This is a genomic window from Christiangramia sabulilitoris, assembly GCF_007050985.1.
Taxonomy (GTDB): domain Bacteria; phylum Bacteroidota; class Bacteroidia; order Flavobacteriales; family Flavobacteriaceae; genus Christiangramia; species Christiangramia sabulilitoris.
This window is the reverse complement of sequence record NZ_VHSF01000003.1, coordinates 633,087-690,757: the sequence shown is the minus strand read 5'-3', so window position 1 is coordinate 690,757 and position 57,671 is coordinate 633,087. Positions and strand designations below refer to the sequence as shown.

The 57,671-nt window shown below is 39.4% G+C and carries 61 protein-coding genes (2 of these 61 cut by a window edge); 47 read left to right on the top strand and 14 right to left on the bottom strand.

The window, feature by feature from the left end; genetic code table 11:
- The 4 genes from bamH to FGM01_RS13305 all read left to right on the top strand — a co-directional run.
- Positions 1-696, top strand: partial view of a BamH family beta-barrel-assembly machinery protein gene (bamH, locus tag FGM01_RS13320; RefSeq protein ID WP_143411657.1) — the final stretch only. The gene continues 879 nt to the left of window position 1, outside the view; the window shows 696 of its 1,575 coding nt (coding positions 880-1,575); the start codon falls outside the window, past its left edge; its stop codon occupies positions 694-696.
- Between the two features lie 8 nt (positions 697-704).
- Entirely contained in the window at positions 705-2,552 is a 1,848-nt protein-coding gene (gene glmS / locus FGM01_RS13315; RefSeq protein ID WP_143411656.1) for a glutamine--fructose-6-phosphate transaminase (isomerizing), read from the top strand.
- A 255-nt stretch (positions 2,553-2,807) separates the two neighbouring features.
- The gene (atpD, locus tag FGM01_RS13310; RefSeq protein WP_143411655.1) at positions 2,808-4,319 is read left to right on the top strand and encodes a F0F1 ATP synthase subunit beta; all 1,512 of its coding nucleotides are present in this window, start codon (positions 2,808-2,810) and stop codon (positions 4,317-4,319) included.
- Between the two features lie 73 nt (positions 4,320-4,392).
- The gene (locus FGM01_RS13305; RefSeq protein ID WP_143411654.1) at positions 4,393-4,689 is read left to right on the top strand and encodes a FoF1 ATP synthase subunit delta/epsilon; all 297 of its coding nucleotides are present in this window, start codon (positions 4,393-4,395) and stop codon (positions 4,687-4,689) included.
- Between the two features lie 119 nt (positions 4,690-4,808).
- Here the strand turns inward: FGM01_RS13305 and FGM01_RS13300 are convergent, their stop codons facing one another.
- The 3 genes from FGM01_RS13300 to FGM01_RS13290 all read right to left on the bottom strand — a co-directional run bounded on the left by FGM01_RS13300 (position 4,809) and on the right by FGM01_RS13290 (position 7,415).
- Positions 4,809-6,578, bottom strand: coding sequence for a M61 family metallopeptidase (locus tag FGM01_RS13300; RefSeq protein WP_143411653.1), 1,770 nt, complete (start codon positions 6,576-6,578; stop codon positions 4,809-4,811).
- A gap of 62 nt (positions 6,579-6,640) precedes the next feature.
- Positions 6,641-6,844 (bottom strand): helix-turn-helix domain-containing protein, encoded by a 204-nt coding sequence (locus FGM01_RS13295; RefSeq protein ID WP_143411652.1) that lies wholly within the window; start codon positions 6,842-6,844, stop codon positions 6,641-6,643.
- A gap of 1 nt (position 6,845) precedes the next feature.
- On the bottom strand, positions 6,846-7,415 hold the full coding sequence (locus tag FGM01_RS13290; RefSeq protein ID WP_143411651.1) for a DUF2975 domain-containing protein: 570 nt from the start codon (positions 7,413-7,415) through the stop codon (positions 6,846-6,848).
- A 264-nt stretch (positions 7,416-7,679) separates the two neighbouring features.
- Here FGM01_RS13290 and FGM01_RS13285 point away from each other — a divergent pair, with 264 nt between their 5' ends.
- From FGM01_RS13285 to mnhG, 7 genes are read left to right on the top strand one after another with little or no spacing between them, the layout of a single operon-like run.
- Entirely contained in the window at positions 7,680-10,022 is a 2,343-nt protein-coding gene (locus FGM01_RS13285) for a putative monovalent cation/H+ antiporter subunit A (protein WP_143411650.1), read from the top strand.
- Between the two features lie 9 nt (positions 10,023-10,031).
- On the top strand, positions 10,032-10,448 hold the full coding sequence (locus FGM01_RS13280) for a Na+/H+ antiporter subunit B (RefSeq protein WP_143411649.1): 417 nt from the start codon (positions 10,032-10,034) through the stop codon (positions 10,446-10,448).
- A gap of 1 nt (position 10,449) precedes the next feature.
- Complete coding sequence (locus FGM01_RS13275) at positions 10,450-10,803, top strand: Na+/H+ antiporter subunit C (protein WP_143411648.1); 354 nt, start codon at positions 10,450-10,452, stop codon at positions 10,801-10,803.
- Positions 10,800-12,314, top strand: a complete 1,515-nt coding sequence (locus tag FGM01_RS13270; protein ID WP_143411647.1) for a proton-conducting transporter transmembrane domain-containing protein — start codon at positions 10,800-10,802, stop codon at positions 12,312-12,314. The genes FGM01_RS13275 and FGM01_RS13270 overlap by 4 nt, the downstream gene beginning before the upstream one ends.
- 5 nt (positions 12,315-12,319) lie before the next feature.
- Entirely contained in the window at positions 12,320-12,796 is a 477-nt protein-coding gene (locus tag FGM01_RS13265) for a Na+/H+ antiporter subunit E (RefSeq protein ID WP_143411646.1), read from the top strand.
- A complete protein-coding gene (locus FGM01_RS13260) occupies positions 12,793-13,065 on the top strand; it encodes a cation:proton antiporter (RefSeq protein WP_143411645.1) in 273 nt (90 codons plus the stop codon). The genes FGM01_RS13265 and FGM01_RS13260 overlap by 4 nt, the downstream gene beginning before the upstream one ends.
- Positions 13,062-13,466, top strand: coding sequence for a monovalent cation/H(+) antiporter subunit G (gene mnhG / locus FGM01_RS13255; protein WP_143411644.1), 405 nt, complete (start codon positions 13,062-13,064; stop codon positions 13,464-13,466). Before FGM01_RS13260 ends, mnhG begins: the two co-directional genes overlap by 4 nt.
- 2 nt (positions 13,467-13,468) lie before the next feature.
- On the opposite strand, the gene FGM01_RS13250 is transcribed toward mnhG, so the two are convergent.
- Positions 13,469-13,909, bottom strand: coding sequence for an MgtC/SapB family protein (locus FGM01_RS13250; RefSeq protein ID WP_143411643.1), 441 nt, complete (start codon positions 13,907-13,909; stop codon positions 13,469-13,471).
- Between the two features lie 33 nt (positions 13,910-13,942).
- Between FGM01_RS13250 and FGM01_RS13245 the strand changes: the two genes are divergently transcribed.
- From FGM01_RS13245 to FGM01_RS13210, 8 genes are all read left to right on the top strand, one after another.
- Positions 13,943-15,100, top strand: a complete 1,158-nt coding sequence (locus FGM01_RS13245; protein WP_143411642.1) for an aminotransferase class I/II-fold pyridoxal phosphate-dependent enzyme — start codon at positions 13,943-13,945, stop codon at positions 15,098-15,100.
- Positions 15,100-15,723, top strand: coding sequence for a dethiobiotin synthase (gene bioD / locus FGM01_RS13240; RefSeq protein WP_143411641.1), 624 nt, complete (start codon positions 15,100-15,102; stop codon positions 15,721-15,723). Before FGM01_RS13245 ends, bioD begins: the two co-directional genes overlap by 1 nt.
- Positions 15,711-17,000 carry an adenosylmethionine--8-amino-7-oxononanoate transaminase gene (gene bioA / locus FGM01_RS13235; RefSeq protein WP_143411640.1) on the top strand — a complete coding sequence of 430 codons (1,290 nt, stop codon included), beginning with the start codon at positions 15,711-15,713 and terminating at the stop codon, positions 16,998-17,000. The genes bioD and bioA overlap by 13 nt, the downstream gene beginning before the upstream one ends.
- Positions 17,001-17,075: 75 nt before the next feature.
- Positions 17,076-17,675: an SET domain-containing protein gene (locus tag FGM01_RS13230; protein WP_143411639.1), complete on the top strand. Its 600-nt coding sequence runs from the start codon at positions 17,076-17,078 to the stop codon at positions 17,673-17,675.
- Between the two features lie 57 nt (positions 17,676-17,732).
- Entirely contained in the window at positions 17,733-18,875 is a 1,143-nt protein-coding gene (locus FGM01_RS13225) for a beta-ketoacyl synthase N-terminal-like domain-containing protein (RefSeq protein WP_143411638.1), read from the top strand.
- Positions 18,876-18,964: 89 nt separating this feature from the next.
- Positions 18,965-20,056, top strand: coding sequence for a biotin synthase BioB (gene bioB / locus FGM01_RS13220; protein WP_143411637.1), 1,092 nt, complete (start codon positions 18,965-18,967; stop codon positions 20,054-20,056).
- A gap of 18 nt (positions 20,057-20,074) precedes the next feature.
- Positions 20,075-20,944 (top strand): cupin-like domain-containing protein, encoded by an 870-nt coding sequence (locus tag FGM01_RS13215; RefSeq protein WP_143411636.1) that lies wholly within the window; start codon positions 20,075-20,077, stop codon positions 20,942-20,944.
- Positions 20,945-20,957: 13 nt separating this feature from the next.
- Entirely contained in the window at positions 20,958-21,824 is an 867-nt protein-coding gene (locus FGM01_RS13210) for a cupin-like domain-containing protein (RefSeq protein WP_143411635.1), read from the top strand.
- Here the strand turns inward: FGM01_RS13210 and FGM01_RS13205 are convergent.
- The 4 genes from FGM01_RS13205 to FGM01_RS13190 form a co-directional block, all read right to left on the bottom strand.
- The gene (locus FGM01_RS13205) at positions 21,814-22,293 is read right to left on the bottom strand and encodes a regulatory protein RecX (protein ID WP_143411634.1); all 480 of its coding nucleotides are present in this window, start codon (positions 22,291-22,293) and stop codon (positions 21,814-21,816) included. The genes FGM01_RS13210 and FGM01_RS13205 overlap by 11 nt on opposite strands.
- An 85-nt stretch (positions 22,294-22,378) precedes the next feature.
- Entirely contained in the window at positions 22,379-22,861 is a 483-nt protein-coding gene (locus FGM01_RS13200) for a YciE/YciF ferroxidase family protein (protein WP_143411633.1), read from the bottom strand.
- Between the two features lie 192 nt (positions 22,862-23,053).
- Complete coding sequence (locus tag FGM01_RS13195) at positions 23,054-24,592, bottom strand: Rne/Rng family ribonuclease (protein ID WP_143411752.1); 1,539 nt, start codon at positions 24,590-24,592, stop codon at positions 23,054-23,056.
- 319 nt (positions 24,593-24,911) lie between these two features.
- The gene (locus FGM01_RS13190; protein WP_011711414.1) at positions 24,912-25,202 is read right to left on the bottom strand and encodes an HU family DNA-binding protein; all 291 of its coding nucleotides are present in this window, start codon (positions 25,200-25,202) and stop codon (positions 24,912-24,914) included.
- A gap of 140 nt (positions 25,203-25,342) precedes the next feature.
- On the opposite strand from FGM01_RS13190, the gene mutY reads away from it, so the two are divergent.
- The 7 genes from mutY (at position 25,343) to FGM01_RS13155 (ending at position 34,343) form a co-directional block, all read left to right on the top strand.
- The gene (gene mutY, locus FGM01_RS13185; protein ID WP_143411632.1) at positions 25,343-26,395 is read left to right on the top strand and encodes an A/G-specific adenine glycosylase; all 1,053 of its coding nucleotides are present in this window, start codon (positions 25,343-25,345) and stop codon (positions 26,393-26,395) included.
- Between the two features lie 108 nt (positions 26,396-26,503).
- The gene (locus FGM01_RS13180) at positions 26,504-26,977 is read left to right on the top strand and encodes a single-stranded DNA-binding protein (RefSeq protein ID WP_143411631.1); all 474 of its coding nucleotides are present in this window, start codon (positions 26,504-26,506) and stop codon (positions 26,975-26,977) included.
- 21 nt (positions 26,978-26,998) lie between these two features.
- Positions 26,999-28,321: a gliding motility-associated protein GldE gene (locus tag FGM01_RS13175; RefSeq protein WP_143411630.1), complete on the top strand. Its 1,323-nt coding sequence runs from the start codon at positions 26,999-27,001 to the stop codon at positions 28,319-28,321.
- Positions 28,318-28,881, top strand: a complete 564-nt coding sequence (gene gldD, locus FGM01_RS13170) for a gliding motility lipoprotein GldD (protein WP_143411629.1) — start codon at positions 28,318-28,320, stop codon at positions 28,879-28,881. Before FGM01_RS13175 ends, gldD begins: the two co-directional genes overlap by 4 nt.
- 89 nt (positions 28,882-28,970) lie before the next feature.
- Positions 28,971-31,997 carry a SusC/RagA family TonB-linked outer membrane protein gene (locus FGM01_RS13165; protein WP_143411628.1) on the top strand — a complete coding sequence of 1,009 codons (3,027 nt, stop codon included), beginning with the start codon at positions 28,971-28,973 and terminating at the stop codon, positions 31,995-31,997.
- A gap of 10 nt (positions 31,998-32,007) precedes the next feature.
- Positions 32,008-33,330, top strand: coding sequence for a RagB/SusD family nutrient uptake outer membrane protein (locus tag FGM01_RS13160; RefSeq protein ID WP_143411627.1), 1,323 nt, complete (start codon positions 32,008-32,010; stop codon positions 33,328-33,330).
- A 107-nt stretch (positions 33,331-33,437) separates the two neighbouring features.
- Positions 33,438-34,343: a DMT family transporter gene (locus tag FGM01_RS13155; RefSeq protein ID WP_166435230.1), complete on the top strand. Its 906-nt coding sequence runs from the start codon at positions 33,438-33,440 to the stop codon at positions 34,341-34,343.
- A gap of 45 nt (positions 34,344-34,388) precedes the next feature.
- Here FGM01_RS13155 and FGM01_RS13150 read toward each other — a convergent pair whose 3' ends face one another.
- On the bottom strand, positions 34,389-36,452 hold the full coding sequence (locus FGM01_RS13150) for a M16 family metallopeptidase (RefSeq protein WP_143411625.1): 2,064 nt from the start codon (positions 36,450-36,452) through the stop codon (positions 34,389-34,391).
- A 19-nt stretch (positions 36,453-36,471) separates the two neighbouring features.
- Entirely contained in the window at positions 36,472-37,797 is a 1,326-nt protein-coding gene (locus FGM01_RS13145) for a M16 family metallopeptidase (RefSeq protein WP_143411624.1), read from the bottom strand.
- Positions 37,798-37,965: 168 nt separating this feature from the next.
- On the opposite strand from FGM01_RS13145, the gene FGM01_RS13140 reads away from it, so the two are divergent.
- From FGM01_RS13140 to FGM01_RS13125, 4 genes are all read left to right on the top strand, one after another.
- A complete protein-coding gene (locus tag FGM01_RS13140) occupies positions 37,966-38,430 on the top strand; it encodes a DUF4199 domain-containing protein (RefSeq protein WP_143411623.1) in 465 nt (154 codons plus the stop codon).
- 115 nt (positions 38,431-38,545) lie between these two features.
- Positions 38,546-39,037, top strand: a complete 492-nt coding sequence (rplU, locus tag FGM01_RS13135) for a 50S ribosomal protein L21 (RefSeq protein ID WP_143411622.1) — start codon at positions 38,546-38,548, stop codon at positions 39,035-39,037.
- Positions 39,038-39,063: 26 nt separating this feature from the next.
- Complete coding sequence (gene rpmA / locus FGM01_RS13130; protein ID WP_143411621.1) at positions 39,064-39,324, top strand: 50S ribosomal protein L27; 261 nt, start codon at positions 39,064-39,066, stop codon at positions 39,322-39,324.
- 105 nt (positions 39,325-39,429) lie between these two features.
- Positions 39,430-39,726 (top strand): TIGR03643 family protein, encoded by a 297-nt coding sequence (locus FGM01_RS13125; protein ID WP_143411620.1) that lies wholly within the window; start codon positions 39,430-39,432, stop codon positions 39,724-39,726.
- A gap of 54 nt (positions 39,727-39,780) precedes the next feature.
- Here the strand turns inward: FGM01_RS13125 and FGM01_RS13120 are convergent, their stop codons facing one another.
- A complete protein-coding gene (locus FGM01_RS13120) occupies positions 39,781-41,007 on the bottom strand; it encodes an LVIVD repeat-containing protein (protein ID WP_143411619.1) in 1,227 nt (408 codons plus the stop codon).
- 143 nt (positions 41,008-41,150) lie between these two features.
- Here FGM01_RS13120 and miaB point away from each other — a divergent pair, with 143 nt between their 5' ends.
- The 7 genes from miaB (at position 41,151) to groL (ending at position 47,904) form a co-directional block, all read left to right on the top strand.
- Positions 41,151-42,596: a tRNA (N6-isopentenyl adenosine(37)-C2)-methylthiotransferase MiaB gene (gene miaB / locus FGM01_RS13115; RefSeq protein WP_143411618.1), complete on the top strand. Its 1,446-nt coding sequence runs from the start codon at positions 41,151-41,153 to the stop codon at positions 42,594-42,596.
- Between the two features lie 58 nt (positions 42,597-42,654).
- Positions 42,655-43,920, top strand: coding sequence for a sigma-54 interaction domain-containing protein (locus FGM01_RS13110; protein ID WP_143411617.1), 1,266 nt, complete (start codon positions 42,655-42,657; stop codon positions 43,918-43,920).
- A gap of 90 nt (positions 43,921-44,010) precedes the next feature.
- On the top strand, positions 44,011-44,514 hold the full coding sequence (locus FGM01_RS13105) for an LptE family protein (protein ID WP_143411616.1): 504 nt from the start codon (positions 44,011-44,013) through the stop codon (positions 44,512-44,514).
- A complete protein-coding gene (locus FGM01_RS13100; protein ID WP_143411615.1) occupies positions 44,514-45,389 on the top strand; it encodes a hypothetical protein in 876 nt (291 codons plus the stop codon). Before FGM01_RS13105 ends, FGM01_RS13100 begins: the two co-directional genes overlap by 1 nt.
- Before the next feature lie 2 nt (positions 45,390-45,391).
- Positions 45,392-45,733 (top strand): preprotein translocase subunit SecG, encoded by a 342-nt coding sequence (secG, locus tag FGM01_RS13095; protein WP_143411614.1) that lies wholly within the window; start codon positions 45,392-45,394, stop codon positions 45,731-45,733.
- Between the two features lie 153 nt (positions 45,734-45,886).
- Positions 45,887-46,162 carry a co-chaperone GroES gene (locus FGM01_RS13090; protein ID WP_143411613.1) on the top strand — a complete coding sequence of 92 codons (276 nt, stop codon included), beginning with the start codon at positions 45,887-45,889 and terminating at the stop codon, positions 46,160-46,162.
- A 104-nt stretch (positions 46,163-46,266) separates the two neighbouring features.
- Complete coding sequence (gene groL, locus FGM01_RS13085) at positions 46,267-47,904, top strand: chaperonin GroEL (protein ID WP_143411612.1); 1,638 nt, start codon at positions 46,267-46,269, stop codon at positions 47,902-47,904.
- Between the two features lie 94 nt (positions 47,905-47,998).
- On the opposite strand, the gene FGM01_RS13080 is transcribed toward groL, so the two are convergent.
- Together FGM01_RS13080 and FGM01_RS13075 are read right to left on the bottom strand one after the other, a co-directional pair.
- Positions 47,999-48,457: an SRPBCC domain-containing protein gene (locus FGM01_RS13080; RefSeq protein WP_143411611.1), complete on the bottom strand. Its 459-nt coding sequence runs from the start codon at positions 48,455-48,457 to the stop codon at positions 47,999-48,001.
- A 99-nt stretch (positions 48,458-48,556) separates the two neighbouring features.
- Positions 48,557-49,603: a helix-turn-helix domain-containing protein gene (locus tag FGM01_RS13075; RefSeq protein WP_143411610.1), complete on the bottom strand. Its 1,047-nt coding sequence runs from the start codon at positions 49,601-49,603 to the stop codon at positions 48,557-48,559.
- Positions 49,604-49,878: 275 nt separating this feature from the next.
- Here FGM01_RS13075 and FGM01_RS13070 point away from each other — a divergent pair, with 275 nt between their 5' ends.
- Genes FGM01_RS13070 through FGM01_RS13030 form a run of 9 tightly spaced genes read left to right on the top strand, consistent with a single transcriptional unit; the run spans position 49,879 to position 55,968 of the window.
- A complete protein-coding gene (locus FGM01_RS13070; RefSeq protein ID WP_143411609.1) occupies positions 49,879-50,061 on the top strand; it encodes a hypothetical protein in 183 nt (60 codons plus the stop codon).
- Positions 50,062-50,120: 59 nt separating this feature from the next.
- The gene (locus FGM01_RS13065; RefSeq protein WP_143411608.1) at positions 50,121-50,456 is read left to right on the top strand and encodes an arsenosugar biosynthesis-associated peroxidase-like protein; all 336 of its coding nucleotides are present in this window, start codon (positions 50,121-50,123) and stop codon (positions 50,454-50,456) included.
- A 49-nt stretch (positions 50,457-50,505) separates the two neighbouring features.
- Entirely contained in the window at positions 50,506-51,561 is a 1,056-nt protein-coding gene (gene arsS, locus FGM01_RS13060) for an arsenosugar biosynthesis radical SAM (seleno)protein ArsS (protein ID WP_143411607.1), read from the top strand.
- Between the two features lie 8 nt (positions 51,562-51,569).
- On the top strand, positions 51,570-52,067 hold the full coding sequence (locus tag FGM01_RS13055) for a rhodanese-like domain-containing protein (RefSeq protein WP_243735807.1): 498 nt from the start codon (positions 51,570-51,572) through the stop codon (positions 52,065-52,067).
- Entirely contained in the window at positions 52,068-52,673 is a 606-nt protein-coding gene (locus FGM01_RS13050) for a TIGR04282 family arsenosugar biosynthesis glycosyltransferase (protein WP_243735806.1), read from the top strand. It abuts the gene before it with no gap.
- Positions 52,673-53,485, top strand: coding sequence for a purine-nucleoside phosphorylase (locus FGM01_RS13045; protein ID WP_143411605.1), 813 nt, complete (start codon positions 52,673-52,675; stop codon positions 53,483-53,485). The genes FGM01_RS13050 and FGM01_RS13045 overlap by 1 nt, the downstream gene beginning before the upstream one ends.
- Positions 53,485-54,453, top strand: a complete 969-nt coding sequence (gene arsM / locus FGM01_RS13040) for an arsenosugar biosynthesis arsenite methyltransferase ArsM (RefSeq protein ID WP_143411604.1) — start codon at positions 53,485-53,487, stop codon at positions 54,451-54,453. The genes FGM01_RS13045 and arsM overlap by 1 nt, the downstream gene beginning before the upstream one ends.
- 18 nt (positions 54,454-54,471) lie before the next feature.
- Complete coding sequence (locus tag FGM01_RS13035) at positions 54,472-55,275, top strand: DUF547 domain-containing protein (RefSeq protein ID WP_143411603.1); 804 nt, start codon at positions 54,472-54,474, stop codon at positions 55,273-55,275.
- 6 nt (positions 55,276-55,281) lie between these two features.
- Positions 55,282-55,968: a TIGR04283 family arsenosugar biosynthesis glycosyltransferase gene (locus FGM01_RS13030; RefSeq protein WP_143411602.1), complete on the top strand. Its 687-nt coding sequence runs from the start codon at positions 55,282-55,284 to the stop codon at positions 55,966-55,968.
- Here the strand turns inward: FGM01_RS13030 and FGM01_RS13025 are convergent.
- Positions 55,958-56,989: a glycoside hydrolase family 113 gene (locus FGM01_RS13025; RefSeq protein ID WP_143411601.1), complete on the bottom strand. Its 1,032-nt coding sequence runs from the start codon at positions 56,987-56,989 to the stop codon at positions 55,958-55,960. The two genes, FGM01_RS13030 and FGM01_RS13025, sit on opposite strands and share 11 nt — an antisense overlap.
- Positions 56,990-57,090: 101 nt before the next feature.
- On the opposite strand from FGM01_RS13025, the gene FGM01_RS13020 reads away from it, so the two are divergent.
- Positions 57,091-57,671: the beginning of an NAD(P)/FAD-dependent oxidoreductase gene (locus tag FGM01_RS13020; RefSeq protein WP_143411600.1), read on the top strand. 706 nt of this gene lie beyond the right edge of the window; 581 of the gene's 1,287 nt are visible here — the first part of the coding sequence; it begins with the start codon at positions 57,091-57,093; its stop codon lies off the right edge, out of view.

Genomic DNA, 57,671 nt, shown 5'->3' with positions numbered 1-57,671 from the left:
AGTTTTGATCTTAACTTAACCGGTAATCGATTTAATACTTTTAAGGGTGAATTATCTGCTGATGTTCTTCAGGAGGTAGACGCTCAGACTTCAGAAACCGGGGCTGAAAATCTTTACTTAAAGGCCCAGGAGGGAAGTATGGCGGTGATTGAACTGTTTCCTGATGCAGAGGAACTGGAAGCTATAAGAAATGAAGAATTACTGGTAAATGAAGCAGATCTAACATTTTATGTGAATGAAGATCTTCTTACGGCCGGTGATGAGCCACGCAGGCTTTATCTTTATGATCTTACCAATAATACTTTCTTAGCTGATTATGCTTTGGATATTGGTTTTAATGTAGCGAATCCTGATGCTTCCCTTACCACTTTTTCAGAAGGATTGGCAGAGGATGATAACGGGAAATTTTATAATATAAGAATCACGAATCATGTGAGCAGTATCATTAATGAGGGTGCTGAAAATGTGAAACTAGGTTTGGTGATCGTGCCAAATATTAATGCTGTTGTTGTTAGAGGTCAGCAGGGATCTATTGCAGGATCCTTAATGTCTGCAACCCGCAATATGCCAGGTTTGATAGATCGTATTCCGGCAGTTAATTCCTTAACTCCAACAGGAACGATTCTACATGGAAACATGTCTGGAGACGAGGATAAAAGATTAAAATTAAGAATTTACTATACCAACTTTAATTAGGAGATAAAATGTGTGGAATTGTTGGATATATAGGCCATAGAGAGGCTTATCCTATTGTTTTAAAAGGATTACAAAGACTAGAATACAGAGGTTACGATAGTGCCGGGATCGCACTTTACGATGGTAAAGAGCTCAAAATGAGCAAGACCAAGGGTAAAGTGGCCGATCTTAAAACCCGTTTGGAAAGTGAAATATCTACAGATGGTACCGTGGGAATAGGTCATACAAGATGGGCAACTCACGGGGAGCCTAATGATGTGAACTCGCATCCTCATTACTCAAATTCTGGTGACCTGGTTATAATTCATAACGGGATCATTGAGAATTATGATGCTTTAAAAAAGGAGCTTAAGAAAAGAGGTTACACTTTTAAAAGTGATACAGATACCGAGGTTTTGGTAAACCTTATCGAGGATGTTATTCTAAAAGAGAACGTCAAACTTGGAAAAGCCGTACAGATTGCATTAAATCAGACTGTAGGAGCTTACGCCATTACCGTTTTTAATAAAACAAAACCAGACGAGCTTGTGGTTGCTCGTTTAGGAAGTCCATTAGCTATTGGAGTTGGAGAGGATGAATTCTTTGTGGCTTCAGATGCTTCTCCATTCATTGAATTCACTAATAATGCTATTTACCTGGAAGATGGTGAGATGGCGGTTATTAGGAGGCACAAGGATGTGAAGATCCGAAAGATCAAAGATGATTCATTAGTAGATCCTTATATACAGGAGTTACAATTGAACCTTGAGCAGATCGAAAAAGGCGGATACGATCATTTCATGTTAAAAGAGATCCATGAGCAGCCTAATGCAATTAGCGATACCTACAGAGGTAGAATGCTGGTTGATAAGGGCATCATAAGAATGGCCGGGGTAGACGATAATATGGAGCGAATCGCTAATGCGAAACGCTTTATCATTGTTGCCTGTGGAACTTCATGGCACGCAGGTCTGGTTGCCGAATATATTTTTGAAGATATTGCCAGGATACCTGTAGAAGTTGAATATGCTTCAGAATTCAGGTATAGAAATCCTGTAATTTCTGAAAATGATGTGGTGATCGCTATTTCTCAAAGTGGGGAAACGGCAGATACCATGGCGGCTATTAAATTAGCCAAGGAAAAAGGAGCTTTTGCATTTGGAGTGTGTAACGTGGTAGGTTCTTCGATCTCCAGAGAAACCCATGCTGGAGCATATACCCATGCGGGTCCCGAAATTGGGGTAGCTTCTACCAAAGCTTTTACCACACAAATCACTGTACTTACCCTTATGGCTTTAAAGCTTGGTAAGTTCAAAGGGACGATTTCGCACAGCGATTTCCAATTCCATTTACAGGAACTGGAAAGAATCCCTGAGAAGGTGAAAATAGCGCTGAAGACCGATACTTTGATTCAGGAGATTGCAAATAAATATAAAGACGCTACAAACTGCCTTTATTTAGGTAGAGGATATAATTTCCCTGTAGCCCTTGAAGGAGCATTAAAGCTTAAAGAGATCTCTTACATCCATGCTGAAGGTTATCCTGCTGCAGAGATGAAGCACGGTCCTATCGCCTTAATAGATGAGCAAATGCCGGTTGTGGTGATCGCTACTAAAAAAGGTCATTATGAGAAAGTGGTAAGCAACATCCAGGAGATCAAATCCAGAAAAGGAAAGATCATCGCGGTGGTTACTGAAGGTGATGAAGAAGTAAGAGACCTGGCAGATTACGTAATAGAGGTTCCGGAGACTATGGAATCTTTAACTCCGCTACTCACCACGATCCCGTTACAGTTATTGTCATATCATATAGCTGTGATGCTCGGGAAGAATGTGGACCAGCCAAGAAACCTGGCAAAATCTGTTACCGTAGAGTAAGAAAAATTATAAAATTATATCTAAAAACCCTTCCGATTTTACGCGGAAGGGTTTTTTATTTCTAAGAATTGATGCTTTTAAATCAGGTTTTTAGCTGTTTTGGGAAACATTCAAAACTTCTCAAATTTTCAATATGTTTTTTGCCAGAAAAATTTATCTTTGCAGCCTGAAAATAACCTGTTTCATTTTTATAGTTTTTGAAATCAGTGAAATAGGTTTTTGAATTTTACTATTAAAAATTAAAGAATTAGATAAATGTCTAAAGTCACAGGTAAAGTTGCCCAGATTATTGGTCCTGTAGTTGACGTTGTGTTCGACTCAGAAAACGCTGAACTGCCAAAGATCTACGATTCTTTGGAGATCACCAGAGAGGATGGTTCTATATTGGTTCTTGAGGTGCAGTCGCATATTGGTGAACAAACCGTAAGAACTGTATCTATGGATTCAACCGACGGTCTTAGCCGTGGAGTTGAAGTCGTTAATACTGGAAATCCTATTCAAATGCCAGTTGGAAAAGATGTTTACGGACGTCTGTTCAATGTAATTGGTGATGCGATCGATGGATTAGGGGATTTGCCAAAAGCTGGTAAAGACGGACTTCCAATTCACCGTGAAGCTCCTAAATTTGAGGACTTATCTGTGTCTACCGAAGTTCTTTTCACCGGGATTAAAGTAATCGATCTTGTAGAGCCTTATTCTAAAGGTGGTAAGATTGGTCTTTTTGGAGGTGCAGGAGTTGGTAAGACAGTACTTATCCAGGAATTAATTAACAACATCGCTAAAGGTCACGGAGGACTTTCTGTATTTGCAGGAGTTGGTGAGCGTACTCGTGAAGGGAATGACCTTCTTAGAGAGATGCTGGAATCTGGAATTATAAAATACGGTGACGATTTCATGCACTCTATGGAAAATGGAGGTTGGGATCTGCACAAAGTAGATAAAGAAGTAATGAAGGAGTCTAAGGCTACCTTCGTTTTCGGACAGATGAATGAACCTCCTGGAGCTCGTGCTCGTGTGGCACTTTCTGGACTTACTATTGCGGAATACTTCCGTGACGGAGCTGGAGAAGGTCAGGGGAAAGACGTTCTTTTCTTCGTAGATAACATTTTCCGTTTTACCCAGGCAGGTTCTGAGGTGTCTGCACTTCTTGGACGTATGCCTTCAGCGGTAGGATACCAGCCAACGCTAGCAACCGAGATGGGTGCGATGCAGGAACGTATTACTTCTACTAAAAATGGATCTATTACATCTGTACAGGCGGTTTATGTACCTGCAGATGACTTGACTGACCCGGCACCAGCAACTACGTTTGCCCACCTGGATGCTACTACGGTACTTTCACGTAAGATCGCTGAGCTAGGTATTTATCCTGCGGTAGATCCATTGGATTCTACTTCAAGAATTCTTACTCCGGATATTCTTGGAAATGAGCATTATGATTGTGCACAAAGGGTAAAAGAGTTATTACAGAGATATAAGGAACTTCAGGATATTATTGCCATCCTAGGTATGGAAGAACTTTCTGAAGAGGATAAGCTTGCCGTATCACGTGCAAGACGTGTTCAGCGTTTCCTTTCTCAGCCATTCCACGTAGCAGAGCAGTTTACTGGTCTTAAAGGTGTGCTTGTAGATATTAAGGATACGATCAAAGGTTTCAACATGATCATGGATGGTGAATTAGATCACCTTCCGGAAGCTGCCTTCAACCTTAAGGGGACCATTGAAGAAGCGATCGAGGCCGGAGAGAAAATGCTTGCTGAATCATAAATAGTATATAGTATTGAATAGTTGGAATTGAGAAATCCAGCTACTCACTACTCACTACTTAATACTCAATAAAATGTATTTAGAGATAGTAACTCCAGAAGCTGTAGTTTTCAGAGCTCAGGTTGAAGCGGTAAAAGTACCGGGACATGATGGTGAATTCCAGATGTTGAACAATCACGCTCCTATTGTTTCTACTTTGACCGAAGGTGAAGTTAAGATCAATCTTGCTGCCGGAAGTGAAAATGAGATCAAGAGAAAAGACCAGGTGGGATTCAGAACTGAAACTTCTGAACCAAATGTTCTTTACTACACGATTAAGGGAGGAGTTCTTGAAATGAAAGATAATAAAGCCATTATACTGGCAGATTAACTTTCTGAACATATATAATATTAAAAAGGCCTTTCAATCGAAAGGCCTTTTTAATTGTATTAATTCAGGCATACCTGCAATATTTTTAAACTCTTTCAGGTAGGATTTCCAAACAATTTTTATTTCGCTTGCAGCCAGTTTTCACGTCTTTTCAAAGCCTCCCTGGTTGGATTCTCCTTAAGTCTTATAATGTAGGTTGGATCTTTTTCAGTTTTGACTTCAGCAGTTCGTTCTTCTCCGAAACGAATGTATTTCACTTTAATAACATCAGAATTACTGTTCTCAACGGCTGTCTCAAAATCTTCTTTTGTTTTAACCGGTATTTCATCTATATGAGTGATCACATCCCCGCTGGTTAATTCTGCTTCATAAGCCGGGCTATTTTTGGAAGTATTTCTGTTGATTTTTAACCCGCCGGTAGTCTCGGTGGTCGGTATGCCTGTATATTTTCCTTCTTCTTGTACTAGCTCAATACCCACACTTTCAAAAAGATTTTTGTAGTCTGGCATATTGCTGTGGTAAACATATTTTGCGAAGAATTCAGACCCAAATCTTTCTCCGGCATATTCTTTAAGCGTTGCCTCAATATCACTTAGTTTATAAGCTACCTCTTTTTTCCCATATTTATTCCACATCAGTTTCATAAAATCATCCAGGTTGAGATCCTGCTGTCTTAAAGCCATATCCAGGGCCAGGCCTAAAACACTTCCGTAGGAATAATAGGAGATAAAAGTATTTTCACGGTTGGTAGGATCTACAGATGTGGCGGCATCTACGGAAGTTGCCTGGTAGCTCATTTCAACCGGGCTAAAATAGTCAAGAGCAGGAGAGTTCCATACATAGTTAAAAGTTCCGTTTAAGCCATCTATGTACTCCCTGGGTGTATTTATTTGTGCCCGGCAGAGCATCAATCCTGTATAATAACTGGTGAAGCCTTCTGCAAACCATAGAGAACCGGTCATGTTTGCCTGGGAAAAATCAAAAGGTTCCAGTTCTGCTGGTCTTAAACGTTCCACGTTCCAGGCGTGAAAGAACTCATGAGCCACGGTGCCTATATTTCCCTTCATCCCTCCTTCAGAAAGACTTTCTTTGTCGGTTAAAATCGTACTGTTTCTATGTTCCATGCCGTCACCAGATACATTGGGCATATAACAGGCCAGGAAAGTATATTTATCGTAATCGAAATCTGGTAATTCTCCGAATACCTTTTTTTCCTGCCTGACGATTCTTTCTACCTGGTCAAAATATTCAGAAAATTCTTCTTCACTGCCCTTATGATGCAATACAAATTGAATGTTCTGTCCCTCAAGGTCAAATTCCTTTAAATCAAAATCGCTGATCTCTGTAGGGCTGTCCATAAAATAATACAGATCTGGCGCAAAAAAGGTCGTTCCCGATATCTGCTTTAACTGGGTAGCAACTTTCCAGTCCAGGTCTTTTCGTGTCTCGAAATTGATCTCTATTGGTCTGTGTTCAAATTCCTTTGCATACATAAAGGTTGCCGGCATATTAAGGTGGGCATGAGTTTCATCTATTTGAGAATAGGTGCCATCACCACGATTGGCAAAAAGGATATATTCGATATTTACCGTGCCATCATGATCACTGACTTCCCATGAATATGGATCTATCCGCTTTGCTTTTATCATCTCGCCATTGCTGTTGGTTGCCTTGAGACCATATACATTTTTAACGAACTCGTGCAGGGCATATCTTCCGGGGGAAGTTCGGCTCATGGTGATAGTAATGCTATTAGACTTTACCTCCGGAAAATTGATATTTACTTTCGCTTCGTGATGCACAGCATTTTCAAAAGAAATATGATAAGTATTGGTCTGGGCATTACCAAGGAAGCTTAAAAATAGTAGGACTAAAAAGATTTTATTCATGATCAAAATTTGAGATTGCTCTAAAGTAAATATTTTATATTATTGAAGTTAATTAGGAGCGCTTAAGGTTGGTATTCCAGTATATCACCTGGCTGACAGTTTAGTGCCTCGCAAATAGCTTCCAGGGTTGAAAAACGAACTGCTTTTGCTTTGCCTGTCTTCAGAATAGAGAGGTTGGCGGTAGTGATGCCTATAATTTCAGCAAGCTCATTGCTTTTCATCCCGTTCTCTTCAAGAACTTTGTCAAGGTGGATTATTATCGGCATTCTATATCGTAAGTTGATTTTCTTCCAGAAGATTATTTCCTTCTTTAAAAACTTCTGCCAGGATAAATGCGAGAAGAGTAATTAGCAAAACATCCAGAGATATAGAAATTGAACTTTTCGCATAAACCCCAAATTCCCAGTAGTTGAAAATGGATAATCCGGTTATAAGGAGACAGTAATAGCCGATTCTTCTTAGAGAATTTACGTTTGTTTGGTGGAAGGTTTTTAGATCTTTTACAGATTTAAGGACTTTTTCAAATTGATTTAATGACAGGTAGGTGAGTGTCATAATCATTGTAACCTTGAAAAATGTAAAATAGAGCGAACCTGTTTTCCAGTCTGAAAGCCTCAAAGATTGAAAATCCAAAGGTTCTTTTCCAGCGATGGATTCACTTTCAAAACGAATTATAGAGTTATTCGTGGGTTCTTCAATTTTCAAGTCTGCATACGAGTCTCTTTCAAACTGAAAATGAGCAAAAAACGCTGCTATAATGATAATAGAAACTCCAATAATGATTTTAAAAAACTGGCAAAGAAAATTTGCAATATTCAGGAGTGAATTTCTATTCATTTAATTATTTAATTATTGTTTTTCGATAACAAATATAAATTAATTATTGAAAAACGATAATTCATTTGATTTTTAATTTTCTGAATTCTTGAAATTTTCAGAATGATTTTCACTCTTTTAAGAGTTTCAATTAGAAAATTATGTTGAATTAAGGTTCATAATCCTAAACTCAAAATAGCTCCAAACATGTTGTACTAACCTTTAGGCTAAAAGCCATACTTCAATAATAACTATTATATTTGCGGGAAACAGATTTTAATAAGTATGCTTACCGCAATTCTTACAGGCTTTTTATTCTCTATTTTCCTCGTTTTTACGGGGAGATTTTTTAAAGGTAAGCTCTCAATACTGTCCTCATTAGTCCCCTTAGGACTATTTCTTTACTTTTTTCAGTTCATTCCGGCGATCTCGGGAGGAGATGTGATCATGAGATCATATGAATGGATCCCATCATTTAATGTAGATCTTGGGTTCAAACTGGATGGACTGTCACTACTGTTCTCTTTGATGATTACGGGTATAGGATTCCTGGTGTTTGCTTATACTTCTTCTTATTTAAAGGGACACGAATACCTGGACAGGTTCTATGGTTATTTAGCTTCCTTTATGGGGGCCATGCTCGGCCTGGTGCTAGCAGATAATATGATCACCCTGTTCGTATTCTGGGAACTTACCAGTATAAGTTCATTCTTTTTGATAGGATTTAATAATACCAATCCCGCTTCCCGTAAATCTGCGCTTACCGCCCTTGGGATCACTGGTATTGGTGGGTTGTTCCTTTTAGCTGGTGCCTTATTATTGAATAACATGACCGGTACTTACAGCATTTCAGAAATGCTGAGCATGAGTGATGCAATTAAGGCGAACGAGTTCTATTTCCTGGCGGTGCTTTTCATTTTTGGTGCTGCTTTTACCAAATCTGCCCAGTTTCCATTTCATTTCTGGTTACCGGGAGCGATGAAGGCTCCAACACCGGTGTCAACTTACCTGCATTCTGCAACCATGGTAAAGGCCGGGGTTTATTTATTAATGCGTTTTACTCCTGTTCTAGGCGGAGAGAATATCTGGAATACCACCCTGATCATTGTTGGTGGGATCACGATGTTGTATTCTGCCGTGCATACTATTTTTAGAACAGATCTTAAAGGTATCCTGGCTTATTCAACCATCTCGGCCCTGGGAATACTGGTTTTCTTAACCGGTCTGGGTACACAGGAGGCATTCCTGGCGGCTGCAGTGTTTATTGTAGTTCACGCTCTTTATAAAGCGACTTTATTCCTGGTTACGGGAATTATAGACCATCAAACACACACCCGGGATGTTACCAGACTTTCCGGATTAAATAAAATTATGCTACCCGTGGGTATCGCGGGAATACTTGCGGCCATTTCCAGTGCTGGTATTCCACCTACGATTGGTTTTGTGGGTAAGGAGCTTACTTATGAAGCGGCTTTTCATTACGAATCGTTGATGATTTTCCTTATGATAGGGATCGTGGTCACGAAGATCTTACTGTTATATGCAGGTTTTGTTGCGGGTATAAAACCTTTTGTTGGAAAATTACCCGAAGAGCATACAAATACTAAAATGCCCGGGTTCATATTGTGGGCGCCCCCGTTATTACTGGCAATCCTGGGACTTGTATTTGGAGTGGCACCTTTTTTAATCGAATCTGCCCTTATCAAACCTGTGGTAACTGCAATGGGTGCAGACGCTTCAGAAATTCATCTTGCCCTATGGCATGGCTTCAATACCGTTTTCATTCTAAGTTTGATCACCATTGGAGTAGGAACTGCATTATATTTTATTATCAAACCTTCCAGAAAACTGGAAGATGGGATAGCGAGATTTGATTCCTTTGCTCCGGAAAATTTACTGGAAGCCTTTAATAGTATGTTTGTATCGGTCTCCAGGTTCTGGACTAATTTCTTTCAGAATGGATATTTAAGGAATTATATTTCTATCATTATTCTATTTCTTGTGGTTTTGGTAGGGTATATCATGATAGGGAATACCAGGTTTACCGTAGATTATAATGCCCTCTCAAAAATTACCGTATATGAGATCACTACGACCCTGATCCTGATTGCCGGAATTTTTTATACCGTTTTTACAGACTCCAGGCTGGCGGCGGTGGCTGCCATGGGAGTAGTTGGTCTTTCTATCTGCCTTATCTTCGTCTTTTACAGTGCACCAGATCTTGCGATGACGCAGTTCTCTATAGATACCCTGACAGTTATTTTATTTGTCCTGGTATTATATAAATTACCGAAATATTTAAAGTTATCAGATTATAAGACCAGGTTAAGAGACGGGGTTCTATCAACCATTTTTGGTTTGATCATCACTACCCTGGCGCTGGAAGTTCTCAGTGAGCCGGTAAGTAAGGAAGTTGGAGATTTTTATGCCGCTAATTCTTATATCGAGGCGCATGGAAAGAATGTGGTGAATGTGATCCTGGTAGACTTCAGAGGGGCAGATACATTAATAGAAATTTCAGTTCTGTCTATAGCGGCAGTAGGAGTTTTTGGTTTGATGAAATTAAGGCTGAAGATGAAAGACAGGATGAGATACGCAGATCAAAGCCTGAATAAAAAGAAAAAGTAATACGAACGTATGCGAACGACCATAATTTTAAAAACAGCTTCTAACTACCTTTTACCGGTATTGTTGGTGTTTTCAATATTTATCCTGCTTCGCGGGCATTATTTGCCCGGTGGTGGATTCGTGGGTGGATTGATCGCATCCATTGCATTTATTTTGCATTCATTCGCTAACGGTCTTAATAAAACAAAAGAGCTATTGATAGTTCACCCGGGTTTTCTGTTGCCAATAGGCCTGGCCATTGCTTTTATGAGCGGACTGGCCCCTGTAGTACTGTTCGATCTGCCATTTATGACCGGTTTGTGGTCGCATGATCCGGTGGCTATTTTAGGCAGCGTGGGTTCAGCATTATTTTTTGATATAGGTGTTTACCTGGTAGTTAATGGAGTGACCTTAACTATAATTTTCACAATTTCAGAATCGGCCTGATATGGAGATCCTTTTAGCAGTCATGGTGGGGATTTTATACGGCACAGGCATCTATATGATGTTGCGCCGAAGTATGGTTAAACTCATCATTGGAATTATTTTACTTGGGAACGGTGCCAATTTACTGATCTTCCTTCTGGGAAGGATCACCAAGGGGGCACCACCAATCATACCCGGAGATGCCAAAGTATTTGTGGAAGCATTTGCAGATCCGGTTCCCCAGGCTTTGATACTTACAGCAATCGTTATAAGTTTTGGTCTTCAGTCTTTTGCCATTGTATTGGTGAAAAGAGCACACACGGTGGTAAGAACTGATGATCTGGATGAAATGAACGCAACCGACGAAGATTCATGACACAGCAACTAATATTATATCCTCTTTTTCTTCAAATGGCGATCAGCATCATTTTGATGTTCGGTTGGTCCAGAATTGGGTTTCAAAAGGTCTTTAGTGTTTTTGGCAGCATACTAAGTGTAGGACTGGCAGTTTGGTTATTCAGTTATATCTGGACTAATGGTACTCAGACCATACAGGCCGGGAACTGGGAAGCCCCATTCGGGATCACCTTTGTGGCCGATATGCTATCGGTCACCCTCGTGCTGCTAACTGCAATTTCGGGACTTGCTGTTTCAATTTTTTCAGGCGGATCGGTCTTAAAAGATCGCCTCAGGTTCGGTTATTTCCCTATCCTGCATTTTCTTTTATTGGGGCTCAACGGGGCATTTTTAACCGGAGATATTTTCAATTTATATGTTTGGTTCGAGATCATCATCATAAGTTCATTTGTATTGATCACCATTGGAGGTGAAAAAGCACAGCTGGAAGGAGCAGTAAAATATTTTACCCTGAATATACTCGCTTCCATGATCTTTCTTACGGCTATTGCCGTACTCTATGGAATTACCGGCAGTTTGAACATGGCAGATCTGGCTCAACAGGTCGCGCTGGTTGAAAACCGTGGATTGGTACAGATCACGGCCTTACTTTTTCTAATTGGCTTCGGAATAAAAGCCGGGGTGTTCCCGCTTTATTTCTGGCTACCCGCATCCTATCATACCCCGCCATTCGCGGTATCGGCAATTTTTGGTGGATTATTGACCAAAGTAGGAGTATATGCCTTGATAAGGGTCTTTACCCTCATTTTCGTGAATGATCCATTCCTGAATAATATAATCCTGATCATCGCTATTCTAACGCTAATTAGTGGTGGAATTGGTGCGCTTGTTCAGAACAATATGAGGAAGGTTTTCTCATATCTTATAATCTGCCATATTGGTTATATGATAGCTGGTATTGGCATGTTTACAGAAATGGCCATTGCCGGAGCCGTATTTTATCTGGTGCATGATATTATTGTAAAGACCAACCTGTTCATGGTGAGTGGAGTGGTCTATAGAATTAAAGGAACTAACAGTATACGTGATCTTGGCGGCATTTACGCCAACTGGCCCAGGGTAAGTTTACTCTTGTTTATTCCGTTGTTTTCCCTGGTAGGAATTCCACCATTATCTGGTTTCTGGCCTAAGATCAACCTTATCAAAGCTGGTTTTGCCGGAGGTTCATATATAACTGTTGGAGCAATTATCTTCGCCAGTTTCATTACTTTGGTGATCATTGCCAAATTATGGGCAGAGGTTTTCTGGAAAGAAGGAAAGGAACTTCCGTTAAGAAGTAATTTTGGATATTTCTCAAAAATGACAACGGCCAAAAGGCTTCAATTTATTGTACCCGTTACTTTTTTGAGTATTGTATCTTTGTATATTGGATTTGGTGCAGAACATATTCAGGAACTTTCTGCAAGAATCGCCGATGAGCTTGTGAACAGCCAGGGATACATAGATGCTGTTTTAAAACCGAAGAATTAACGAAAATGAAGAATCAATTTCTCTCAAATTTATTACTGACTTTTGTCTGGGTAGCACTGACAGGAGATTTTTCAGTGGAGAATTATATTTTCGGGTTTTTTCTGAATTTCCACATTCTCTGGTTGATATCTGTAAAGCGCAAAAAAAGTACCTACTTCCTTATTGTGCCTAAGATCATTATTCTTTTGTTATTCTTTCTCTACGAATTGATCAAGGCAAATATAGAAGTAGCTTACGAGGTTATTACCCCTAAACTTAATATGACTCCCGGTATTATTATGGTACCACTGGATGTGAAATCTGATATTGGGATTACCCTTCTGGCAAATATGATCTCTCTTACACCGGGTACTCTAAGTCTGGATGTATCCAACGACAAAAAGGTTCTTTTTGTGCACGCGATGTATGTAGATGACAGGGAGAAATTTATAAGGGGTATTAAAGATGGTTTTGAACGAAGAATACTGGAGGTGCTGTCATGACATTATTTGAATATTTACATTATATCATTCTGCCGGTCCTGGTGATCTCTGCAGTTCTTATAGTCTGGAGATTTATCAAGGGGCCCAGCATTGCAGATAAGATCGTTTCCCTGGATCTTTTAATAACCACGGGAATTGGTGTTATTGCCGTTTATAGTATTATCTATAATCAATCCACCCTGATGGATACGGCTTTGATCCTGGCTTTGATCGCCTTTTTAAGTACCGTAGCGCTTTCGTATTATCTGGAAAAAAGGAAAAGAAAATGATAGATATAATTATTGGAGTTATAGCGACTTTTGGTGCTCTTTTCGTGCTTTTTGCTGCGATAGGGCTGGTGCGTATGCCAGATACCTACCTTAGGATTTCTGTTACTACTAAAGCAGCGACTTTAGGAGTGGGCCTCGTGCTGATGTCCTCTACCGTTTATTTTAGTAATGCCGATGTTACTTCGCAGGCCTTTGTGATCATTCTTTTCCTGTTTTTAACTGCTCCTGTCAGCGCCCATCTAATAGGAAGGGCTTCATATTTTATCGGGGTCAAACTTTGGGATAAATCTGTGGTGGATGAACTAAGAGGGAAGTACCAGAAGAACACCCATATTCTTAAAAGTATCGTGGATGATACTCCTGAAGATAATGTAGACCATACCAAAATGAAAGACAAGTAGGCTTAATCTGAGTCTTCCTCTTTTTCTTTTTTCTTCTTAATTCTATGCTGTACATAGCCGAAGATGAGATTGATCGTTAGAATGATCCCGCTCAGAATGGCTAATTCTATAAATAAACCAAATCCGGCTAAACAGCCCGCACCGGCACTACACCAGATAGTTGCAGCAGTAGTAAGTCCTTTTACCTCTTTACCATGCTGCAGTATGGTCCCTGCACCAATAAAACCAATGCCAACCACTACCTGACCCAGAACACGGGTGATGTCCACATATTTATCACCCTCGAATTCCAGCGACATTAAAATAAAGATAGAAGCACCCAGTGATACCAGGGCGTTCGTCTTGAGTCCTGCTTCCTTTCCCTGGATTTCTCTTTCCATACCTATAATAAGGCCGGCGATGGTGGCAAGGCATACTCTAATTGCGAATGTGGTCCAGTCCATATGATTGTTTAAGTGAATGTGTATTTTTGTCTCATGAAAAAAATACCTTCAAAATTAGAGAAAAGGCTTCAAAAGAGAAAGGATGCTAATTCATTTAGGAAATTATTACCATTCTCTGAAGGGATAGATTTTTTTTCAAACGATTACCTGGGATTTTCAAGGTCTGAAGAGATTTTTAAGGCGGCTGAAGAATTGCTTAAAACTTCAGTTCTGAGAAATGGTTCTACCGGTTCGAGATTACTCTCCGGAAATCATTCTCTTTTTGAAAAAACCGAAGAGCAAATTGCTCAATTTCATAATACCCCCGCGGCCCTGATCTTTAATTCCGGTTATGATGCCAATATTGGTTTTTTTTCGGCAGTACCTCAAAAGGATGATATCATCATTTATGATGAATTAGCGCATGCGTCTATTAGGGACGGTCTTAAGATGAGTCTTGCCCGGAACTATAATTTTAAGCATAATGATCTTGGTGATCTCGAAGCTAAACTTAAGCGCTTGCTGGAAAAAAATCCTTCTTCGGATGTTTATATGGTGACCGAGTCTGTTTTTTCTATGGATGGGGATTCTCCTGACCTAATGGGGTTAACTGAATTAGCAGATAAATATAATTCCTATCTAATCGTGGATGAAGCTCACGCATTGGGAGTATTTGGTGAAAATGGCCGTGGCTTGGTGCAGCAGTTAAATTTGGAATCGAGGGTCTTTGCCAGGATCGTTACCTACGGCAAAGCTTTGGGAGTTCATGGTTCTGCAATAATCGGTAGTTCAGAATTAGAGGATTACCTGGTGAATTTTTGCAGAAGTTTTATTTACACCACAGCTCTTTCCCCACATTCCGTTGCCGGTATATATAGCGCTTACAGGCTGTTGGAAAAAGATACGGAACAATTGAAAAGGCTTCGCGATAACATCCGGTTTTTCAGGGAAGAAATTAAAAATAATAACCTCGAAAACTTATTTACAGATAGTAAATCTGCCATTCAGGTTTGTCTCATCAGCGGTAATCACAGTGTAAAAAAAGTTGCCAGAGACCTTCAGGAGGACGGTTATAAAGTAAAGGCGATACTCGCGCCTACCGTACCCGCGGGCAAGGAAAGATTGAGATTTTGCCTGCATAGTTATAATTCATCACGGGAAATTTCGGAGGTCTTAAAAGTCCTGAGTAATTTTGTGTCAAATAATAAATAATGCCGAAGAGATATTTTATTACCGGAATAGGAACCGAGGTGGGGAAGACCATTGTTGCCGCGATAGTTACCGAGTCACTGGAGGCAGATTACTGGAAACCGATACAGGCGGGAGATCTGGAAAATTCAGATTCACATAAAGTGAAAAGACTGGTAACCAATTCCAAAACGGTTTTTCATAATAATGCATTTGCTTTAAATACTCCAATGAGCCCGCATGCGGCGGCGGCAATAGATGGGATAAAAATAGAACCGGGTGTTATAAGTTCTCCTAAAACTGATAACATTCTCGTAGTCGAAGGCGCCGGCGGATTGCTGGTCCCTCTCAATGAAAAAGATACAATTGCAGATCTCATATTAAAAGATGATATCGTAATCCTGGTTTCCAGAGATTACCTAGGGAGTATTAATCATACTTTAATGAGTATAGAAACGCTGAAGAATCGTGGTATTAAAAAAATCGGCCTCATCTTTAGCGGGAACGAGCATCCGAGTACAGAGAGTATAATCATCAGGCAGGGTAAAGTCGAGGTAATTGGTAGAATTGATGAGGAGCCGTATTTCGATGAAAATGTGATCATGGAATATGCAGAAAAATTCAGAGAAAAATTATGCAGAATATAGATTTGCAACAGGAAAGTCTTAGTCAAAGAGATAAAAAGCACTTATGGCATCCGCTCACCCAACACAAGTTATCCCCGGAAATGCTGCCTGTAGCGAGAGCAAAAGGATGCGTGTTAACAGATGATAAGGGTAAGGATTATATAGATGCGATTTCCTCCTGGTATACGGCAGTTTATGGTCACTGTAATAAACATATAACAGATAAGGTTACCGAGCAAATGCTAAAACTGGACCAGGTGGTCTTTAGCGGCTTTACTCATGAACCGGCAATAGCATTATCTGAAGCCCTGGTAAAGATCCTTCCCGAGGGTCAGCAGAAACTGTTTTTTAACGATAATGGTTCTACAGCCACCGAGATAGGGATCAAAATGGCGTTGCAGTATCATCATAACCTGGGAAATGACCGGCAGGTAATGCTTGCTTTTGAAGAAGGTTTTCATGGAGATACTTTTGGAGCGATGTCGGTTTCGGGACTTTCGATTTACAATGGAGCTTTTGAAAATCATTTTATCCAGGTAGAGCGCATTCCGGTTCCAACGGGCGATAATAATACCGAAGTTATATCCATTTTAAAGGAAGTAATAAGCAGGCGCAATATTGCTGGGTTTATCTACGAACCCCTTATCCAGGGAGCGGCCGCTATGAAATTTCATGATGCAGAAGGTCTCAATGAAATATTGAAAATATGCCGGGAGCATGATATCATCCTGATTGCAGATGAGGTAATGACCGGTTTCGGGAAAACGGGCCGCTACTTCGCATCAGATCATATTGAAGAAAAGCCAGATGTGGTATGTATGTCCAAGGCTCTAACCGCGGGTTTGCTGCCTATGGGGCTAACTTCCTGTTCCATGAAAATTTATGATGCCTTCTATTCTGATGATATTGGCAAAGGTTTATTTCATGGTCATACCTATACGGCAAATCCCTTGGCCTGCGCTGCTGCACTGGCAGCGATCGAATTATTGAATTCCTGGGAAATTCAGGAAAATATAAAATGGATCTCAGGTTCTAATGAGAAATTCGCAAGTAAGCTGAATGAACACCCAAAAATAAGAAATGCTCGCTCCAGAGGTGTAATACTTGCATTTGAACTGAATATTAAAACTGAGAGATATGGCGATCTTAGAAATCAGCTTTTTCAGTTTTTTATGGATCGCGGTGTTTTTCTTCGCCCCCTGGGGAATACCATTTATATAGTCCCGCCATATGTGATCTCTGAAAAAGAACTGGCAAAGGTTTATTCTGTAATTGAAGAAGCTTTAACCGCTTTTTAAATTTTTAAGCTCAGGAGATATTTATACTTTTTGAATCTGATTTTTAGCTAATTTAGTTTAGGTAATCTAAAAATTATGATGCATCCAGATACTAGTGTTAAGTGGATTAATGCCTCCAAAGGCATTGGGGTCATCGCGACCTCCTTTATTCCGAAAGGAACCATTACCTGGGTACAGGATGAGCTCGATATCCTTTTCCACCCGGAGAAGGCGGAAAAATTAAATCCCTATACCGCAGAATTATTTGAGAAATTCAGTTTCAGGAATAATAAGGGAGAATATATTCTGTGCTGGGATATAGCTAAATATGTAAATCATAGTTTTAGATCTAATTGCCTGTCCACTGGTTATAATTTTGAAGTTGCCATTCGTGATATTCAGGTAGGCGAGGAATTAACAGATGATTACGGATATTTAAATCTTACAGAAGCTTTTGTCCCCGAGGATGAAGGAACTGAGCGAAAAATAGTTAAACCAGATGACATAACTGTTTATTACGCGGATTGGGATGCTATACTTGAACCAATTTTCCCTGAAATATTGAAGCAGAAGCAGGCTCTTTTAACTTTGCTCCCAAAAGACGTTCTGCAGGAGATTCATCAGGTATCCGCTGGACAGAAGAAAATGCTTTCTACCAAAAATCTGTATTACGATCCAAGTCTTATAGGATTTTAGGCTCTTAAATTTACATAAGAGGTCTCTGAGCCTTATTTTTGAGCAAAAATTCAGCAATTGAAAAATCCTGTTTCTATAAGTTCTGTTGAAACCATCTCACCATTGGGGTCAGATTCCGGTGAAATCTGGAAAAATTACCAGACCGGTGAGCATTTTTTCAGGAATTCAGATTTTGATGGTTTGCCGGCACTGGCTGGCTTTTTACCTGAAAATATTAAATCTGAGATTGCACATTTAAGAGAACAGAATTCAAAATACCGGTACCTGGATGAGTCAGTATTATTTGCGATTCTGGCCGGGCGAAAGGGCAATGCCTCCGGTTTGAAGGGGACTACAGGGATAAATATTGGGAGCAGCCGGGGCGCTACGGGGATATTCGAGAAATATCATTCAGAATATCTTAAAACAGGCAGCGCTTCAACCTACACTTCTCCTTCAACAACCTTAGGAAATATTTCATCCTGGGTCGCCCAGGATCTTCAGCTGGATGGACCCGAATTTTCCCATAGCGTAACCTGTTCTACAGGAATGCACGCCATTCTCAACGCGATCGCATGGTTACAAAGCGGCATGACCGATAGTTTCCTGGCAGGTGGTAGTGAAGCTCCACTAACGGGTTTTACTATTGCCCAGATGCGCGCCATGAAGATATATGCCTCAGAAGAGCTGGAATATCCCTGCAGGGCCTTAGATATGAACAAATCCAGAAACACCATGATCCTTAGTGAGGCAGCCGGGCTGGTGGGAATGGAAAATGAGATCAGCGGGAATACCCGGGCTGTTATTACAGCTGTTGGATATGCTAATGAGAAATTGAAGCACGGAGCGTCGCTTTCAAAAAATGGTAAATGTTTGCAGAAATCTATGCGTATGGCAATACAAAATGCCGGAGAGATAGATGCTATAATTTTGCACGCCCCTGGTACTATAGGCGGAGATCTTGCTGAGGTAAATGCCATAAAAAAGGTCTTCGGAAAAAAACTTCCGGCCATGACCAGTAATAAATGGAAAAACGGGCATAGTTTTGCCGCATCCGGGATTTTAAGCCTGCAAATGGCAGTAATGATGTTGGAAAATCAACAGTTCCTGCCAGTCCCATTTTCAGAATTTCAACACCAACCCGCTAAGCTCGATCAAATTTTAGTGAATTCTGTAGGCTTTGGTGGAAATGCAGTTTCTATATTAATTGGAAGAAAATAATATTTAGTAGCTTTCCCGCCTATAAATCTTAGGAAAGCATCCCTTAATAAACTTTAGTTTTAGTTATTTTTGAATACAAATCTTTTTACATGGCTATAAAACACGATTGGACCAAGGAAGAAATTCTCGATATATATAATAAACCTTTCATGGAACTGCTTTATGAAGCAGCTACTATTCATCGTCAACACCACGATCCAAATACTGTACAGGTATCTACACTTCTGTCTATAAAAACCGGAGGATGTCCAGAAGACTGCGGTTATTGCCCGCAAGCGGCCAGATATCATACAGATCTTGAAGGAAATGACCTTATGAGCGTGAATCAGGTAAAAGCTCAGGCATTAAGAGCGAAAGCTTCAGGGAGCTCCCGTGTTTGTATGGGTGCTGCCTGGCGAAATGTTAAGGATGGAGAGGAATTCGATAATGTTCTGGAGATGGTGAGAACCATTAACAAACTCGATATGGAGGTCTGCTGTACCCTGGGAATGCTTACAGAAAATCAGGCGCAACGCCTGGCAGAAGCAGGACTTTATGCTTACAATCATAATCTGGACTCTTCAGAAGAATATTATAAAGAGGTTATTTCTACCCGTGGTTACCAGGACAGGCTGGACACTATAGGGAATGTTAGAAAAACAAATGTAACCGTCTGCAGCGGTGGAATTATAGGAATGGGCGAAAGTGAGGCAGACCGTGCCGGAATGCTGGTAGCTCTTTCAACCCTGAATCCTCAACCAGAATCTGTGCCAATTAATGCCCTGGTTCCTGTAGAAGGCACGCCTTTGGAGGAACAAAACCCGGTACCGATCTGGGATATGATTAGAATGGTGGCAACTACCCGTATCGTAATGCCAGAAACTCAGGTTAGGCTTTCTGCAGGAAGAACCCAAATGAGCCGGGAAGGACAAGCCATGTGTTTCTTTGCCGGAGCGAATTCTATTTTTGCCGGGGATAAGCTTCTTACAACTCCAAACCCTGATGTGAATGAGGATATGGAAATGTTTAAGATGCTCGGGCTTAATCCGCAAAAGGCATTTGTGAAGAAAGCTCAACCGGAGAGTGTCGATGCAGAAAATTCTAAATACCAGGCTCAAGGGGAAAAACCAAGATGGTCACGCCCTGAGCATAAGATCGAAAGAAACCTGGGGGCACAGAAAAAGGCCAAAACCAAAGCTTAGTTTTTTAGAAATAACATTTTGAAACTGGATCTTCAAAATATTCCCAGAAAAAGAAATCTTTCAAAAGAAGATTTTTTAAAGGAATATTTTATTCCGAAGAAACCGGTGGTTATTGAAGACTTAACCGAGAACTGGCCAGCCTATAAAAACTGGAATTTTGAATATTTCAGGGAAAAGGCAGGCGATGTCGTTGTGCCGCTTTATGACGGGAAACCTGCTAAAGGCAGGCAGAATTCTCATGGTGTGGCCAAAAAGCTTCCTTTTAGTGAGTATATCGATATACTGCAAAAAGGACCAACAGACCTCAGGATGTTCTTTTTTAATTTACTGCAAAACTGTCCTGACCTGGTTAAAGATTTTGAGTATCCAGACCTGGGGGTAAAATTCTTTAAGAAGTTACCGGTTCTTTTTGTTGGTGGCGAAGGAGCAAAAGTTGTTATGCATTATGATATGGATCTGGCCAATAATTTTCATTTCAACTTTGGCGGCAGTAAGAAGGTGATTTTATATCCACCCGGCCAAACCGGCCTTCTTTATAAGGTGCCTTACTCTATTGTGAGTATGGAGATCATAGATATGGATAATCCTGATTTTGAAAAATATCCTGCCCTGGCCAGGGCGAAAGGTTTTGAGACCAGGCTTCAACATGGCGATGCACTTTATATACCCAGCCATTGGTGGCATTTCATAAAATATGAAACGCCAAGCTTATCTTTGACCCTAAGATCCCTTCCCGGGTCTCCTAAAGCGATCGCTGAAGTCTTGAATAATCTTTTGTTTGTTAGGAATTTCGACAATTTGATGCGTAAATTGAGAGGACAAAAGTGGATAGACTATAAGAACAGGCTAGCTATAAAAAGAACTCATAAGAATGCAGGATTGGATTAATCTATAGGCAGAAATGAAACTGGAGCAGATACCAAGAATCAAGAATATTTCGAAATCAGATTTTCTGAAAGAATACGTTCAGCCGCAGAAACCTGTGGTCATCGAGGAATTGATCAGTGATTGGCCTGCTTATGATAAATGGAGTCTTGATTATATAAAGGAAGTCGCGGGTAATAAAACGGTACCGCTTTACGATGACCGTCCTATTTCTTCCAAATATAAATTCAACGAGGCACATGCTGAAATGAAAATGGCCGATTATATCGACCTTTTAAAATCTGGTCCTACCAATTACCGCATCTTTCTTTTCCATTTATTAAAAGAAGTACCGGCTTTGCAACAGGATTTCAAATTTCCGGATATAGGCCTCAGATTTCTGAAACAACTGCCCATGTTGTTCTTTGGGGGTGAAAACTCCAGTGTTTTTATGCACTATGATATTGATTTTGCCAATATCCTGCATTGTCATTTTCATGGAAAAAAGCAGTGTATACTTTTCCCGCCTTCAGAAAGCAAGCATCTTTACAAGGTGCCTCATGCCCTTATCGCCAGGGAAGATATAGATTTTAATAACCCCGATTATGAAAAGTTTCCGGTGCTTAAAAAAGCGAAGGGATATGTAACCGAGCTAAATCATGGAGAAACGCTCTATATGCCTGAAGGGTACTGGCATCAAATGACTTATGTGACCGCCGGTTTTTCAATAAGTTTACGGGCGACTCCCAGGACACTTACTAATTTCAGTAAAGCGGTTTATAACCTTATATTTATGCGGCATTTTGACAATTATATGAGGAAGTTGAGAGGGCAGAAATGGATAGATTATAAAAATAAAGAGGCCATAAAGCGAACCCACCGCAAAAACAAAATTAGTTTGTAATTTCGTTAATGCAATCGAATACTAAACCAGATTCGTAACCCTTCCTTAGCAGGTGATCTGCCAGTTTCTTCTTCTTTTTAAAGATATTGGGTTCAGTAATTTTCTCTGCTTTTTTCTCTGCTAGTTCGTAAAGTGTTTTGCGGTATTCTTCTTCCTTGATTTCGGTAAGTCCTAATTTGATGACTGGGCCGGAGATCTCTCGTTTTTTAAGTTCCTGGGTGATCTTGATTCGGCCCCACTTTTTGATCCTGAACTTACCTCTTACAAAACTTCGGGCGAACCTTTCTTCGTTTAGAAAGTTCTCCTGCATGAGGTTTATTATGATTTTTTCTTTAGCCTCAGGGATCATTCTTAGTTCGTCAAGTTTGTCTTCTACTTCTTTTTGAGACCGATCACGGTATGAGCAATAGTGCATCAATTTTTGCAAAGCCTCATCTACAGTAAAGGATTTTTGACCTTTCTTATCCATTAAGCGAAAATAGGGATTTTGGGACTTTTATATATAAAAAAAGCCTCCGTAAAGTGGAGGCTTAGATAGTTTACAATAGCAGGTTTTATTTAGCCTTCTTATTCAATCTTCCCTCAGCTAATTTATCCAGTTTATTGTCTGCATTATATTCCTCATCGAGAGTTTTCTGAAGTTTTGCTGCGATCTCTTTATGACCCAGTTCCTTGGCATATCTTACAACAGTGCCATATCCGGAGATTTCGTAGTGTTCTACTCTTTGAGCGTCGGCAATAAGGCCGGCATCCCTAACTTCATCTGAAGCATCTTCCTTTAAAAAGTCTTCAGCTTCTTCAATAAGCCCCTTCATTGCCTTGCAGGTTTCTCCGGTTGGTTTAATGCCTAATTCTTTGCAAATCTCAGCCAGACGTTCCTTTTGTTCTTTCGTTTCTTCTAAATGAGACTCAAATGCTTCTTTCAGCTTTTTGTCATGTGCATTCTTAACCATTTTTGGTAATGCTTTGGTCAATTGGGTTTCAGCGCTGTAAAGATCTTTGAGTTGATGCTCGAACAGGTCTTTCAAATCTTTCATGATTTTATATTTATTGGTTAATAATTTATAAATCTAATCCAGTTTTGAATTTCACATAGTTAATTGATTACTAAAGATTTGTTGGCTATTTCCTAATAAGTGCAATAGGATCAAAACAAAGTTCAATACAGATCGTTTTTAAAAAATCAGGCATAAAAAAAACGCCTTCCAATTGCTTGAAAGGCGTTTCTATTATTTGATCACTTTCCCGTCTTTATCGTGAAAGTGGTACTCTAAATACGTGTAAGCATCGCGAGGTAAAATTTTCACCCATCGTTTGTGGTCTACAAACCACTTAGATCGGGGAGATGGAAAGCCTTTAGTTAAAAAGGCTGCAATAAACGGGTGTGCGCTAAGCGTGATCTTTTTATGTTCTTTCTTGATCAGCTTTTCAAGGTCCACCTTTATTTTGTTAACCAAACTAATAGGTGCTTCAATTTCACCATTACCGTTAGGATTATCTTCACGGGTTTTGATGTTCATTTCTGGCCTTACGCGCTGTCTCGTAATTTGTACTAAACCAAACTTACTTGGGGGCAATATCTTGTGTTTTGCCCTGTCGTCACTCATTTCGTTTCTTAGGTGATCGTAAAGCTTTTTTCGGTTTTCGGCTTTATTCATGTCTATGAAGTCTACCACAATAATTCCTCCCATGTCACGTAGTCGTAACTGTCGGGCAATTTCTGTGGCGCTAATCATATTCACCTCCAAAGCCGTGTCTTCCTGGTTTTTGGATTTATTAGAACGGTTACCGCTATTCACATCTATGACGTGCATAGCTTCGGTATGTTCTATTACCAGGTAGGCGCCTTTACTCATGGATACGGTGCGCCCAAAGGTAGTTTTTATCTGTCTTTCGATACCAAATTTTTCAAAAATGGGTTGGTTGGATTGATGCAATTTTACGATTGATTCTTTTTCTGGAGCAATTTCGCTCACATAATCTTTGATTTGTGTGTACAGGGTTTCATCGTCTACGCAAATGGAGGTAAAAGAGTCATTAAAAATGTCTCTTAACAGGGACGAAGCCCTGTTCAATTCTCCTAATACTTTTGAAGGATGATGTGCCTTGTACAACTTTTTACACATGGCTGTCCAGCGACCAACTAAATTCTGAAGATCTCTGTCCAGTTCTGCTACTTTTTTGCCTTCGGCTACGGTTCTCACAATAACCCCAAAACCTTTGGGTTTAATGCTTTTTACCAGTCTCTTGAGACGTTCCTTTTCTTCTTTGCTTTCAATCTTTTGTGAAACTGAAATTCGATTTGAAAAAGGTACTAATACAATATAGCGACCGGGGAGTGAAAGCTCTGAGCTTATCCTCGGGCCTTTTGTAGAGATTGGTTCTTTTACGATTTGAACCAGTAGCGACTGATTTGATTTTAAGACATCGGCAATAGAGCCGTTTTTGTCTATATCCTTTTCGAATGTAAAATTCTTTAAGGAATAATCCTTTAGCTTACCTGTGCTTACACGTTTTATGAACTTTAATAAAGAAGCAACCTGAGGTCCCAGATCATGATAGTGTAAAAAACCATCTTTCTCATAGCCAACATTTACAAATGCGGCATTTAACCCCGGTACAGCTTTTCTAATTTTGGCGAGATAAATATCACCAACATTAAATTTATTGCTGTCTTCCTCCTTGTTAAGTTCAATAAGTTTTCCATCTTTTAATAAGGCAAAATCTACAGCAGAAGGTTCGGACCGGATAATTAATTCTTTGTCCACACTTCCAGATTTTTTATCCATATCTGTTGTTAAACAAACATAGATGGATTAAACATTATTTTTTCACAGGTTTTGAATCCTGAAGAAACCTCAACGACATAGGTATACTGTCGGGGGTTTCGATTTCAAAGAACGATTAAATAAAAAAAGTAGTTGTCACACTACTTTTTCTTGTGGCGATTAGCTCTTCTTCTTTTCTTACGCTTGTGCGTAGCCACCTTATGTCTTTTTCTTTTCTTACCACTTGGCATAGTGCAATGTCATTTAAATTAATAAAAAGTTCTTAATTATTCCTTTCCCGCCAGGCGGGAAGAATAAATTATTTTACCTCAACATTCGATTTTACACCTTCAACAAAAATCTTTGCAGGCTTAAATGCTGGAATGTTGTGTGCAGGAATCTTAATAGTAGTGTTTTTAGAAATGTTTCTACCAGTTTTCTCAGCTCTTGTTTTTACAACAAAACTTCCAAAACCACGTAGATAAACGTTATCTCCACTCTCAAGAGAAGTCTTCACTTCGTCCATAAAAGATTCGATAGTAGCTTGTACGTCTCCTTTTTCCATTCCTAATTTTTCTGAAATGTTTGCTACGATATCTGCTTTCGTCATTTTCGTGCTATTTAATTATTAATTGGGGTTTCAATTTTTCAAGGGGGCAAATATAAGAATTAAATCTGCAATATTTCAAACCTAATTCACTAATAATAACGGAATAAACTCCTATTATTGCGATCATTCTTACAATTACTATGGTTTTATCCAACAGACTGACTTATTGGTACTTGCAAAATAAACGTGATCTGCCATGGAGAAAGACTCACGAACCGTACCAAATTTGGCTGAGTGAAATTATGCTTCAGCAAACGCGAATAGAACAGGGTTTACCTTATTATAATAAATTTATTTCAGCCTATCCCAGCGTTTTTGATCTGGCAGATGCACCGGCAGATGAAGTGATGAAACTATGGCAGGGATTGGGGTATTACTCAAGGGCTCGCAATCTGCATGAAACGGCGAAATATGTCGCCTATAAATTGAATGGTAAGTTTCCGTCTGATTATAAAGGATTACTAAAATTAAAAGGTGTTGGAAATTATACGGCAAGCGCAATTGCTTCCTTTTGCTATAATGAGCCGGTAGCTGTGGTTGATGGTAATGTATACAGGGTTCTAAGTCGTATTTTTGGTATGGATATTCCTATTAATTCTACTAAGGGGAATAAGGAATTTAAAGAGCTCGCCCAGGAATTGCTGGATAAAAAAGATCCCGCAACCCATAACCAGGCGATGATGGAATTTGGGGCTTTACATTGCAAGCCACAAAATCCCTTGTGTGCCAGTTGTCCTTTTAATGATAAATGTCTGGCGCTAAAAGAAAACAGGATAAATGAATTACCGGTAAAACTTAAAAAGGCCAGGGTTAAAAAGAGATATTTTAATTATCTCGTTTTTGATTTGGATAATGATGGGACTATTCTGGAACAGCGCTCGGGTAAAGGGATCTGGAACGGTTTGTACCAGTTTCCCTTGGTGGAGTCTGCTAAGCTTATTAATGCATCAGAATTACAAAAGATGGATTCTTTTAGGGAGATAGTCAATAACGACAATTATTCAATTGAATTATTTAATGAAGATCCGGTGGTTCATAAATTATCACATCAACATTTGTATACCAGGTTCTGGCTGGTGAATTCTAAAGAAGTAAATGCTGAAACTATAAGTTTACAAACTGTGTTAGACTATCCGGTACCTGTTTTAATTGGGAATTTTTTGAATGAATATCTTCCTGATGATTATAAATAGGTTCTTGTTTATATCTTTGCCTCTTTTTGCATTTTCAGCTGAAAAATTTTAGTATTTTAGAATAAATTTTAACCAATAAGCCGTTTTTCGGTATAAAAAAGTAGAGCAATGACAGGTACATTAAACAAAGTAATGCTAATCGGGCATACCGGAGATGACGTTAAAATGCATTATTTTGAGGGTGGTGGATCTATTGGTCGCTTTCCTCTGGCTACAAACGAGAGCTACACTAACAGGACTACCGGTGAAAAGGTGGTAAATACAGAGTGGCACAACGTTGTTGTTAGAAACAAGGCTGCTGAAATTTGCGAAAAATACCTTAAGAAGGGGGATAAAGTTTATATTGAGGGACGCATTAAAACCCGGAAATGGCAGGACGATCAGGGAAATGAAAAATACTCTACCGAGATCCACTGTACAGAATTCACCTTTCTTACTCCTAAAAATGAATCTTCAGGTGAACCGGCAGGCAGCAGTTCTCAAATGAGCGGAAGCCAGCCTGCTAAGCCGAAAAGTGATAGCTTTGCAAATAAGAATGAATCATTTTCCCAGCCAGAAGAGGAAGATGATTTGCCATTCTAAGTTTAATTAAAATTTTTGCCTTTGGATTCGGAACCTCCCAGTTTGCTTTTGTTTTGGGCCACAATGGGAATTACCCAACTTATCAGCTTAATATTTTTATTTGTGCTATTGTTTTGTTCTGCCTTGATATCAGGTGCAGAGGTAGCTTTCTTTTCTTTAACCCCGGCTAATTTTATTACCGAAGACGGGAAGAGATCCAAAACTCAGAATATCGTTATCAACTTGCTGGAAAAGCCTAAAAAGCTTCTGGCGACGATCCTGGTGGCCAATAACTTTATCAATATTGCTATCGTATTATTATTCGATAGTCTCACCGATGATTTGTTTGCCGGAATCAACACCGAATTTTTCGGGATCGATCTGCGCTTTATTTTTGAAGTTGGGCTCGTGACCTTCCTCATTTTATTATTTGGAGAGATCCTGCCCAAGGTCTATGCCAGTAGAAACAAAGTTCAGTTTTCAAATTTTATGGCATATCCCATAAACATCCTGGATACGCTTATCTCCCCTTTAAGTACGCCAATGCGTGCGGTCACTCTTTATTTCCATGAAAAATACGGGAAGCAACGATCTTTTATAAGTATAGATCATCTTTCACAGGCATTGGAATTGACCAGTGAGGAAGATACCACCCGGGAAGAGCAAAAGATCCTGCAGGGAATTGTAAGCTTTGGGAACACAGATACAAAACAGGTGATGAGGCCCAGAATGGACATTTTCGCCTTGAACGAAGAAAGCTCTTTTCACGATATTTTTCCACAAATAATCGAAAATGGATATTCCAGAATTCCTGTGTATAAAGAAAATGTGGATAATGTAACCGGTATCCTGTATATCAAGGATCTCCTGCCATATCTTAATGAAAAGGCTTTTGAATGGACCAGCCTATTAAGGGAGCCGTATTTTGTTCCTGAAAATAAAAAGCTGGATGATCTCCTGAATGAATTTAAAAACAAGAAGAACCATCTGGCCATTGTGGTGGATGAATATGGCGGGACTAGTGGCTTAATTTCGCTGGAGGATATTATTGAGGAGATCGTAGGGGATATTAGTGATGAATTTGATGATGAGGACCTGATCTACTCGAAGCTGGATGAGAATAACTTTGTGTTCGAAGGAAAAACTCCCTTGAAGGACTTTTATAAGATCGCCAGGATCGAAGATCCAACGGTATTTGAGGATCAAAAAGGCGAGGCAGATACCATGGCAGGTTTTTTACTGGAGATTTCAGGAGGTTTCCCTAAAAAGAATGATGTTATTACTTTTCTTAATTATTCATTTAAGATAGAGGTGATTGATGATAAAAGGATCAAGCAAATCAAGCTTAGTATAGAACCGGTATGAGACTGATCATTTCCTTTCTGCTGCTCGCAGTCCTTAGTATTTCCTGCAAGGATGATCCCAGGCCCAAACCAAAGGGTTTTTTGGCTCTTGAGTACCCGAATGCAGAATATGAAAGAGTGGATATAGGCTGCCCCTACACTTTTGATAAAAATGTAATTGCAGAAATTTCGCCTTCAAGAAACCGTATACCCTGCTGGATACAACTGGATTATGATGAAATGAAAGGTTCTGTTTTTATTACCTATCAACCTGTGGAAAATAATCTTGACTCTTTACTTTCAGACGCGCAGAAACTTCCTCTGCAACACACCATCAAGGCAGACTTGATAGAAGGCGATGTGTATACCAATGATTTAAACAGGACTTACGGGATGTTTTATGAGGTCGATGGCAATGCCGCATCACAAGCACAGTTTTACCTTACAGATAGTACCCACCATTTTCTAACCGGCTCGGTTTACTTCAAGAGCCTCCCCAATTTCGACTCAATTGTTCCGGCTGCAGATTACTTAAAGGCTGATATTCGGCACCTTATGGAAAGCTTAAAATGGAATTATTAACAGTCTTTGTTTGTAACATAGCTAGAGAATAGGTTAAAACATTGCGAAAATTTACTATAATTGTTAAACAAACTAAAAATTTAACAATTATGAAGCAATTTTCTTTGAGTTACTTCAAAGTGATTTTCTTGCTGCTTTTTCCTTCAATACTCCTTTCGCAGGAAGTACTTACAGGAAAAACGATTAATGAAGCTACAGGTCAGGTAGTTCCATTTGTTAACGTAGTGGAGAAAGGAACAAGTAATGGAACTACCAGTGATTTTGAAGGTAATTATGAAATTACCGTTGAATCGCTCCCAACAACTTTGGTGTTCTCATATTTAGGATTTGAGACTCAGGAGATCAATGTTACTGACAATTCGCCATTGACCGTTAGATTTGTGGAATCTGCGGCAGCTTTGGATGAAGTAGTGGTTACCGGACTTGCAACATCTATTAAAAGAGAAAATGCGGCCAATGCAGTAGCCTCTCTTTCTGCAGATGAAATTTCCGGTAGGACACCGCCTCCAACACTGGACGGAGCTTTATATGGTAAATTTGCGGGTGCTACAGTTAGTGCTAACTCTGGTGCGCCAGGGGGAGGACTATCAGTAAAATTAAGAGGAGCAACATCAATACAGGGTAATACCCAGCCATTATATATTGTTGATGGAGTGTATATTGATAACTCTTCAATTGCCGCTGGTTTAAATGTGGTTTCTGCAGCGGCTGCTGGTGGAAGTGCTTCTAATCAGGATAACCCATCTAATAGGATCGCAGATATTAATCCGGAAGATATTGCAAATATTGAAATTCTTAAAGGGGCATCTGCAGCGGCGATATATGGATCAAGAGCCGCAGCTGGAGTTGTGATAATCACAACCAAACGTGGTAAAGCCGGAGAAACAAAATTTAATTTCTCACAGGCCACAGGATGGACCGAGGTAACAAACCTGTTGGGGCAAAGAAATTATACAGAGGATCGAGTTTTTGATCTTTTCTACTCGGCCAGTGAAGATCCAGTTGCAGATCAGGCTTCCAGAGATGCGGCAAATGCACAGGTGGCATTATTTTCTCAAGCGAGAGATTCAGGAAATTTAGTGGATTATGAAGAAGAGTTATTTGGTGAGAAAGGTCTTATAAGTATTACCAATTTTAGTATGAGTGGAGGTGGTGAAAAAACTAAATTCTTTACTGGGATTACTCATAATGATGAGAATGGAATTGTTTTAAATACCGGATATAAGAAAACTTCACTTAGATTAAATCTGGATCACAGACCAACAGATTTTATTAAACTGGGATTAAGTTCAAGTTATATTCACTCGTCTTCTAACAGGGGATTCTTTAATAATGATAATAGTGGAACAACCTTAGGTGTAAGTCTGGTTTCTACATTCCCCTGGTATGATCTTTTTCCTAATGAAGATGGAGTCTATCCGGATTATGCTTTAGGTGCATCAAATATTTTGCAAACAAGAGATTTGGTAAGAAATAATGAAACTGTAAACAGGTTTATCATTGGAGGAACCGCCAATATTGATCTTTATAAGGCAGAAAGCTCTAGTTTAGAGCTGATATTACGTGGAGGCTTGGATTTCTACGGACTTAAAACCCGGGCTATATTTCCCAAGGCATTGCAATTTCAGAAACCTTCTAATGGTGGGTTAAATGGAGTTGCGGTTCAGGGAGATACACAGAATAAAAACTATAACCTTTCCGGATTTCTGGTTCATAACTATTTTACAGATAACAATATTAATTTTAGAACTCAAGCTGGTCTTACCCGGGAATATTTCGATAGGAATACACAACTTATCACGGCTACTGGATTAGTTGCGTCAGAAACGAACGTTGATCAGGCAGCGAACACCGGAGTAGATCAAACCAGATTGCGCCAGGAAGATTCAGGATTTTTTGTGCAAGAGGAAGTAAATTATCAGGATAGAATAATAGCTACTCTGGGTTTAAGAGGAGACAAGTCATCCAATAACGGCGATGCAAATAAACTTAATTACTACCCGAAAGCATCTGTGGCTGTTAATTTTAATGAATTTGATTTTTGGAATGATTCAAGCGAATGGGGTCAATTCAAGTTAAGAGCAGCTTATGGCGAGGCTGGAAACTTCCCTCCTTTTGGAGCTTTATTTACCTCCTATAATACATTCTCTACAGACGGACTTTTAGGTATTAGTTTGATAAATGTGCAAGGATCAAAAGATCTTAAATCTGAAAGACAAAAAGAGTTTGAATTTGGTACTGATGTAAGCTTTTTTCAGAACAGGCTGAATTTTTCTGGAACTTATTATATTAAAACAATTGATGATCTAATTCTTCGATCTGCGATCGAACCTTCAACAGGATTTACTACCCAATTTGTAAATGCAGGGGAACTTCAAAATAAAGGAATTGAACTTTCTATTGATGCGGTTCCTGTTCGCACAGAGGATTTGAACTGGAGTGTTGGTGTGAATTTTTTCAAAAATACTTCTGAAATAACTCGCCTGGATGTAGATCCATTTAATATCGGCGCTTTTGGAGCAACACTTGGAACTTTCAGGATTGAAGAAGGTCAAAGCGCTACTCAGATCGTTGGTATTGGAACGAATCCTGGTCCAAATGGATTTCAGAAATATGGCGATGCAGAACCAGACTTTCAAATGGGTTTTAATTCTCAATTAATTTATAAGAATTTTGATCTATCTTTTGTTTGGCAATGGAAAAATGGTGGGGATAATATCAACTTAACTGCCCTGCTAACCGATCTTAATGGGACCAGTCATGATTACGATACTATAGATCTTGATCCTTCAGGAGAACTTGGGAATGGTCCTTATCGTGTAAGTCAGCTTGGTTCGTCGGCTGAGGTATTTGTTGAAGATGCTTCTTATCTTAGGTTAAGGGAACTGGGATTATATTATAACGTGCCAGGATCTGTCTTCGAAAATTTTCTTGGAGGCAGTATAGATAGAGTTAAACTAGGATTTTCCGGAACTAACCTTATAAATATTTTTGATTATAATAGTTATGATCCTGAAGTTTCTAACTTCGGTTCTAATGGGATTTTCACCGGGGTGGAAGTAACACCATTCCCGTCCTCAAAGAGATATTTATTTCATTTAGCAGTTAATTTTTAATAGATACAAGATGAAAAAAATTATAAAAAACATATTTCTTTTCCTCACCATTGCAGGTATTACTGGCTCTTGTGAAGTAAAAGAATTTTCAGATTTAAATAATCCGGAGGTAGATGCCTTTCGGGAGAATCTTACCCGCGGTGATCTGCAGGATTTGGTGGGAGGTTTGTTCTATAGTATGAGATTACGCCTGGGAACTTATTTTGATGATACTGGCGTGCTTGGAAGGGAGTACTGGAGGTTTTCAAGTTCTGATCCTCGTTTTACTGCAGATCTTCTTGGTAAGGACGATGCTGTTCTGGATAATAATACTTTTTATATCACCGCTCCCTGGGCAGAAAGATATAAAACTGTTAAAATGGTAAACCTTATTCAGGATTATATCGCTAACAACGATCTCTCGTCGCAATTAACAGATGCCGAACTCAACTCTACCTTAGGTTTAATTAAAACTTTAAAAGCTCATGAGCTTTTGCTTAATCTAAATCTAACTTATGAGAATGGAATTAGAGTAGATGTTTCTGATCCAGATAACCTAGGTCCCTTCCTTTCATATTCTGCCTCTCTTGAAGCGATTAGAAGTTTATTAGATGAAGCAGCATCGGACTTACGGGCGGGTGGTGATGAATTCTTTTTTAATTTGCCTTCTGGGTATTCTGGTTTCAATACTCCAGATAGCTTTCTAGAATTTAACCAAGCCCTGGCGGCTAGAGTTGCTGCATATCAGGAAGATTATACTGCTGTTTTAGAATATCTGGAAGATTCTTTTCTTGAATTGAATTCAGATTTTGATATGGGTGTCTATTATAATTTTTCTGCAGATCAAACAGACCTTCTAAATCCTATGTTTTTTCCTGTAGAGGCAACCACCGCTGGAGCAAGAATCGTACATCCAACTTTTATAGCAGATGCAGAGCAGGACGATGCTCGTTTAGATAAAGTAGCAATCCGGGAAGAAGCATTAGCATTGGATAACCTAAGTGGTCAATACTCTGTTTTTAGATATAAATCTAATGTAGATGATATTCCTATCATTAGAAATGAAGAATTGATCCTTCTTTATGCCGAAGCAAACATTTTTATTAATCCTTCAGAAGCTGTTGATGCTTTGAATATTATAAGAAACGCTGCCGGTCTTGATGATTATTCGGGACCAACAACCGAAGCGGCTCTAATAGATGAAATGTTGTTGCAGAGAAGGTATTCCCTGTTTGCTGAAGGTCACAGATGGATTGATGTTCGAAGATATGACCGACTGGACGATTTGCCAATTGACAGAGAGGGAGATAATGTCTTTGCTCAATTCCCTATACCGCTAAACGAAAATCAATAATTTATCATTCATTTTAATTTGAAATCCATTCCAATTGTATTGGAATGGATTTTTTAATTTGATACCATTCCTATAATTTATATTCGCGCTCATAACTGAAAACTTCTATTGGTTTGAAAAATCTTAAATGGATCTATTTGATCATTCTTTCCATCGTGTGGGGAAGCTCCTTCATCTTGATAAAAAAGGCTTTAATAGGTTTAACGGCATTGGAGGTGGGTTCTTTCAGGATTATATTTGCCGCAGTTTTTCTCATCCTTGTTGGCTTTAAAAGTATTAGCAGGCTCTCTTTAAGACAATGGAAATGGATCATATTGTCAGGATTCCTGGGTTCTTTTTTCCCGGTCTATCTATTCGCTTATGCTGAAACAGAAATAGACAGTGCCATAGCTTCTATTTTAAACGCAACAACACCCTTATTAACTCTTATCTTCGGAGCTTTGTTTTTCCGGTCGGTTTTCAGCCAGAATAAGATCACGGGAGTTATTGTAGGTTTATTAGGAACGGCGGGATTGATAATTAGTGGTGCCAGTATAAACCCGGATCAGAATTATATGTATTCGATATTGGTGATCATGGCGGCTGCCTGTTACGCGATGAATGTAAATATTCTTAAAACCAGGATGAGCGATATCTCACCATTAGGTATAGCTGCAGGAAATTTCTCTGTGTTGTTCCTGCCGGCAGTGCTGATTCTGTTCCTTAGCGGATTCTTCGAAAATGTAGAATTCAATGATGCCTTTCAGTTTTCGATCCTGAGTGTAGCTATATTGGGGATTATAGGAACCGGGGTAGCTATGATCATTTTTAATAAACTTGTGCAGATCTCAGATCCGGTTTTTACAACCTCGGTTACTTATACCATACCCGTTGTAGCTTTGGGCTGGGGAGTTATGGATGGAGAGATATTCAGTTTCTGGCAATTGATCTCTGCCTTTGTGATTCTAATAGGTGTGTTCATTGTGAATAAATCCAAAAGCCTGATTTCAAGATATCGCAAACAGGCTATATAAAAAAAGCCCCGTTAAAGGGGCTTTTTATATGAAGTTTATTAGAAATTACTCAGTTGCAAAATCACTTTCCTCAACACCTTCATTCACCAGAATTTCAGATACTTTGAATTCGAATGACTGTGGTCCCATGCTTTGGGAGATCATAAATGGAAACTTCACGCCTTCCACTTCTTTATAATCACTATAAAGGGTAGGAATGGTCATGGTTTGACCGGCCTGAGAAACAGACTTTACAGACTTCACCTTTAAACCAGTTTCTACAGAATAAAAGTTCTTGTTGCTGTCATCCATTTCAACCACATATGCGTCTTCTTCGTTTACTTTCTCTATACCGCTAACTTTAGCGTTTTCGGCATTTAATTCAGGAAAGATCTGCGCATCGGTTTTAGCCATGGCGATCTGCTCTTCATTATAAGGCATTTTTTGTCCCTGAGCCATAACGTAACCGGTATTGCCATCAAAAACCTGCATGTTCATAACATTCCCGCCCATAGAAATAGACTGGTTCATTTTTCCATCACTGGTCTTTTTCATCTCAAGATCAAGCTTCATTCCCTGGATCTCAGCCTGGGCGATCATCACCATGCTTTCTATATTCATCACAGAATCTTCACCTCCGATAGCCTCGATATATTTCGAGAAAACGGCATCGGCGGTAATAGCAGGATCTAATTCTTTCTTAACCGGCTTTGCTATTGGTTCCCCTAATTTGTTATAGTATTTAACCGGAATTGTATTTCCATTCCACTTTATCTTTTCCAGGTTTTCAGCAATATCTGAAGCCTTTCCTGCCACAACTATTCTCATATTATCTATTTGATAATATTTGTTGGCAACACGTTTGATATCTTCAGCAGTCACTGCATTGATCTTAGAAAGGAAATTTTCGTAAAAGTCCTTTGGAAGATCGTTAGTCTTAACGTTTAAGGCGTAACTGGCGATCGTCGAAGGGCTTTCAAGTCTAAGAACGAAATCTCCGGCGAATTTACTCTTGGCGTTTTCCAGCATCTCTGCATCCACCAGTTCTGTTTTAATCCTGTTGATCTCTTTAAGAGATTCTACGATAGCACTGTCGGTAACCTCATTTCTTACACTTGCCTGGGCCACGAATCTGGAAGCATATTTATCTGCACCGGTACTTGTTCTGGCGCCATAAGTATATCCTTTATTTTCTCTTAGGTTCATGTTAAGATAGCTTCCAAAGCTCCCTCCTAAGATCTGGTTTGCAACCAAAACAGGGAAATAGTCCTCATCATTCATTTTAAGTTTGATGGTATTCTGCAACCTTAGCTCGCTTTGTACAGCGTTTGGCATATCAATTAAGTTGATCTGCGTTTCTTTCACATTGGCTACTTCAGGTAATTCTTTGGTTTTTGGAGCGCCTTTCGCCCAGCTTCCAAAATTCTTTTTGACCAGTTTTTTTACTTCATCTTTCTTTACATCTCCTACTATAACCAGGTATGCGTTGGCAGGTTTAAAGTAACTGTTATAAAAATCCTTTACATCCTGTAAGGTCACTTTCTCTGTATTCTCTACCGTGGCAAACTCACCATAAGGGTGGTTTTTTCCATAGGCAAGAGCTGCACTAACACGGCTGGCGATAGCGCCAACATTCTTTTCGTTAGCCTTAAGGCCTTCTATCTGTTTTGTTTTTTCAGCCTCAAATTCTTCCTGTGTAAAATTAGGTCTAAGGGCACCTTCAGCCATTAGCTCCATAACTCTTGGGAAAAATTTGGAAAGCGAACTGGCATAAGCACTTTCAGATCCAAAGTTGAGGTTGGCACCTAAGAAGTCGATCTCTTCATTAAAAGCATCTTTTGAAATATTCTTGGTTCCAGTTCCCAGTAACGAGGAAACCAGTGCGGCTGTAGCCGGCTTTTCCTCGGCATGGGGAGTATTGTCTATGATTAGTGAAGCCGAAACTCTTGGGAGCTTATGGTTCTCTACGATTAATACTTTCAGACCATTGTCCAGTACAAATTCATCTGGTTGTCCCAGATTTATTTTTGGAGCCGGTCCCGGTTCCGGCTGCTTCGAGCGATCTACCTGAGCGAAAGACGCTGTGGTAAGAAAACAGGCAATAAATAATGTAAGTATATTGAATTTCATTCTTTCTTTGTTTTTTAGGTTATTCCTTGGCACTTTCAGGTAAGTAATCCAATTCTAATCTTTGGTTTTCCTGTAGATACTGGTTCGCAACTCTTTTAATATCCTCCCTGGTGATATTTCTGTAGATCTCGATCTCTTCATTGATTAGATCTGTATCGTCATAAAGTACACTATAAGTTGCCAGCGAAGAGGCGATGCCCTCGATACTGCTGTTAGAATTCACAAACCGATTCTCGAATTTGTTCTGTAATTTCTGATACTCCTTTTCAGAAATAAGTTCAGTTTGAAGTTTTTCAATTTCCTCATCCATGGAAACAGCAAGGGTATCCAGTGGTGTATCTCCAAGAGCTAAAGCTCCCATAACATAGGTACCGTAATCTTCCTGCGATCTTGGGAAAGCAAGCACTTGCAGGGCAGTTTTTTCTACGTCTACCATTTTCTTGTACATTCTTGAGCTCTTACCATCTGTAAGTATTGATGAGATCATGTCCAGTACATATGCATCCCTGTCTACCATTGATGGAGTGCGATAAACGAACAATTTCGCCGGGATCTGAATATTACTGTCATATTCGGTGGCTTCAATAGTTTCTGTAATAGGTTCCTCTTCGATCTCCACTCTTTCAACCTCAGGTCCTTTTGGAACTTCACTGAAATATTTGGCGATCATCTTTTTGGTATCCTGAATATTTATGTCACCTGCTACAACCAAAGTCGCGTTATTAGGTCCATAATATTTTTGGAAGAAAGATTTGAATTCATCAAGTTCTGCAGCGTCAAGATCTTCCATAGTCCCAATCACAGAATTTTTATAAGGATGCTTGTCAAATACATATTTGTTAATTCCGGTTGCATAGATGATCTTTCCGTATGGAGCGTTATCGATCCTGGAACGTTTTTCTTCCTTTACAACTTCATTTTGAGTTTCTACTCCAATTTCATTAATTACCGGGTGAAGCATTCTTTCAGATTCCATCCATAGACCCAGTTCAAGGTTGTTAGACGGGAAGGTTTCGTAGTAATAGGTCCTGTCCTGAGTAGTGTTGGCATTATTACTTCCGCCATTTGCAGCCACGATATCGAACCATTTTCCACGTTCAATATTTTCAGTACCTTCAAAAAGTAGGTGTTCAAAGAAATGGGCAAAACCAGATCTTCCGGGTTGCTCATCTTTAGCACCTACATGGTACATTACTCCTACTGTTACCACAGGAGCAGTATTGTCCTGATGCAGGATCACATCCAGGCCATTTTCTAATTCATACTCAGTAAATTCTACTTCCTGAGCAAATCCTGCAGCTCCAACAAGGAGAGAGCAGAATATTAGCTTTAATTTGTTAGTCATTTTCAATAAATTTTTTTCAGTTATTACATTAGTAACCAAGTAAGCGAATAAGTTACAGATTTATACTCTGAAAATGCTAATCCTCTCCATTGTGTTAAAATTAACAGGCTATTAAGGCAAAAAACGCTACTTTTTTAGGAAATTTACTACCAAAACTATCAAATTGCTATGGGCAAATTCAGTATTCCAATTAAATACGGAGTGGCTATTTCAGCCGGATTAATCGCTTACTTTTTAATTCTTTCAATATTCAATTTACATGTATACCCATTATTCAGCTTATTCAATGGGGTAATCATGGCTTATGGGATGTATGAAGCTCTAAAACATTACAGGTTGCATAAAGGGAATAAGTTCAAGTATCAAAAAGGGTTTATGGCTAGTTTATTAACCGGCTTTAATGCTACGATAATATTCACCATATTCTTTGGTCTATACGCTGCCGAGTTCAATCCTGGGTTTTTGGATGATCTTATTACTGTATGGATAGTGGACTATAATACCAATATTGGTATTGTATTGTTTGTGGTAGCTGTGATGGGCTTCGCAACAAGTCTGGTGTTGACGCTTTCTTTTATGCAATTATTTAAACAATCCTGGAACACCAAAGAAGCTAAGAAGCATACTTTGTAACCAACTTTGAAAAAGTAAAAAACCTTTGTCAATTAATTAATTAGGATTATATTTGCACCCGCTTGCGTGAAAACGTGAGATTTATTTTAAGTATTTAAATAATTAATTATACGCTATGTACGCAATTGTAGAGATAGCAGGGCAGCAATTTAAAGTTGCAAAAGACCAGAAGGTTTTTGTAAACCGTTTAGCAGGAGAAGAAGGAGACAGTGTTTCTTTCGATAAAGTTCTTCTGACTGCAGATGGAGACAATATTACCGTTGGCGCCCCGGCTATAGAAGGAGCTCTTGTTGGAGCAAAGATCAATCGTCACTTGAAAGGTGATAAAGTTATTGTATTCAAAAAGAAAAGACGTAAAGGTTACCGTGTTAAGAACGGTCACAGACAAGCCCTTACAGAACTTTTAATTGAAGGGATAGACCTTAAAGGTGGTAAGAAAGCAACTTCAGCTAAAAAAGAAGAGCCTAAGAAAGAAGCTAAATCTGAGTCTAAATCAGGTGATCTAAGTCAGCACACTGTAGTTGAGCTTAGAGAAATGGCTAAAGAAAAAGGTGTTGAAGGTTATTCTTCAATGAAGAAAGCAGAACTAATTGCTGCATTAAGCTAAATTTAAACTACTAAAAACGCAATAAAATGGCACATAAAAAAGGAGTTGGTAGTTCCAAGAACGGTAGAGAATCAGAATCGAAACGCTTAGGTGTGAAGATCTTTGGTGGTCAGGCTGCCGTTGCAGGAAATATTATCGTAAGACAAAGAGGTACGGCTCATCGTCCAGGTGAAAATGTATATGCCGGAAAAGACCATACTTTACATGCTAAAGTTGACGGACTTGTGAAGTTCACAAAAAAGAAAGATGATAAATCTTATGTTTCTATTGAGCCTTTCGATGCTTAATTAAAACAAACTTTTATAAGTATACAGAACCCCTTTCTCAGGATTGGGGTTTTTTTATGGCTATTATTTAAAATGTTTAATTATATTGTAAAAAAATTAAACAAAATGAAAATTGCTGAAGAATATGAATTTGATGAGAGGCAGATAGACCGGATAATCTCCATGGCCTGGGAAGACCGCACTACCTTTGAAGCTATAGAATATCAGTTTGGATTAACTGAAAAACAGGTGATTACTTTTATGCGGGAACAGATGCATCCCCGTAACTGGAGAAAATGGAGAGCGAGAGTTCAGGGGAGACCTACCAAACATGAGAAGCTTAGAAATGATTCGGTTAAAAGATTTAAAAGTAAAGCTCAGCGGCAGATTACAGGAAACAGGATCTCGAAAAAGAAATACTAAGAAAAAATCCCCGTGGTAACGGGGATCTTCACAAAAACCAAACAAAAGGCCAGATCAATTTAAAATATAGGTGCTAAGTAAATTGATCTCATCGCCTTTATAGGAATATTGATAAAGTGTATTATTCCCAACCATGAGCAATTTTTCATCCAGAGGGATGACATCATAGGTATTTATGTCAGAAAAATGACCAATTTGCTCAAGGCTGGGAGTGTTTTTTATATCAAATACTTTCAATCCGTCATTTCCATCACAAACAAATAACCAATCGTCTTTCACGCCCAGACCATAGGGATTGGTCATTTCATAGGTTTCAACAATTTCAGGATTTTGTTTATCTGAGATATCCACTACGTCCAACTGATTGAAATTCTGTTCGCATTCATTGCCCCCTCGAATGGTGACGTAGGCATAATTATCCTTTACCACCACCGGGTCACAGCCAAGTACATGTTGTAAAAAAGAAACCTGCTTTGGAGCCGCGGCATCCTCAATACTATATATATACATACCGGTTGCGCTGCCTAAATATAAATGGTCCTCGTAATTGAAAATGGTTTCTATTCGCCAGCCGGCATATTCAGAGCTTACCCTGTTTGGATCGGAGGGATTTGAAATGTCAAATACAGACAGGGCTGTTTCATCTGCTAAATAAAGAAAATCCTTGTTAATACTGAACCTGGACATGCTGCCCCCGGTTCCGCTTCGGTTTCCGCCTGAAACACTTTCAAAGCTAAGCCAGTCGGTATCCATGGTGACCATTTCAATTTTCCTGGTTTCGAAGACATAGCCCACGATTACTTCATTTTCCTGGTTAAAATTCTCAAAATCAACATAACTTGCACCTGCAGGTGCAATATGAAAATACGTAGGGAACACATCTTTTAACCGGTTTGTTTCCTTAATATTGTTCATATCGCTGATGTCAAAAACCACCAGATCCATTCCGCTGTCTGCATATAGTTTCGCATCACTTATCGCGATGTCCTTATTTCCGGGAATGTTAATGAATTTTATTTTAACCGGATTGCGAGGGTCCTGGTTGTCCAATATATGAACTCCTTCATTCTTGTCGTTCACAAAAATATAATCCTTCCAGGCGTAAATTTTCCCTGATTCTTTAATTCCTTTGGGTTGTTCAACTTTCACCGAAGCTCTAAAATCTGCAATACTTTGAGTAACGGGAACAGCAACGGTAACCAGGTTTGACTCTTGCTCTTCACTGCAGGAAGAAAGAAATAGGAATGCCAGGAGCAAGGGAAACAGGAAGAGCTTTTTCATTTTTTATTCTATTGGTTAATATAAAGATGCAGGAGTGGGAATTTGGTTGCGTAGGTACGTAATAAATTTTTTCTGTCACTTTGTCAGAACTCTGTTTAGTCCTATCTTTGCGATTCTAAAAACCGACCGGTTATTACAGTTTTATGGAGAAGACAATAGACGAAAAAAAGCAGGGAAACTCTTTAGTGCTTGAACAGAAAGCAGAGAACAGTCGTAAACTTTTCATTGAAAGTTACGGATGCGCTATGAATTTCAGCGATAGTGAAATTGTAGCTTCTATTCTTTCCAAAGAAGGTTTTAATACCACCCAGAATTTGGAGGAGGCAGATCTTGTTTTGGTGAATACCTGTTCTATCAGGGAAAAAGCTGAACAAACTGTTCGCAAACGTCTGGAGAAATATAATGCCGTAAAGAGGATAAATCCAGGGATGAAAGTTGGAGTACTGGGTTGTATGGCCGAGAGACTTAAAAGCAAATTTCTCGAGGAAGAGAAGATCGTAGATCTGGTCGTGGGACCAGATGCCTATAAGGACCTTCCAAATCTTATCAACGAAGTCGAAGAAGGTAGAGATGCCATAAATGTTATCCTTAGCAAGGAAGAAACTTACGGTGATATTTCGCCTGTAAGGCTGCAAACAAACGGTGTTTCTGCATTTGTATCCATTACCCGTGGTTGTGATAATATGTGTACATTTTGTGTGGTACCATTTACCCGTGGCAGGGAAAGAAGCCGTGATCCTCAAAGTATTATTGAGGAAGTGAATGACCTCGCTGCCAAAGGATACAAAGAGATCACCTTACTAGGGCAGAATGTGGATAGTTATCTTTGGTATGGCGGCGGATTAAAGAAGGACTTTAAGAATGCCACCGAAATTCAAAAAGCGACCGCTACCAATTTTGCCGGGCTTTTAAAGCTGGTTGCCGAAGCACAGCCAAAAATGAGAATTCGCTTCTCTACTTCCAATCCCCAGGATATGACTCTGGATGTTATAGAGGCCATGGCTAAATATCGTAATATTTGTAATTACATTCATTTACCGGTACAAAGTGGGAGTGACCGTATTTTGAAAAAAATGAATCGACTTCACACCAGGGAGGAATACTTCAGGCTTATAGATAATATTAAAAAAATGATTCCGGGCTGCGGAATCTCTCATGATCTTATCACCGGATTCCCCACAGAAACCGAAGAAGATCATCAGGACACTCTGTCCCTGATGGAATATGTTCAGTATGATTTTGGCTATATGTTCGCATATTCTGAAAGACCAGGTACTATGGCCGAGCGTAAACTTGAGGATGATGTACCGGAAGAAGTAAAGAAAAGAAGGCTGCAGGAAATAGTAGATCTTCAACAAAAGCATAGCAAGCGAAGAACAGAAAGGTTCCTGGGACAAACTGTTGAGGTTCTCATCGAAAGAGAATCGAAAAAATCTGCAAACCACTGGAGTGGAAGAAATTCTCAGAATACAGTAGTGGTATTTGATAAAGAAAATTATCAGGTAGGAGATTTCGTGAATGTAATAATTAATGATTGTACCAGTGCAACCTTGATCGGGAAGCCGGTAGGTTATAGCGATAATAATTAAATAGTATTAAAGCATAATTTTCGGGATTATGCTTTTTAGCAATACAGAATATTTCTAAATGGAATCAGTACAGGCGATAAAACAGCGATTTGGGATCATTGGTGACGACCCCAAACTAAATCGTTCAGTAGAAAAGGCGATACAGGTTGCGCCAACAGATATTTCGGTGCTTGTTACCGGAGAGAGTGGTGTGGGTAAAGAAAGTATCCCCAAGATCATTCATGCCCTCTCTCACAGGAAACATGGGAAATACATAGCAGTGAACTGTGGGGCCATTCCTGAAGGAACTATAGACAGTGAATTGTTCGGTCACGAGAAAGGAGCATTCACCGGAGCTACCCAAACGAGGAATGGATATTTTGAGGTTGCCGATGGCGGAACTATATTTTTAGATGAGGTTGGTGAACTGCCTTTACCAACCCAGGTGCGTTTGTTGCGGGTGTTGGAAAATGGAGAATTCATCAAGGTAGGTTCTTCCAAAGTTCAAAAAACAAACGTGAGGATCGTAGCGGCTACGAACATCAATATGTTCGAGTCTATTAAGAAAGAGAAATTCAGAGAGGATCTTTACTATAGATTGAGTACCGTGGAGATCAACCTGCCGCCACTTCGCGAGAGAAAAGATGATATTCACCTTTTATTCAGAAAATTCGCTTCAGACTTTGGCCTGAAGTATAAAATGCCTACGATAAAACTGGAGGATGATGCCGTGGACCTCCTACTAAAGTACAGGTGGGGTGGAAATATCCGTCAGCTAAGAAATATTGCTGAACAGATCTCGGTTCTGGAACAGAATAGAATTATAAGTGCTTCAGATCTGCGGCATTACCTGCCCGATGTTGGAAGTAATCTTCCGGCGGTGATTTCAGATAAAAAACAGGAGAGTGATTTTAGTAATGAGCGGGAGATTCTTTATAAAGTTCTTTTCGATATGAAGAGTGACCTGAATGATCTGAAGAAACTTACCCTTAAATTGATGCAGGAAGGTGATTCCAAGCAGGTACAGGATGATAATGAAGGTTTAATTCAGAAGATCTATGGAAATAGCGGCGATGATATTGATGAGGCAGATATCGATGACGACCAGTTAAATGTTCTGCAAATTCCACAGCAAAATAATTCTACGGCAAGACAGGAAGAAAAAGATAAATACTATTTTGCTGAAGAAATTGAGGAAGAGGAAACGCTATCTCTTCAGGATAAGGAGTTAGAACTCATAAAGAAATCTCTGGAAAGACATAGCGGTAAACGTAAAGCTGCTGCCGAAGAACTTGGGATAAGCGAACGAACACTTTACCGAAAGATAAAACAGTATAATTTGTAGTAGCTTTCAGCCCCTGGATCAAGCCGATAAGCCGAATTTAATATTTTGGATCTTATCAGCTTAGTGCTTAAAGCTTACAGCTAAAAACATATGAAGAAATTATTTTTTATTTTTTGCTCCGTACTTCTATTAAGCCTCCAGTCCTGTGGTATTTATTCTTTTACGGGTGCAGATACCGGCGAGGCAGAATCTTTCCAGGTGAACTTTTTTCAAAATAATGCAGATCTGGTAGAACCGGGTATAGACCGGGCTTTTACTATTTCTCTTCAGGATCTTATCCTTAATCAAACCAGTCTTAACCTGACCAATACCAATGGAGACCTTATCTTTGAAGGAGAAATCACAGAGTATTACATCTCTCCTATGTCTGCTACTGCCCAAAATACGGCAGCCCAGAACAGGTTGACCATAACGGTGAATGTGAGATATTACAATACCCTGGAGCCGGATAAGGATTTTGAACGTAGATTCTCATTTTATTTTGATTATCCTGCGCAGACTCAACTTGTAGGTGCTGCCCTGGAAACCGCTTTAGATGAAATTTATACGAGACTAACTCAGGATATTTTTAATGCGGCTTTAACCGATTGGTAATGGATATAAAAGCGCTAACAAATTTACTGGAAAACCCGGGTGAGATCACCGCAGAGCAAACCCGAGAGATCGAAAAGATCTTGGTCAAAGCTCCTTATTTTCAGGCGGCGCGGGCTATCAGGTTAAAGGGCTTAAAAGAGCACCAGGAATTTAGTTATAATGACGCTTTAAAAAAGACCGCCGCATATACCACAGACCGCAGTATTTTATTTGAATTTATTACCTCGGCAGAATTTAATCAAAATCAAATTGCCAAACAGATACGTGACCAGGAAGAAAGGTTGATGCAGATGACCGTTTATGAGCCAGAAGAGGTGCATGGACGCAGGAGTATTGATATCAATGAGGCCATAAAGATGAAGCAGTCTGAATCTGAATTGGTGATGGATCCTTCTTTATTTGAAAGACATGAACCTGTAGAGGAGGAAGAAATCCAGACTGGGCAAAAAGAAAGTTCTTCTGAAGATGAGCTTGGAATTGGAAAGCCTTTGGAATTTGACGGGAGGGAATCCCATTCTTTTTCAGAATGGTTAAAACTTACCAAAGCACAGCCTATTGAAAGAGAAGAGAGTGCAAGGAATGAGCAAGATGAAAACCGTTCGCGTAAATTCGAGCTGATAGAAGAATTCATTTCTAAGAATCCTAAAATAAAGCCAGGTAAAATTGCCAATAAAGCGAACCTGGCAGAACAGGGTACAACTGCCCCGGAATCCCTTATGACAGAGACTCTGGCTAAGGTATATCTCGAGCAGAAAAACTATAAAAAAGCCATCCAGGCTTATAAAATATTAATTTTGAAAAATCCCGAAAAAAGTGGTTTCTTTGCAGACCAAATTCGGGCAATAGAGAAATTACAAGACATTAATAACGAATAAGAATGAGTACATTCACTATTTTTTTAGCTTTAATAATTATCGTAGCATTTTTGCTGGTAGTTGTAATTATGGTACAGAATCCTAAAGGAGGAGGTTTATCTTCATCTTTTGGAGGTGGTGGTCAACAAATGGGAGGAGTTAAGAAAACCACAGATTTTCTTGATAAAAGTACCTGGACCCTGGCTACCTTATTATTAGTATTGATTCTTCTTTCGAATGTAGCCATTATGGATGCACCTGCGGGAGCAGCTACAAGGGTTTTTGAAAGTGATGAACCTGTAAATACAGAGGTTCCTGCAGCTCAGAATCCAGCTCAACCGGTAGAGACTGACAGTGCACAGTAGATTTTCACAAAACATTATAATTTAAAAATGCCAGCTTATGACAAGCTGGCATTTTTTTTTGGTTAATGGCAGGAATAAATCGCTGGCATAATTTTAGGAATATCCCTAAGCACGATTAAAAAATTAATTAACCTGTAATAAAAATTATAAAAAATGGGACTAAACATTAAACCGCTTTCAGACAGGGTTGTTATTGAACCTGTTGCTGCAGAAAACAAGACTGCATCTGGGATTATTATTCCCGAAACCGCAAAAGAAAAACCTCAAAAAGGTAAAGTAGTAGCTGTTGGTGCAGGATCTAAAGATCACGATATGACCGTTAAAGAAGGGGATATGGTTCTTTATGGTAAATATGCAGGTACCGAGCTAAAGCTTGAAGGTACAGACTACCTGATTATGCGGGAAGATGATATTCTGGCAATAGTATAACTACATCAAAATTACTTTCCTGCTGCCGCAGGGAATAAATCAAAAAATTAATTAACCAAATATTTTCAATGCCCTCAGGCTGTTGAAAATTAAAATCTATAAAAATGGCAAAAGATATAAAATTTGACATCCAGGCCCGTAACGGGATCAAGCGTGGAGTAGATGCATTAGCCAATGCTGTTAAAGTAACCTTAGGACCTAAGGGTCGTAACGTGATTATTAGTAAGTCATTTGGAGCACCAACTGTAACTAAGGATGGTGTAACTGTGGCAAAAGAAATCGAACTTGAAGATGCTCTGGAGAACATGGGAGCACAGATGGTAAAGGAAGTTGCTTCAAAAACCAATGATCTTGCCGGTGACGGTACCACTACCGCTACCGTTCTTGCTCAGGCTATCGTAAAAGAAGGTCTTAAGAACGTTGCTGCTGGTGCAAACCCAATGGATCTTAAGAGAGGTATAGATAAAGCAGTATTATCCTTAACTGAAGATCTTGCCAAACAAACCAAAGAGGTTGGCGATTCATCTGAAAAGATCAAACAGGTTGCTTCGATCTCTGCTAATAACGATGATAAGATAGGTGATCTAATTGCCCAGGCTTTTGATAAAGTTGGAAAAGAAGGTGTGATCACTGTAGAAGAAGCAAAAGGAACTGAAACTCACGTAGACGTGGTTGAAGGAATGCAATTCGACAGAGGATATCTTTCACCTTACTTTGTGACCAATTCAGAAAAAATGACCGCAGATCTTGAAGATCCTTATATCCTTCTTTTTGATAAGAAGATCTCTTCAATGAAAGATCTGCTTCCTGTACTTGAACCAGTGGCTCAATCTGGAAAACCATTATTGATCATTGCTGAAGATGTAGACGGAGAAGCTCTTGCAACTCTTGTAGTGAACAAACTTCGTGGATCATTGAAGATTGCAGCCGTTAAGGCTCCAGGTTTCGGTGATCGTAGAAAAGCAATGTTAGAAGACATTGCGATCTTAACCGGAGGTACTGTAATTTCTGAAGAAAGAGGATTTACTTTAGAAAATGCAACTATCGATATGTTAGGTACTGCAGAAAAAGTTGCTATCGATAAGGATAATACCACTATCGTAAACGGAGCTGGTAATAATGATGATATTCATAACCGCGTAAACCAGATCAAAGCTCAGATCGAGTCTACGACTTCAGATTACGATAAAGAGAAACTTCAGGAGCGTCTGGCAAAATTAGCCGGTGGTGTTGCCGTACTTTATGTAGGTGCAGCTTCAGAAGTTGAAATGAAAGAGAAGAAAGACCGTGTAGATGATGCACTCCATGCCACCAGAGCGGCGGTAGAAGAAGGTATTGTTGCAGGTGGAGGTGTTGCTTTAGTAAGAGCCCAGGCTGTACTAAGCAAGATCAAGACCGAAAATGCTGATGAAGCAACCGGTGTACAGATCGTTTCCAGAGCTATCGAAGCTCCATTGAGAACGATCGTGGAGAATGCGGGTGGTGAAGGTTCTGTAGTGATCAACAAGGTTCTTGAAGGTAAAAAGGACTTTGGATATGATGCCAAGACAGATCAATATGTAGATATGATGAAGGCCGGTATCATAGATCCTAAGAAAGTAACCAGAGTAGCTCTTGAGAACGCTGCTTCTGTTGCCGGAATGATCCTTACTACTGAGTGTGCATTGATCGACCTTCCTGAAGAAAATGCCGGAGGCGGAATGCCACAAGGTATGGGAGGCGGTATGCCAGGAATGATGTAAAAGCAAAAGTTAGACGTTAGATTTTAACCGTTAGACTTTATAAAAAAACCCGCTTCTTTTAAAGGCGGGTTTTTTATTTATAGCTGGTACAGGTTTATTCGGGTTGTTTCATAAAATCAAAGCCTCCTTTACGCAGGTTTATGCCAAATTCCAGGTATGCCTTGAGGCAGGCTAAAAAATTTGCCCATCCGCCTGAATTTCTACCGTACCATTGAATACCTTCTTCATTATTCAGCATTTTGCCCTCAGTGATTTTCACCAGGGTTTTATCTGGACTTAATTCTTCCAGGCTTATACCAACGGTAAGCATTTTTCCCGGCGAGCCTTCCCATTCAAAAGAGATGAATTCAGGCTTCTTGACCTTTAGCACTTTCACGGGAAATGTCATATCAAATTCAGGAAATTTCCAGGTGATCTCCTCGCCTTCTACCATAGTGCCGGTACTTTCAGATATAAAGTAATTGGACATTTTTTCTGGCTCTACAATAGCTTCGAAGACTACCTGCCTGGATTTACCTATTTGCAGCGCTGCATTGATCTCGAGATCTTTCATTTGTAATAATCGATTAAAAAATTAAAGATCGGGAATTTATAAAAAAGAAGAATGAATTCTTAATTTAAAGCCAGAACGTAGAATTAACAGTAAATCTTATTAATCCTGCTCTTCTTTGATCTCTTCAGTTTTAAGTTGTTTCTTGGATTTGAGGAAATACTTGGGGCTAACTCCATATTTTTCTTTAAAGATCTTTGAAAAATAACTTCGGTTATTAAGTCCTATAGAGGTGACAATCTCTGAAATATTCTTATCTGAAAGTTTTAGCATCTCCTTAGCCGCCTCAAGCTTTACATTCTGCATATATTTATTTACGGTAAGGTTATATACATATTTAAAACCTTCCTGCAGCTTGTTCACATTAGTGCCCGCTTCTTTCGCCAGGGATTCCACATTTAGATTTGTGCTAAGATCCCCCTGAATTCTTTTCGCGACATAATCTACTTTTTCGATATCAGATTTTCTGAGGATCTTAGGCAGGTTTTCACCATTCTCGTCGTCTTCATATTGTGCGATCTGGATGACCAGCATTTCAAAGGCCTTACCCTCAAGGAACAGGTTGCGCAAAAAACCGGAATAATCCTTAGTGCTGATATCGTCCATAAGATCTGCAGCTTTAATACTGTAATTCCCCTGGTAAAAAAATTGCTTCTTAGAAACGGCATCCTGAAAAAGCTCCTTTAAAGTAGGGTCAAGGTCCTTGAAATCGTAATTAGATCTATGCGCGAATATCGACCTGATGATCTCCAGGCTGGATACATGGGTGGCAATATTCTTTTTAAAGTACAAAATGTGTCCCTGGTAGCCATTACTGCTTACTACAATATTCTGGTAAGTGTCAATGGTGTGAAGCTCATCACTCTTCTGAAAACGATGTCCTACGCTTCCTTCAGAACAAAAAATAAACTTTAGCGGATGTACTGTATTTAACGCAAAATGAATTTCTACATCCTCGTAGAATTTACAGTTATAAGTAAGGATGCCCATCCCGGAATCGAAACTGACTCCTCTTATATAACCTTCTCCGGAACTTTCCGGAATATTAACACTTAGTTCTCCGTTTCGGTTTATTAATTCAGTTCCAAGGGTTTCTGCAATATCCTCGAGGATTTCGTTTACTGGTAAGGTTTTAACAATAATTCTCATTGATAATCTCGTAGAATTCGCGCTTTTTAAAGTTAAGCGTTTTTTACTAATTTTTTCTAAACACAAAGGCTGTAAAATTATCATTTGTGTGAAAATTTTAAGAATTCTTGTGCGAGATATCATTATTTAAGATAATTGTAATGCGAAAAACGTTATAATGCCCTTTCTTTAGATTGATTTCACGGCTAAATAAGCAACTGTGTTTAGATATCAATTATTTGTTAAATCTTTTTTTGGAAAACCACAGGGCCTTAAATTCAGGAAAATCCAATATTATGAGCGCAGATAAAGACAGGTCTTCACCTATGCTAACAGATCATAAAGATTCTGAACAAAGTAGAAATCAATCTACAGAAACAAGAACCGGTAATTCCAGGAACAAAATGTGGGTGGTAGTACTTATTATCCTGGTTTTTTTGCTTATCATTCTTTCTGTAACAGGAGTGGTTACTTTATAAATCCGCTACTGTAAAAATTTCGTATTTATATTAAATGCTAAAAGCATAAAAACTTTACTATGTCTAAAAATTATTATGATCCTGCAGACCTTAGAAAATTTGGAGAAATTACTGAATGGAGTGAGGAATTAGGAAACAAATTCTTCGATTACTACGGTAAGGTTTTCGAAGAAGGAGCACTTTCTGCGCGCGAAAAATCCCTGATTGCCCTGGCTGTGTCGCACGTTGTTAAATGTCCATATTGCATAGATGCATATACTAAAGACGGATTACAGCGGGGTATTACCAAAGAGGAAATGATGGAAGCGGTGCATGCCGGCGCAGCAATTGAAAGTGGAGCTACTTTGGTGCATGGCGTTCAAATGATGAACAAGTACAAAAAGTTAAGTATGTAAGTATTTTCGTAATAAGTGTACTAATTATTTAACGCATCAAAATTTCTTTATGACCATTAAGTCCCTGAAAGCACGAAAGGATGATCTTTCCAGTCCTAAAAATCAATTAAAATTCCTGAGTAACGGTATTTTTCAAAATGGTGGTTTACCCACATTCAAAGACAAGATTAGCCAAACCGGTAATTTCCCCCTGAAACCAAAAAAATTAGAGATACTCCAGCTTAATCTTGGTTATATGTGCAATCAGGTTTGTTCTCATTGCCACGTAGATGCCGGTCCAGACAGGAAAGAGATCATGACCCGGGAAACCATGGAACAATGTCTTGAAGTAATTAAAAATACAGGTGCCCACACCCTGGATCTTACGGGTGGAGCTCCGGAAATGAATCCGAATTTCAGATGGTTCGTGGAAGAAGCATCAAAGGCAGGCATTAAGGATTTTATCGTAAGGTCTAATCTAACCATCATTCTGGCTAATAAAAAATATCATGACCTTCCGGAATTTTTTAAGAAACACAATGTACACGTAGTATCTTCGCTTCCCTTTTATAAAAGAGAGAAGACAGACAAGCAACGTGGAAGCGGGGTTTTTGATAAATCTATAAAGGCCTTACAAATGCTCAATTCGGTTGGTTATGCACAGGAAGGTACCGGTTTAAAACTTGACCTGGTTTATAATCCTTCCGGGGCATTCCTGCCTACAGATCAACAGGCCATGGAGCATGATTTTAAAGTTGCTTTAAAGGAAGATTTCAATATAGATTTCGATAATTTATTTGCGATAACCAACTTGCCTATAAGTCGTTTCCTGGAATATCTTATTGCTTCAGAGAATTACGAGGATTATATGTACGCCCTGGTAGATGCCTATAATCCTGCGGCTGTGGAGAATGTAATGTGTACAAATACCATCTCCATTAGCTGGGATGGCTGGTTGTATGACTGTGATTTCAACCAAATGCTGGAGTTAAAAGTTGATAGTAAAGTGCAACATATTAGCGCGTATAACGAAGATTTATTAAACGACAGGAATATTATAATTTCACAACATTGCTATGGTTGTACTGCCGGGGCCGGTAGTAGTTGCCAGGGAAGCGTAGCCTGATCATGAGTATGACAAGGAACTTTCTTATACTCATCTTTATGGTCCAGATTTTTTCACCCGTGCAATCTCAGAATTCCCTGGGGGAAATTCTTAAGAAATATAATTCTGGCAGCATTCCCTATATTTCTGCGGAAGAATTAAGAATGCACCAGTTAAATGGAGATGTGATCATATTGGATGCAAGGGAGAACGAAGAATTCATAGTGAGTCATATTCCCGGCGCGATATATATTGGCTATAATGATTTTGAACTCTCCGGAATGAATGACATTCAGAAAAATAAAAAAATCGTGGTGTATTGTTCTATAGGGATCAGATCTGAAGATATTGCCATAAAACTTGCTAAAGCGGGTTATAAAAATATCAGGAATCTTTATGGGGGCATATTTGGATGGAAGCAAAGCGGTTTTCCTGTTATGGATATAAAAAACAAACCAACCAATAAAGTTCACGCTTATTCCAGGCATTGGGCTAAATGGCTGGAGAATGCTGAAAAAATTTATTAGGTGGATAACGAGAAATTATTGATGATCTTCACCAAAAATCCTGAAGCGGGAAAGGTGAAAACGAGGCTGGCCAGAGATCTTGGTAATAATAAGGCGCTGGAAATTTATAAATTTCTGTTGAAGCACTCTCATGAAATCACTGCTCCCCTGAAACTGGAAAAACAAGTATTTTATTCCAGCTTTCTTGCTGAGAATGATATTTGGGAAACTGGAGGTTTTGAAAAAAAACTTCAAATCGATGGGGATCTGGGAGATAAAATGCAAGCGGCCTTTACAGATGCTTTTGCACAGGGTTATCAGGAAGTGATCATTATAGGGAGTGATCTTTATGATATATCTTCGGCTGATATTTCTGCAGCTTTTTCAGAATTGCAGGATCATGATTATGTAATAGGTCCGGCGAAGGACGGAGGCTACTATTTACTTGGAATGAAAGCCATGAATAAAAAGCTTTTCCATGGAAAAAATTGGAGTACTTCCAGTGTTTTTGAAGACTCGCTTAAAGATATGCAGGATGCGAAGATCAAGGTCCTGCCAGAAAAAAATGATATAGATATGCTGGATGATATAAAAGATCATCCGGCCTTCCAAAATTTTATAAAATAATGACAGACAGAATTAATGAATCTGTAGACTATTTAAAATCGAAAGGCTTTGGAACTCCTGAGGTTGGGATCATTCTTGGGACCGGGCTTGGAAAACTACTTGAAGATGTGGAAATCGAGGCTGAAGCCAGTTATAATCATATTCCATACTTTCCTACGGCTACGGTTGAATTTCATAAAGGTAAACTGATCTTTGGAAGCCTGCAGGGTAAAAAAGTAGTCATTATGCAGGGAAGGTTTCACCTGTATGAAGGGTACAGTCTTTTCGATGTTACTTTTCCGGTTAGGGTAATGAAGCGGTTAGGAATGCAACGATTATTGGTGTCCAATGCTTCCGGGGCATTGAATCTCGATTTTAAAAAAGCAGAACTTATGCTTATAGATGATCATATTAACCTGCTTGGAGGTTCACCTTTGGCTTTTCACGGCGTGGATCAACTGGGTGAAAGGTTTGTAGATATGAGCGAGCCCTACAACAGGGAAATGAACGAAATTTTTGAAGAAGCTGCAAGAAGAAATAATATCACACTACACAAAGGAGTGTATATTTCTGTTCCCGGCCCCGAACTCGAAACCAGGGCTGAATATCGTTATTTAAAAATGATTGGAGGGGATGCAGTAGGTATGAGCACTGTGCCAGAAGTTATCGTGGCAAATCATTTGGGAATTCCGGTTTCAGCAATTTCAGTGATCACAGATCAGGGAGATCCGGATAACCTGGAGAAGGTCGATATTCAGGATATCCTGGCCAATGCCGCCAAGGCAGAGCCGAATATGGTAAAATTGTTTAAAGAATTATTAGATAAGATATAATGAGCTATTTAGAAACTACCAAAGATGTTTATCGCGAAGCGGCCCTTACTCCAGATGTGGGATTATGTTGTACTACAAATCCAATTTGGGAATTACCCGGGCTAAAGATTCCTAAGATCATGCAGGAAATGAATTACGGTTGTGGATCTACGGTTCATGCCCGTGACCTTACCAATAATCCCAGAACCCTTTATGTGGGCGTTGGCGGTGGGATGGAACTGCTGCAATTTGCCTATTTCTCCCGGCAGAAATCGGGGGTTGTCGGGGTAGACATTGTAGATGAAATGCTGGAGGCTTCCCGGAAGAATTTTAAGGAAGCTGAAAAGTTGAATTCATGGTTTAAGTCTGAATTCGTGGACCTCAAAAAGGGTGATGCTACAGAACTGCCGGTGGAGGATAATTCAATAGATGTGGCAGCTCAGAATTGTCTTTTTAATATTTTTAAAACTGAAGAGCTTACCAAAGCTTTAAAGGAAATGTACCGCGTTTTAAAACCACATGGCCGGCTTGTGATGAGTGATCCTACCTGTGAGCAGGAAATGAACGATGAATTGAGGAATGATGAACGCCTCCGGGCTTTATGTCTTAGCGGAAGTTTAACCATACAGGATTATGTCAAAGCGTTAACAGATGTAGGTTTTGGTACGATCGAGATAAGGGCAAGAAAACCTTATCGAATTCTGGATCCTAAAAACTATCCTACAGATGAACTCATTTATATAGAATCGATAGAGGTAGCCGCCATAAAAGATCCAATGCCAGAAGATGGTCCATGTATATTTACCGGTAAAGCTGCCATATATTATGGCGATCAGGATCATTTTGATGATGGTAAGGGGCATTTCCTGGTTAAAAACCAGCCGCTGGCGGTCTGTGATAAAACTGCCGGAGCACTGGCATCCCTCGGCAGAGACGATATATTTATTAGTGAATCTACCTGGCATTACGATGGTGGAGGCTGCTGCTAATTTTTAAAAAAGAATACCATGAAGAAGTTAATTCTAAGTTTTGTGATCCTCATCTCCGGGGCGGCCATGTTCGCCTCCTGTAATCTCATATCCAGCGCAGGATTTAACAGTAAGGGCCTGCCTACTCCAAGCGTAAATGATGAAGCCAAAAATATAGCTAAAAATGAAGCTGTTAAAGTAGATCACAGTCTGTGGAATAAATTACTTCAAAAGCATGTTCGGGAAGATGGGATGGTAGATTATAAAGGTTTTAAAAATGACAGGGAAAAGCTTAATAAATACCTGGAAATGCTTTCTAAGCAAAAACCAGATGATTCCTGGTCTGCGCAGGAACTGCTTGCCTATTATATCAATCTCTATAATGCCTATACCGTAGATCTTATTTTGCGAAATTATCCGGTGAAGAGTATTAAAGATATTAATGGTGCCTGGACCAGCGAATTTATCAATATAGGTGATACTAAAATTTCCCTTGGCGGTATAGAAAATAGTTTGCTGCGCAAGATGAATGAACCCAGAATACATTTTGCGATCAATTGTGCGTCGATATCATGTCCAAAACTTATTAATGAAGCTTTTACTGCACCTAAGATCGAACAGCAGCTGGAGATAGTTACCAGAGAATTCGTGAATTCAGATAAGAATGAAATTTCCGGGAATTCAGCCAGGCTATCTTCGATATTTGACTGGTATAAAGGCGATTTTACTGAAGGCGGTGTAAGTCTTATAGACTATGTGAACCGGTATTCAAAAGTTAAAATAGCTAAGGATGCGGAGATTTCATATCTCGAATATAACTGGAACCTGAACGAAGCTAAGTAGAAAGGGATGATAAGCATTATTATTCCCGTTTTTAATGAGGAAGAAAAACTTCCGGTTTTACTGCAACATCTCGCGAGGGTCTCTTCTGGTTTTGTTTCCGAAATTATTGTTGTAGACGGTGGAAGTACAGATGCAACGGCCAGGGTTTGCAAATACCAGCCCGGGGTTATCTATTTGAATTCCCCTAAAGGAAGGGCTGTGCAGATGAATACCGGGGCCAAAATTGCCAAATCTGAAATTCTTTATTTTTTACATGCCGATAGTTTTCCACCGGAGCGTTTTGATTCTTTGATCGTAAATGAATTTAAAAAGGGCAATAAAGCCGGATGCTTTCAGATGAAATTTGATAAAGATCACTGGTGGCTGAGTTTAATGGGGTTTTTCACTAAATTTAATCATATCTCCTGTCGCGGCGGTGATCAATCTCTTTTTGTATCACGGCGGCTTTTTGAACAATTATCGGGATTCGATGAATCCTACCTTGTTTATGAAGACAATGAATTCATTAAAAGACTATACGATTTGGGGCAGTTTACGGTGATAAAAAGCTGGATTACTACCTCGGCCAGGCTTTACGAAAAACTGGGTGTCTGGAATACTCAGCGTCTGTTTATCGAGATCTATTGGAAAAGAAGGTTTGGAGCATCTGCAGAAGAACTTTATTCGCATTATTATAAGCGTATTAGTTCCTGAAATTCTCATGATTTTTCTGAATAACAGCCTCGGCAGGTTTATTCTGTGGTGTAAAACGATCATTATCAGGTCCTCCGGCATTTTCAGACTGATGCCACTTCCAGATATAACCGCCGGCGAACCAGTTTTCACCCCAGAATTCTTCATATAAAATTTTCAGGGCCCTGGCCTGAAGTTCCTGGTTAATGCCTGAAATATCCCGGCTGGAATTCCACGGCTCCTTCAATGCATAATCCATACTCCGGTAGCCATATTCTGTGAACATTACGGGTTTGTTAAATTCCTGGCTCAGTTCTTCCAGCATATTTTTATGATTCTGCCAGCCATTTCTGATCTCTTCTTCTGTAGGAGAACTTTCCTCGCTCAGGGGAAAATAGGCATCTACTCCTATATAATCCAGTTGATCCCAGAATTCAATCTTATCTACCTTGTCCCAGTTTTCTGCATATACCAGTTTTCCTTTATAAATACTTCTAACGTCGGCAATTAATTGTTTCCAGTAGTCAGGTCTCTGGTCTGCAAAATTGAAAAGTTCTGTTCCAATGCAAAAGGTTTCAATATTATTTTCTTCTGCAATCCGGGCATAGAGCAAAATGTAATCACGGTATGTAGACTCAAATTTTACCCAATCACTTTCTGTCGAAGCTTTAAAATCACCGGTAAATTCACCGTTTCTCAGCCAGATATGAGGTTTTATCATCAGCCTTAGATCTTGTTTTTTTAGCAACTTAATGGCATGCTCAATTCCGGCGACCCTTTCTCCAAACCATTGTCTCTCTGTATTGAAAATTAACCTGGGTTCGTCTTTATTCGGAACGAAAGCATAAGGGACCAAAGCTACAGCATTGGCATTTATCTCGACCATTGGCAAAATATGTTCGCTTCTAAGACTATCCCTGGAGGCCACGAGACTTATGCCATTAATTTTCTTTAAAGGTATTTCTGCCTGGCACGATCCTGATAAAACAGCTATTAGTGCTAGGATCAGAACGTGAATTGATATTTTGGAAATACGTGCCATCCTTAAAGTTATAAAAACCCTGTTCTACTTGGGAATTTGCCAATTTTCAGCGTACTTTACTCGTAGTGCCATCAGGCTTTCTGCCAAATTATAAAAAATTAATGGAGCATATAGTAATAATCGGTAACGGAATTTCAGGTATCACGGCGGCCCGGCACATCCGGAAAAATGCAGACCATAAGATCACAGTAATTTCAGGTGAATCAGATTATTTCTTTTCGCGTACTGCATTAATGTATGTCTATATGGGGCATATGAAGTGGAATCATCTACAGCCATACGAAGACTGGTTCTGGAAAAAGAACAGGATAGAATTGGTAAAGGCCTGGGTGACCAGGTTAGATTTTGAAAAAAAGAAATTACGTTTTTCTGTGGGTGAGCCTATGAGCTATGATAAGCTTGTAATTGCCACCGGTTCGGTATATAACAAATTTGGTTGGGAAGGAGAAGATCTTAAAGGAGTCCAGGGCCTGGTGTCCAAACAGGATCTTATCGAGTTGGAAGAAAACACAGCGCACACGAAAAAAGCGGTAATTGTAGGAGGAGGACTTATTGGCATAGAGCTTGCCGAAATGCTGAGAACCCGGAAGATTGAGGTTACTTTCCTGGTTAGAGAAAAAGCATTCTGGAGTAATGTTCTTCCATTCCCAGATGCTGAAATGATCTCTGAACACATAAGCTC

Bases quoted from the DNA above. Each gene is read 5' to 3' on its own strand.
- glmS (WP_143411656.1), top strand. From the start codon at position 705: ATGTGTGGAATTGTTGGATATATAGGCCATAGAGAGGCTTATCCTATT.
- atpD (WP_143411655.1), top strand. From the start codon at position 2,808: ATGTCTAAAGTCACAGGTAAAGTTGCCCAGATTATTGGTCCTGTAGTT.
- FGM01_RS13305 (WP_143411654.1), top strand. From the start codon at position 4,393: ATGTATTTAGAGATAGTAACTCCAGAAGCTGTAGTTTTCAGAGCTCAG.
- FGM01_RS13300 (WP_143411653.1), bottom strand. From the start codon at position 6,578: ATGAATAAAATCTTTTTAGTCCTACTATTTTTAAGCTTCCTTGGTAAT.
- FGM01_RS13295 (WP_143411652.1), bottom strand. From the start codon at position 6,844: ATGCCGATAATAATCCACCTTGACAAAGTTCTTGAAGAGAACGGGATG.
- FGM01_RS13290 (WP_143411651.1), bottom strand. From the start codon at position 7,415: ATGAATAGAAATTCACTCCTGAATATTGCAAATTTTCTTTGCCAGTTT.
- FGM01_RS13285 (WP_143411650.1), top strand. From the start codon at position 7,680: ATGCTTACCGCAATTCTTACAGGCTTTTTATTCTCTATTTTCCTCGTT.
- FGM01_RS13280 (WP_143411649.1), top strand. From the start codon at position 10,032: ATGCGAACGACCATAATTTTAAAAACAGCTTCTAACTACCTTTTACCG.
- FGM01_RS13275 (WP_143411648.1), top strand. From the start codon at position 10,450: ATGGAGATCCTTTTAGCAGTCATGGTGGGGATTTTATACGGCACAGGC.
- FGM01_RS13270 (WP_143411647.1), top strand. From the start codon at position 10,800: ATGACACAGCAACTAATATTATATCCTCTTTTTCTTCAAATGGCGATC.
- FGM01_RS13265 (WP_143411646.1), top strand. From the start codon at position 12,320: ATGAAGAATCAATTTCTCTCAAATTTATTACTGACTTTTGTCTGGGTA.
- FGM01_RS13260 (WP_143411645.1), top strand. From the start codon at position 12,793: ATGACATTATTTGAATATTTACATTATATCATTCTGCCGGTCCTGGTG.
- mnhG (WP_143411644.1), top strand. From the start codon at position 13,062: ATGATAGATATAATTATTGGAGTTATAGCGACTTTTGGTGCTCTTTTC.
- FGM01_RS13250 (WP_143411643.1), bottom strand. From the start codon at position 13,909: ATGGACTGGACCACATTCGCAATTAGAGTATGCCTTGCCACCATCGCC.
- FGM01_RS13245 (WP_143411642.1), top strand. From the start codon at position 13,943: ATGAAAAAAATACCTTCAAAATTAGAGAAAAGGCTTCAAAAGAGAAAG.
- bioD (WP_143411641.1), top strand. From the start codon at position 15,100: ATGCCGAAGAGATATTTTATTACCGGAATAGGAACCGAGGTGGGGAAG.
- bioA (WP_143411640.1), top strand. From the start codon at position 15,711: ATGCAGAATATAGATTTGCAACAGGAAAGTCTTAGTCAAAGAGATAAA.
- FGM01_RS13230 (WP_143411639.1), top strand. From the start codon at position 17,076: ATGATGCATCCAGATACTAGTGTTAAGTGGATTAATGCCTCCAAAGGC.
- bioB (WP_143411637.1), top strand. From the start codon at position 18,965: ATGGCTATAAAACACGATTGGACCAAGGAAGAAATTCTCGATATATAT.
- FGM01_RS13210 (WP_143411635.1), top strand. From the start codon at position 20,958: ATGAAACTGGAGCAGATACCAAGAATCAAGAATATTTCGAAATCAGAT.
- FGM01_RS13205 (WP_143411634.1), bottom strand. From the start codon at position 22,293: ATGGATAAGAAAGGTCAAAAATCCTTTACTGTAGATGAGGCTTTGCAA.
- FGM01_RS13200 (WP_143411633.1), bottom strand. From the start codon at position 22,861: ATGAAAGATTTGAAAGACCTGTTCGAGCATCAACTCAAAGATCTTTAC.
- FGM01_RS13190 (WP_011711414.1), bottom strand. From the start codon at position 25,202: ATGACGAAAGCAGATATCGTAGCAAACATTTCAGAAAAATTAGGAATG.
- mutY (WP_143411632.1), top strand. From the start codon at position 25,343: ATGGTTTTATCCAACAGACTGACTTATTGGTACTTGCAAAATAAACGT.
- FGM01_RS13180 (WP_143411631.1), top strand. From the start codon at position 26,504: ATGACAGGTACATTAAACAAAGTAATGCTAATCGGGCATACCGGAGAT.
- gldD (WP_143411629.1), top strand. From the start codon at position 28,318: ATGAGACTGATCATTTCCTTTCTGCTGCTCGCAGTCCTTAGTATTTCC.
- FGM01_RS13165 (WP_143411628.1), top strand. From the start codon at position 28,971: ATGAAGCAATTTTCTTTGAGTTACTTCAAAGTGATTTTCTTGCTGCTT.
- FGM01_RS13160 (WP_143411627.1), top strand. From the start codon at position 32,008: ATGAAAAAAATTATAAAAAACATATTTCTTTTCCTCACCATTGCAGGT.
- FGM01_RS13150 (WP_143411625.1), bottom strand. From the start codon at position 36,452: ATGAAATTCAATATACTTACATTATTTATTGCCTGTTTTCTTACCACA.
- FGM01_RS13145 (WP_143411624.1), bottom strand. From the start codon at position 37,797: ATGACTAACAAATTAAAGCTAATATTCTGCTCTCTCCTTGTTGGAGCT.
- FGM01_RS13140 (WP_143411623.1), top strand. From the start codon at position 37,966: ATGGGCAAATTCAGTATTCCAATTAAATACGGAGTGGCTATTTCAGCC.
- rplU (WP_143411622.1), top strand. From the start codon at position 38,546: ATGTACGCAATTGTAGAGATAGCAGGGCAGCAATTTAAAGTTGCAAAA.
- rpmA (WP_143411621.1), top strand. From the start codon at position 39,064: ATGGCACATAAAAAAGGAGTTGGTAGTTCCAAGAACGGTAGAGAATCA.
- FGM01_RS13125 (WP_143411620.1), top strand. From the start codon at position 39,430: ATGAAAATTGCTGAAGAATATGAATTTGATGAGAGGCAGATAGACCGG.
- FGM01_RS13120 (WP_143411619.1), bottom strand. From the start codon at position 41,007: ATGAAAAAGCTCTTCCTGTTTCCCTTGCTCCTGGCATTCCTATTTCTT.
- miaB (WP_143411618.1), top strand. From the start codon at position 41,151: ATGGAGAAGACAATAGACGAAAAAAAGCAGGGAAACTCTTTAGTGCTT.
- FGM01_RS13110 (WP_143411617.1), top strand. From the start codon at position 42,655: ATGGAATCAGTACAGGCGATAAAACAGCGATTTGGGATCATTGGTGAC.
- FGM01_RS13105 (WP_143411616.1), top strand. From the start codon at position 44,011: ATGAAGAAATTATTTTTTATTTTTTGCTCCGTACTTCTATTAAGCCTC.
- FGM01_RS13100 (WP_143411615.1), top strand. From the start codon at position 44,514: ATGGATATAAAAGCGCTAACAAATTTACTGGAAAACCCGGGTGAGATC.
- secG (WP_143411614.1), top strand. From the start codon at position 45,392: ATGAGTACATTCACTATTTTTTTAGCTTTAATAATTATCGTAGCATTT.
- FGM01_RS13090 (WP_143411613.1), top strand. From the start codon at position 45,887: ATGGGACTAAACATTAAACCGCTTTCAGACAGGGTTGTTATTGAACCT.
- groL (WP_143411612.1), top strand. From the start codon at position 46,267: ATGGCAAAAGATATAAAATTTGACATCCAGGCCCGTAACGGGATCAAG.
- FGM01_RS13080 (WP_143411611.1), bottom strand. From the start codon at position 48,457: ATGAAAGATCTCGAGATCAATGCAGCGCTGCAAATAGGTAAATCCAGG.
- FGM01_RS13075 (WP_143411610.1), bottom strand. From the start codon at position 49,603: ATGAGAATTATTGTTAAAACCTTACCAGTAAACGAAATCCTCGAGGAT.
- FGM01_RS13070 (WP_143411609.1), top strand. From the start codon at position 49,879: ATGAGCGCAGATAAAGACAGGTCTTCACCTATGCTAACAGATCATAAA.
- FGM01_RS13065 (WP_143411608.1), top strand. From the start codon at position 50,121: ATGTCTAAAAATTATTATGATCCTGCAGACCTTAGAAAATTTGGAGAA.
- arsS (WP_143411607.1), top strand. From the start codon at position 50,506: ATGACCATTAAGTCCCTGAAAGCACGAAAGGATGATCTTTCCAGTCCT.
- FGM01_RS13055 (WP_243735807.1), top strand. From the start codon at position 51,570: ATGACAAGGAACTTTCTTATACTCATCTTTATGGTCCAGATTTTTTCA.
- FGM01_RS13045 (WP_143411605.1), top strand. From the start codon at position 52,673: ATGACAGACAGAATTAATGAATCTGTAGACTATTTAAAATCGAAAGGC.
- arsM (WP_143411604.1), top strand. From the start codon at position 53,485: ATGAGCTATTTAGAAACTACCAAAGATGTTTATCGCGAAGCGGCCCTT.
- FGM01_RS13035 (WP_143411603.1), top strand. From the start codon at position 54,472: ATGAAGAAGTTAATTCTAAGTTTTGTGATCCTCATCTCCGGGGCGGCC.
- FGM01_RS13030 (WP_143411602.1), top strand. From the start codon at position 55,282: ATGATAAGCATTATTATTCCCGTTTTTAATGAGGAAGAAAAACTTCCG.
- FGM01_RS13025 (WP_143411601.1), bottom strand. From the start codon at position 56,989: ATGGCACGTATTTCCAAAATATCAATTCACGTTCTGATCCTAGCACTA.